The following is a 54,139-nucleotide window of genomic DNA, read 5'->3' as shown; positions in this document are numbered from 1 at the left end:
AGGTTTTCAGACGGCCGTCTGAAAACCTTTTTCTTACTTTAAACCAATTTTAAAACTGACTATTAATCTTTCAACACATCTTGCGCAGCCGCTTGAATTTTAGCCGCCGCTGCTTCGATTTGCTGCTGTTCGGTAGATGGGTTTGCCACTGTTTCAGCCAGGGCAGCTTGAGAAGCTGCGGCTTTAGGCTCAGATTCAGTTTGCGGCGCAGTCAGCGGCAAACGTGCCAATACAGTGCTGACGCCGGTGACTTTATCGCCAATCGCCACTTGCGCCTGCGCATCGACAGGCAGATACATATCCACGCGCGAACCAAAGCGGATAAAGCCATAGCGTTCACCGCGGGACAGTTTCGCACCGGCTTGGGTGTAGCACAAAATACGGCGCGCCACCAAACCGGCCACTTGAACAAAAGTAATTTCACGACCTGAATCCGTAGTCGCCAACACCGCGTTACGTTCGTTTTCCGTGCTGGCCTTATCCAAATCCGCATTCACGAATTTGCCTTTGTTATAAACTACTTTCGTTACCGTACAATCGGCAGGCGATTTTTGCGAATGCACGTTGAACACGTTCATAAAAATACTGATTTTCAAAGCATCGACATCACGATACGGATCGCGTGCGCGCTCGACCACCACGATACGGCCGTCAACCGGGCTCAACACCGCTTCAGGATTTTGCGGAATCTCACGCGCAGGATCGCGGAAAAACTGCAGGGCAAATACAGTAAACACCCAAAACGGCAAAGACCACCAGCCGCAGCACATCGACACCAGCAGGCTCAAAGCCAAACCGCCGCCGATAATCGACCAGCCCTCGCGGGCGATAATCGGGTGGGGATACAAACGGTTCATCACTTATCCTTCGTTTAATAATTTCAAAATTGCCGCCATTATATCTGAAACTCCAAACATTGAGGCCGTCTGAAATGTTCAGACGGCCGGTGTCTTTTGTAAAAAATACTCAAATTAGATAAAGCTTCAGTTTCGGCAACACAATGACGCAACGTCCTCAACAAGCGGCTCACACGAGCCAACAATACGCTGCAAATATCATTTCGACCAAACCACTGCCCTCGATTATCTCGACAAGCCCAACATGACCGCCAATACCAGCCAAATCCAATGCCGACGGCGTGATGTAGACAACAAAGCGCGTTTAGACAGCAAACGCGTTTGGCTCAACTGAAACGCCACATCGGCCAACATCATCAAACGATCGGACTGCCGCGCCTCCCGTTCTTCCACTTTACGCAGTTTCAAATTTTCCGCTTCAATCCGCAACCGCACCAGCTTGGCTTCCAAAAGCAGCAGCTCGCGCGCTTCTTCATACTCCTGTTGCTTCATCGTCCGCCCCCTTGTCTATCTCACCGCGCAAATACGCAATGTCCGATCGAATATCCTGCAAGGTTTCAGCCACACGACTGCCCTGCTCCCGATAATCTGCCGATACTTTGCGGAACAATACGGCAATAATCAGCAGGCTCACGAAGAAAATGCCGAAAAACACCCATAACGCCGCCACATCCGACAACAAGCGGTTCAAGCCGAACAGCAAACCGACCAAGCCCACCATCAACAGCGCGCCGGACAACACCAGCCAAACCGCCAAACGGAACACATTCTCCGCCTGACGCGTCAAATCCAAGCTCAATACCTGCAAACGCAGCAGCAGCAAATCCGCACCCTGATTCAACAAAGCCTTGCCATGTTCAAAACGCTGGCGAATTCCCATCTTAAGTATCCTTTTTCTCAGGAAAAATAAGGCTAAGGCCGTCTGCACGGCGCAATGAAATCCATGATTTCATGTGCACGCCTGTTCAGACGGCCTTAACATATTCACATTAACGGCGGTTCAACAACACACCGATAACCAAACCGGCCAATGCGGCAAAACCCATCGCATAATATGGTTTTTCATGCACCACTTCATCAGCGTGTTTGGCACCGCGTTTCAAACGCTCGCCCGCATCGGCTTCAAATTCGGCAAAGCGCTCTTTGCCTTCTTTAAAACGCTCCTGGGCCGCTTCTTCAAACTGCTCGTATTTTTCACGCGCACGCTCGGCATGATGGCGCAAACGTTCGCCGGCCTCTTCTTCAAAACGGCTCAAACGTTCTTTGGCTGCGGCCAATTTCTCTTCCAATTTGGCCCGGGCTTTGCCGCTCTCTTCCGAACCGGCTTCCACACCGTCGCGGTACAACTCTTCCACATCATCCATCACTTCTCGGATGTCTTTCAGCAAAGCCTCGCGACGTGCTTCAAAATCGTGTTTTTTCATGTTTTTCTCCTTGAGATAGGTTGATATGGTTACAGACTGTTTATCTGTTAGTCAATTATAAACATTTCTCTCCGACTATCGCATTAATTCCAATCAAATTAAGTATCAAATATGTAAAAACAACCAAATGAAATTAAAAAAGGCCGTCTGAAAACTTCAGACGGCCTCTTCAATTCAGCTTAAAGACTTAAGTCTTATGCCAAACCTTTTGCTTTCAACACTTCCAGCATGGTGCTGCCCAATTCGGCAGGGCTGCGGGTGTAAGCGATGCCGGCTTTTTCGAAAGCGGCAAATTTTTCTTCGGCAGTACCTTTACCACCGGAGATAATCGCACCGGCGTGGCCCATGCGTTTGCCTTTAGGAGCGGTCACACCGGCGATGTAGCCGACAACAGGTTTGGTGACGTTGGATTGGATGTATTCGGCTGCTTCTTCTTCCGCAGTACCGCCGATTTCACCGATCATGATGATGGCGTCAGTATCTGGGTCTTCTTGGAAGAGTTTCAGTGCGTCGATTTGGTTCATACCAGGAATCGGGTCGCCGCCGATACCGATACAGGTTGATTGACCCAAGCCCAGTTTGGTGGTTTGTGCCACGGCTTCGTAAGTCAATGTACCGGAACGGGAAATAATACCGATACGGCCAGGTTGGTGGATGTGGCCCGGCATAATACCGATTTTGCACTCACCCGGAGTAATCACGCCCGGGCAGTTAGGGCCGACCAGGCGGGTACCGTTGCCGTTGGTTTCCAAGTAGCGTTTGGCTTTGAGCATGTCCAGAGTCGGAACGCCCTCGGTAATCACAACGACCAAGCCTACGCCGGAATCAACGGCTTCAACGATAGAATCCAAAACAAACGGAGCTGGAACGTAAATTACAGATGCGTCTGCGCCGGTTTCTTTAACGGCTTCTTTCATGGTGTTGAACACGGGCAGGTTCAGGTGGGTTTGACCGCCTTTACCCGGGGTAACGCCGCCGACAACTTTAGTGCCGTAAGCCAGAGCTTGTTCGGAGTGGAAAGTACCGTTTTTACCGGTGAAACCTTGAACCAATACTTTGGTGTCTTTATTAATCAATACGCTCATTCTTTTCTCCTTAGGCGTTTACGGCTGCAACAATTTTTTCGGCTGCGTCATTCAGGCCGTCTGCAGAAGTCAGTTTCAGACCTGATTCGTTCAGGATTTTCGCGCCGAGTTCGGCGTTGTTACCTTCCAAACGAACAACGACAGGAACGTTGACGTTGATTTCTTTAACGGCTGCCACGATGGCTTCCGCAATCATGTCGCAACGTACGATACCGCCGAAGATGTTGATCAATACGCCTTTAACGGATTTGTCTTCCAGAATCAGTTTGAACGCTTCAACCACGCGGTCTTTGGTTGCGCCGCCGCCAACGTCCAAGAAGTTGGCAGGTTGGCCGCCTTTCAGTTTGATGATGTCCATAGTGGCCATCGCCAAACCGGCACCGTTCACCATACAGCCGATGTTGCCTTCCAAAGCAACATAGTTCAGGTCGAATTCGGAAGCTTTCAGCTCACGTTCGTTTTCTTGAGATTTGTCGCGCAAAGCGGCAATTTTCGGCAGGCGGTAGAGCGCGTTGCTGTCGATGCCGATTTTGCCGTCCACGCAAGCCAGTGCGCCGTTTTCGCGAACTGCCAATGGGTTTACTTCAAACAGTGCGAAGTCGTTTTCGACAAACGCTTTGTACGCGCCGGTCATCAGTTTAACAAACTCGTTGATTTGTTTGTCTTTCAAGCCCAGTTGGAACGCAACTTCGCGAGCTTGGCAAGGTTGCAGGCCGACCAGCGGATCAACGGTTACTTTGAAGATTTTTTCTGGAGTTTCGGCAGCAACTTTTTCGATTTCCACGCCGCCTTCGGTAGAAGCCATGAATGTAACGCGGCGGGTAGAACGGTCAACCACTGCGCCCAAGTACAGCTCGGTTTGAACCGGATACATGTCTTCGCAAACCAAAACGCTGTTGACAGGTTGGCCGTTGGCATCGGTTTGGTAAGTTACCAAGTTGGTGCCAATCAGGCTTTCAGCCACTTCTTTAGCTTCTTCGCGGCTTTTAACGACTTTTACGCCGCCCGCTTTACCGCGGCCGCCGGCGTGTACTTGTGCTTTGACAACAGCGAATTTGCCGCCCAATTTGTCGTAAGCTGCAGCGGCTTCTTCGCCGTTGTGTGCCAAAATACCGCCTTGTACGGGCAAACCGTAGCTAGCCAGCAGTTCTTTAGCCTGATACTCGTGTAAATTCATGGATTTCTCCTTAAGGTGAGTGGGTTTTAGGAATCGCCCTGCGGCCAATCCCATATTTTCAGACGGCCCTACTATTTACTGAAGGGCAACCACATCCGCGCCAGCAGATACATGGCTGCGCCGCCTCCCCCGAGAATAAAAAAGACAATGCCTTTTTTACGCGAATTCGGACAGAGCAGATAAACGGCAAGGCTGAAACTGATAAACAACAATGCCACGCGCCAAACCAATTCTTTATCTTTGAAACGGTTGAGCGTATAAGTTTCGGTCATCATCACATACATCTGCCACAATGCGGCCATACACATGCTGATGATGCCCGCCGGTATAAAGAAAATACCGACTATTTCTTTGTTCATAATGAATGTAAATGCTGTGTGTTTGTCTGACGGAATTATAAATCAGAAAACGAAGCTATCGAAACATTCAATTTGTCGAAGGCCTTAAGGCCGTCTGAAAAATTTCAGACGGCCTTAATGTCTATCAACCGTGCAAAGCGCGTTTGTCGGCCGCCAAGGCAGCTTCGTGAACCACTTCGGACAAGGTTGGGTGGGCATGGATAATGCGGGCGATGTCTTCGCTGCTGGCGAAGAATTCAAGCGCAGTCACGCCTTCGGTAACCAATTCGCTGACAACCGGGCCAATCATGTGTATGCCCAAGATACGGTCGGTTTTGGCATCTGCCAACACTTTAACCGTGCCTTTGGCTTTGCCCATGGCCAATGCGCGACCGTTCGCACCAAAACCCGAAGTACCTTTTTTGTACTCCACGCCTTCGGCTTTGAGTTGTTCTTCGGTTTTACCCACCCAAGCGATTTCAGGGTCGGTGTAAATCACGAACGGTACGTTGTTGAAGTCGATATGCGGTTTTTGACCGGCAATGCGCTCTGCAACGGCAACGCCTTCGTCGCTGGCTTTGTGTGCCAACATCGGGCCGCGAACCACGTCGCCGATTGCCCATACATTAGGCAGGTTGGTACGGCATTCGCCGTCCACTTTGATAAAGCCGCGCTCGTCTTTTTCCAAGCCTACGGCTTCGGCATTCAGGCCTTTGGTGTTTGGAATACGGCCGATGGCAACGATCAGTTTGTCGAATACTTCGGTTTTGGCTTCGCCGGCAGCAGTTTCGTAAGCAACGGAAACGCCCTTGCCTTCAGATTTGATGTCGCCGATTTTCACGCCCAATTCGATGTTCAAACCTTGCTCTTTGGTAAAGTATTTGAAGGCTTCTTTGGCGATTTGTTGGTCGGCGGCAGCCAGGAAGGTCGGCGCGGCTTCAAGAATGGTAACTTCTGCACCCACGCGGTTCCATACGGAACCCATTTCCAAACCAATCACGCCGGAACCGATCACGCCGAGTTTGGCAGGCACTTCGGTCAGGTTCAATGCGCCTTCGTTGTCCAATACGTTCACGTTGTCGATGGCGACTTGTGGCAGCGGACGCGGTACGGAACCGGTGGCTACGATGACGTGTTTGGCTTCGATAACGGTTTTCTCGCCTTTGTTATCGACTTCGATTTGGTAAGCATCGCCATTTTTACCGGCAAAGGAAGCTGTACCGAACAGGCTGGTTACTTTGTTTTTTTGGAACAGGAATTTCACGCCGCCGGTCAGTTTGGTCACGATGGCATCTTTGCGCTCAATCATTTTGGCCGCGTCGAATTTCACGTCGCCGACAGTGATGCCGTGTTCGGCAAACTCGTGTTGCGCTGCGTGGAAATGTTCGCTGGATTGCAACAGGGCTTTGGAAGGGATACAGCCTACGTTCAAGCAAGTACCGCCCAAGGCAGGGGCATCGCCTGCTTTGTTGACGCCTGCATCGACGCAAGCGGTTTTGAAACCCAGTTGCGCGGCACGGATGGCGGCAACGTATCCGCCCGGGCCTGCACCAATCACTACTACATCATATTGAGACATCATGTCATCCTTTGCTTTTCGCAGTATCTCAAAATAAAAACGATACTTTTTGTTTCTTTTTTATTTTGAATGACTGCGTTTTGATGGTTTTAAGAAAAGGCCGTCTGAAAGTCCATATCTGCCGATTCATTCGAATCAAATGTTTCAGACGGCCTCAATCGTTCGTTGAGCCTATTGTAGCACGATACTACATTACGCTACATCTAAATAAAAATTCAGACGGCCTTTTCATTAACAAATAAAAGGCCGTCTGAAACGATTACAGATCCAACAACAGGCGTGCTGGGTCTTCCAACGCGTCTTTAATGGCTACCAAAGTCAATACAGCTTCGCGGCCGTCGATGATACGGTGGTCGTAAGACAGAGCCAGATACATCATTGGACGGACAACAACTTGGCCGTTTTCAACCACAGCGCGCTCTTTAGTGGCGTGCATACCCAAAATCGCAGATTGAGGCGGGTTGATGATCGGGGTGGACATCATAGAACCGAAAGTACCGCCGTTGGTAATACTGAATGTACCGCCGGTCAAATCTTCGATAGCGATTTTGCCGTCTTTGGCTTTTTTCGCGTAATCAACAATTGCTTGTTCGATGTCGGCAATGCTCATTTGGTCGGCATCGCGCAAGATAGGCACAACCAAACCGCGTGGGCTGCCAATCGCGATACCGATGTCGAAGTAGCCGTGGTACACGATGTCTTTGCCGTCAACAGAAGCATTCACAACCGGGTATTTTTTCAGGGCGGCAACCGCGGCTTTAACGAAGAAGGACATGAAGCCCAGTTTCACGCCGTGTTCTTTCTCGAATTTTTCTTTGTACTTCGCACGCAAGTCCATGATTGGTTTCATATTGACTTCGTTGAATGTAGTCAGAATGGCGTTTTCTTGTTGAGAAGCCAAGAGGCGTTCTGCAACACGGGCACGCAGGCGGCTCATCGGTACGCGTTCTTCAGGACGTGCGCCGGCAGGAAGCGCAACGGCAGGAGCAGCGGCTGCGGCAGGTTTGGCAGCGGCATTTTGTACGTCTTCTTTCAATACGCGACCGTCACGACCGGAACCTTGCAATGCGTTCACGTCAACACCGGTCTCGGCAGCCAGTTTAGCGGCAGCAGGCATAGCGGCGTTGTTTTGTGCAGCAGCAGGAGCGGCAGCTGGGGCAGCTTCTGCAGGCGCGGCGGCAGGTGCTTCAGCAGCGGCAGTGGCAGCTGTATCGATACGGGCCAAAACTTGGTCAGCAACAACGGTTTCACCGTCTTGCGCTACGATTTCAACCAATACGCCGGCTTGTGGAGAAGGTACTTCCAAAACCACTTTGTCAGTTTCGATATCGATCAGGATTTCGTCACGGGCAACTGCTTCGCCAACTTTTTTCTTCCATTCCAAGAGCGTGCCTTCAGATACGCTTTCAGACAGCATAGGTACTTTTACATCAATAATCATTTTGTGTCTCCAATGGCCCTTTCAGACGGCCTGTTGTGTGTTTTTAATTCTGCATATGGGCATTCCGCCTGAACAATTTCAAACGGAATGCCGCTAGGCTTACAACGCCAAAGCGTCTTCAACCAATTGTTTCAATTGAGCAATGTGTTTGCTTGAGTAGCCCACTGCAGGCGATGCGCTGCTTGGACGACCGGCATAAGACAGTTTTTGCTCTTCGCTGATAACGCCTTCGATGCGGTGGCGGATTTGGTAGAACGCACCTTGGTTTTTCGGCTCTTCTTGTGCCCAAACCACAGATTTTGCGTTCGGATATTTCGCCAGTTCAGCTTTAACCTCTTCGTATGGGAACGGATACAGCTGCTCAACGCGGACAATCGCAACATCATCTTCCAGTTTACGCTCGGTACGGCCTGCTTCCAAGTCATAGTAAACCTGACCGGCGCACAATACCACGCGTTTCACGCTGTCGTTGCTTGCGCGTTCGGCGGTATCGCCGATAACCGGACGGAAAGTCGAACCTTCGGTGAAGTTTTCCAGCGGGCTCATTGCACCTTTGAAGCGCAACAGGCGTTTGGACATGAAAATCACCAGCGGTTTGCGGTATGAACCCAAGACTTGGCGTTGCAAGAGGTGGAACATTTGCGACGCTTCAGACGGCATGATGACTTGCATATTGTTCTCAGAACACAGTTGCAACCAACGTTCTACGCGTGCGGAAGAGTGCTCGGGGCCTTGACCGTCGTAGCCGTGCGGCAGGATGGTGGTCAGGCCGCACAAACGACCCCATTTGGTTTCGCCTGAAGACAGGAATTGGTCGATAGTTACTTGTGCGCCGTTGGCGAAGTCACCGAATTGAGCTTCCCAAATGGTCAGCTTGTCAGGAGCGGAGCAGGCAAAGCCGTACTCGAACGCCATCACGGCTTCTTCGTTCAAGATAGAGTCGATAACCAGGAACTCGCCCAAGCCTTCGCCCATGTTGCGCAGAGGAACATAAGTACCGTCGTCCCATTTTTCACGGTTTTGGTCGTGCAATACTGCATGACGGTGTGAGAATGTACCGCGGCCGGAGTCCTCACCGGAGATACGCACGCCATGACCTTTAGTCAGCAGGCTTGCGTATGCCAAGGTTTCGGCCATACCCCAGTCGATGGCTTGTTTGCCGGATGCCATTGCTTTACGCGCTTCAATCACACGTTTTGCAGTCGGATGCAGGGCAAAGCCTTCCGGTACAGCAGTAAATTTCTCGGTAAGACGCTCAATATCTGCGGCAGGCAAACCGGTTTCGATTTTTTCGCGCCAATCTTTGCCTTGGTATTTGCTCCAGTCGATTTGTGTACGTTGGAAGTTGCTCAGCGTTGTTTGTTCAACATGTTCGCCTTTGTCCAAAGCATCACGGTAGGCTTGGATGTAACCGTCAGCCTCAGCTTGGGTGACCACGCCTTCGGCAATCAGTTGTTCGGTGTACAAAGCACGCGCACCAGGGTGTTGCGATACTTTTTTGTACATCATCGGTTGGGTCAGGGTCGGATCATCGCCCTCGTTGTGGCCCCATTTACGGTAGCAGACAACGTCGATTACGATGTCTTTATGGAATTTTTTGCGGTAATCCAAAGCGGCTTGAATGGCAAAGCAAACACGTTCAGGATCATCGCCGTTCACGTGGATAACCGGAGCGGAAACCATTTTCGCGATATCGGTACAGTGTACGGTAGAACGGGTATCGCGGGTATCGGAAGTGGTAAAGCCGATTTGGTTGTTGATCACGATGTGAACAGTACCGCCGGTGGTATAACCGCGTGTTTTAGACAGGTTGAATGTCGCTTGGTTAACACCCAAACCGATAAATGCGGAGTCACCGTGAATCAATACCGGCAAAACTTTATCGCGGCCGTTTTCGCCCAAACGTTTTTGTTTGGCGCGCGCAGAACCTTCCACTACCGGGTTAACAATTTCCAAGTGTGACGGGTTGAACGCCAAAGAAACATGCATCGGGCCATGCGGAGTGGCGATATCGGAGCTGAAGCCCATGTGGTATTTCACGTCGCCGCTAGGCAATTTGATTTCGGCACGGCCTTCAAATTCAGCAAACAGATCAGCCGGTTTTTTGCCCAAGATGTTAACCAAAACATTCAGACGGCCACGGTGTGCCATACCGATGATGACTTCTTCCACGCCGTCTTTACCGGCGTTTTGAATCAAATAGTTCAAACCGGCAATGGCACTTTCACCACCTTCGACACCGAAACGTTTTTGACCGACATATTTGGTATGCAGATAACGTTCCAAAGTTTCGGCGGCAGTCATTTCTTTCAAGATACGGCGTTTTTGATCGGCATTGTAATGCGGTGTGGACAATACGCTTTCAAAATAATTGCGCACCCAACGACGCTCTTCAGTATTGGGAATATAGATATATTCCAATGCAATGTGGCCGCAGTAGGTTTGTTTCAGATTGCTGATGATTTGGGAAAGGGGCAATTTGCCTTGACCGGAAAAGTCGCCCTCGCCCATATTGAATTGAAGCGCCATGTCGGCATCAGACAGACCATGGAATTTAGGGTCGAGTGCTTCGATGTTTTGAGGGGGAATACGTTTGAGCGGATCAAGTTGGGCCGCACCCACGCCTTGAATACGATAGGCAGAAATCAGTCGCAAAACGCTGACTTGCTTTTTCATCATTGCCTCATCCACACCACCTGCAACAGCAGATGCAATTTTCTTTTTAGCCAAAGTGGCAAATGATTCACGAATCGGTGTGTGGGCAACATCGACAGCGACTGCGCCCGGCTGTTTACTCAAATCTGTAAAATACTGTTTCCATTTTTCATCGACAGATTCTGGGTTTTCCAGAAACTTTTCATACAACTCCTCGATGTATGGCGCATTAGAACCAAACAGATAAGAGAAATTGAGTTTTTCGTCCATCATGGCGTGAGCTCTTTTCTTTAAAATATAAACAAAGGGTAGAATCCCGTGTTCTCCGAACGGAATTCAGGCCGTCTGAAATGACACTTTATTCTACCCTATTTTAAATCAAATTACCTGTTATCAACTTAATTAATTACGGGTCAACCTCATTGAAAACAACAATTCGATTTTTTCAAACGACTTTTCAACAATATATTAATATATTGTCTGTTAGCGCTTATCCACCGGAACATAGTCACGACGTTCCGCACCGGTATACAGTTGACGTGGGCGGCCGATTTTCAGTGTCGGATCGCTAATCATTTCATGCCAATGTGAAATCCAGCCTACACTGCGGGACAACGCAAAGATAACGGTAAACATTTCGGTCGGAATACCTAACGCGGACAAGACGATGCCGGAGTAGAAATCGACGTTTGGATACAGTTTGCGTTCGACAAAGAATGGGTCTTTCAGTGCAATTTGTTCCAATTCCATCGCCAGCTTGAATTTCGGACTGTCTTCCAAGCCCAACTCTTTCAAGACTTCATAGCAGGTTTCGCGCATGATGCTGGCGCGCGGGTCCATATTGCGGTATACGCGGTGACCGAAGCCCATCAGGCGGTATTTGCGTTGTTTCACACCTTCCATGTATGCAGCAACATTAGACACATCACCGATTTCGTCCAGCATCTTCAACACAGCTTCGTTTGCACCGCCGTGTGAAGCACCCCACAGACAGGCGATACCGGCAGCGATACAGGCAAATGGGTTCGCACCAGAAGAGCCGGCCAAACGTACGGTCGAAGTAGAGGCGTTTTGCTCGTGATCGGCATGCAAAATAAAGATGCGGTCGAGTGCGCGGGCCAATACTGGATTAGGTTTGTATTCTTCACATGGTGTGGCAAACATCATGTGCAAGAAGTTTTCAGCATAGGAAAGGTTATTTTTTGGATAATTGAACGGCAAACCGTTGGAATAACGGTAACACATTGCCGCAATGGTCGGAATTTTGGAGATTAAGCGGTAAATCGCGATTTTGCGGTGTTCAGGATTGGTAATATCCAAGCTATCTTGATAGAACGCAGACAGCGCGCCAACCACACCCACCATCATCGCCATCGGATGCGCATCACGGCGGAAACCGCGGAAGAACCAAGTCAACTGTTCATGTACCATAGTATGGTGGCTGACTGTGGCATCAAATTCTTTTTTCTGCTCGGGCGTAGGCAGCTCGCCGTAGATCAACAGGTAGCAAACTTCCAAGTAATCGGATTTTTCGGCCAGCTGCTCGATAGGATAACCACGGTAATACAACAGGCCTTTATCGCCGTCAATATAAGTGATTTTGGATTCGCAGCTTGCAGTGGATACGAATCCTGGGTCGAATGAAAACAGACCTGTATTTTTTGTCAACGCACGGATGTCAACCACATCATGGCCGATACTTGCTTCCAATACTGGCAGCTCCAAAGCCTCTTGATTTGGGGTGGTGAGCTTGACTGATTTAGACATTCTTAAACTCCTTTGTAGGTTGGGGCTTTCGTTGCCGTCTAAGCGGCACGGTCTTTTTTCAGACGGCCTCCGTATGGAAAGAGCTTGTTCGGATCGGTATCGCAAACAAGCTCTATAACACATCATGCCTGTCTGATTTTTTCAAGCATGGGAATCAGGTGCTTCTTGTCCGTCGCCGAATGTCCGTTAATCAAGGCAAGCAATTCTTGGTCTTGAAATTCAAGGATTTCGGAAAATTCGGACAATTCCTGATCACTCAGGTGCTCGAATTCTTTTTCCATGAACCTGCCGAAGATTAAATCTAATTCCAATAATCCCCGGCGGGTTTGAAAACGGATTTTCCGTTTGGCAATATCGTCAAAAACCATCATTTCTTAAACGGCTCGTTTCAACATAATCTCTTTAATCTTACCGATAGCTCGGGTCGGATTCAAGTGTTTAGGACATACGTCTACGCAGTTCATAATGGTGTGGCAGCGGAACAAACGGTATGGGTCGTTCAAATTATCCAAACGCTCATTAGTAATGGTATCGCGGCTGTCCGCAATGAAGCGGTAAGCATTCAGCAAACCGGACGGACCGACGAATTTATCAGGATTCCACCAGAATGACGGGCATGCAGTCGAGCAGCAGGCACACAAAATACATTCGTACAAACCGTCCAACTCTTTACGCTCTTCCTGAGTTTGCAAACGCTCTTTGTCCGCATCAATCGGATTGTCGTTGACAACATAAGGTTTGATGGAATGATATTGTTTGAAGAATTGGGTCATGTCCACAATCAGGTCGCGGATAACAGGCAGACCCGGCAGAGGACGGATTTTGACCGGCTGTTTTAGGCTGCGCAAATCAGTCAAACATGCCAAGCCGTTTTTGCCGTTGATGTTCATACCGTCAGAACCGCAAATACCTTCGCGGCAAGAACGGCGGAAAGACAATGTATCGTCTTGTGCTTTCAGACGCACCAAAGCGTCCAAAAGTTTAACGTCGGTTGGTTCCAATTCCAACTCGTAACGTTGCATATAAGGTTTAGCATCAACGTCCGGGTTGTAACGGTAAATTTCAAAACTCATTTTTTCCATGAGAAGTGTTCCTTTTCTCATAAACTGCCCAATGATTTTGTATTATGGATTCAGGCAGTTCAATGTGGGTATGGTTAGGTTTCAGACGGCCTCCAAGATAAAGGCCGTCTGAAAACTCATCAATAAACGCGTTTGGCCGGTTTGATGTATTCCACGCTCAAAGGCTTGGTATGTACCGGTTTGTAAGACAAAGTATTGGTATCTGAATGATACAGGGTATGTTTCATCCAGTTTTCGTCATCGCGCTCAGGATGGTCGTCTGAAGCGTGCGCGCCGCGCGATTCTTTACGTGCTTCGGCAGACACCAAAGTCGCTTTCGCTACTTCAATCAGATTATCCAATTCCAAGGCTTCGATACGCGCGGTATTCCACACTTTGCTCTTATCTTTGATTTCAGTACGTTTCACACGCTCGGCAATCGCCATGATTTCTCGAACGCCTTTGCTCAGAATCTCATCGGTACGGAACACGCCGGCGTGCAGCTGAACAGAACGTTGCAACTCGCGACGCAAGGCATCAACGTTTTCACCGCCGGTTTGATTGTCCAAACGCTCGATACGTTGACGGGTCAATTCGCCGGCATTAGCAGGCAGAGGTTTCCAACCGCTTTGCTCTTTGATGAATTTAATCATGCTGTCGCCGGCAGCTTTACCAAATACCACCAAGTCCAACAAGGAGTTGGTACCCAAGCGGTTCGCACCGTGTACGGAAGCACAGGCGCACTCACCTGCGGCATACAGGCCTTTTACAGGTACTTCGTATTCGTCGCCTTGAGGAACGACAACTTCGCCATGATAATTGGTCGGAATACCGCCCATCATGTAGTGGGTAGTCGGCACGACAGGAATCGGGTCTTTAATCGGGTCGATACCGGCAAACTGAATGGAAATCTCGCGGATGCCCGGCAGTTTTTCCATAATTTTTTCTGCACCGATATGGTCGATTTTCAGCAATACATGGTCTTTGTTTTTACCGCAACCGCGACCTTCGTAGATTTCCATTGCCATTGCGCGAGAAACCACGTCACGGGAAGCCAAGTCTTTTACGGTTGGGGCATAACGTTCCATAAAGCGTTCGCCGTTGGCGTTCAACAAAATACCGCCCTCACCGCGCACACCTTCGGTAATCAACACGCCTGCACCGGCCACACCGGTCGGGTGGAATTGCCAGAATTCCATGTCTTCCAACGGAATACCTGCACGGGCACAAATACCCAAACCATCACCGGTATTCATATAGGCATTGGTAGAAGAAGCATAAATACGGCCGCCACCACCGGTAGCAAACATCACGGCTTTAGCGTGGAAAATATAAACTTCGCCGGTTTCCATTTCCATGGCGGTTACACCGACAACGTCGCCGTTTTCATCACGAATCAAATCTTGCGCCGTCCATTCCACAAAGAATTGTGTATTGGCACGGACGTTTTGTTGGTACAACGTATGCAACATCGCATGACCGGTACGGTCGGCAACCGCGCAAGCACGTTCTACCGCGCGTTTACCGTGTTCGGCAGTATGGCCGCCGAAAGGGCGTTGGTAAATTTTGCCGCTTTCTACGCGGTCAAAAGGCATACCCATATGTTCCAATTCAATCACTGCCTCAGGCGCGGCGCGACACATAAACTCAATCGCATCTTGGTCGCCCAGCCAGTCGGAACCTTTCACGGTATCGTACATATGCCAATCCCAACGGTCTTCCTGTACATTACCCAATGAAGCAGAAATACCGCCCTGAGCCGCCACGGTATGAGAACGGGTCGGGAACACTTTAGACAAAACAGCACAATTCAAACCAGATTTAGACAATTGGAGGGCTGCGCGTAAACCTGCACCACCACCGCCAACAATCACGGCATCAAACTTACGAACAGGAAAACTCATATTTACCCCCAAATTACTTTAACTGAATACACCAAGCAACCTACCAACCAAACGATGGTGGCAACTTGTAAAAACAAACGCACGCCGAAAGGCTTAATGTAGTCCATCCACAAATCACGGATACCTACCCATGCATGCAAAAATACGGCCAAAAAGCTCACTTGGGTAAACACTTTCACCCAAGTTTGATCAAAAAATGCCTGCCATGCCGAATATTCTTTAGGCAACGTGAACAAAACAACCAAAAGAACTACGGTGTACACCAACATGATGACCGCAGTTGCACGCTGCATTGCCCAATCGCGCAAACCGTAATGCGCACCTGTCAATTTACGATCTACCATAATAAAGCTCCCAAAACGACAGTCAAAACCAATGCAGAAGCAAATACGGCTTTAGCGGTATTGCGCGCGGTATTCAGCTCCAAGCCTTTATGCGCATCCAAAAACAGAAAGCGGATGCCGGCAAAGAAATGGTGCAGATACGCCCACAGCAGACCGATGAGGATCAACTTCACAAACGGATTAGAAATAACGGAACGATATGCTTCAAACGACGATTCGCGATCCAATGTTCCTGAGAAGAGGTATAAAAGAACAGGCAGCATCAAAAACAAGCCGACGCCGCTGATACGGTGAAGAATAGATACAATCCCCGGTATGGGCAATCGGATATTGGGAATTTCCAAAAATACCGGGCGTGATTTGGCGGACATGGTCAGTTCCTCTATGATTTATTATCAGCTCAAAACCTATAGCTCAAGACTACAATAAGCTACATAAACCATAATTTACCTGTTTTATCTCATTTTGAACAGTGTAATTTATGAGTACTCCAATGGTTTTTACCAAAATACCAATAAAATCAAATAATCATTTCTAAATTTTTTTTTGTATGATTGGTCTTTTTGTGACTTTCCTGCAATTAAGCCACCCTGCCCGCCGCAATACTGACGATAACATCATCATGACTTGAGAATCATATCAACTGCAAGATAAATTCTCATTCTTAAATGCCATTTTTACAAAGGCATATGCCTTTCTTAACTTATTACTATTGCAGCATTGGTATCACTATTACATAGTTATACATTCATAAGCATTTCATCCGCCCCCAAATAGACTAAAATACAACGCAAAACCAACCATGTTTCCATACCTTAAAAGGAAGCTCAATCATGGCACACTCCCCTCATCAAAACACCCCCGATCCGGAAGACTACATCCCCTCCTTTCGCCGTCGAAATTTAGACACATCCGGCTTCATGAAAAAACTCGGACGCTTTGCCGGTCGCTTGGGCAAACCTGTCGTCCGCCAGCTTTATGCGCTTTATTATCTTTGGGAATCCGAACATACACCCAAACGCGCCAAAATGATTATTGTCGGCGCACTGGTTTATTTCCTCAGTCCTATCGACAGCATTCCCGACCTTCTGATTCCCTTCGGCTTCAGTGATGACATTGCCGTCATTGCGTTGGTTTATTCCCAAATGAAAAACTACCTGACCGAAGACATCAAAGAAAAAGCCCGTCAAGCGGCTGACAAGCTGTTTGGCTCTTGATTAGATAGAGTTCAACAATACCGATATAAAATGCAAAAAGAAGGCCGTCTGAATATTCAGACGGCCTTCTCGATTGAGAATTTTTTATTTCAAAGGTTGCATACCCATAACTTCCATCAAGAAGTTGGTAAACGCAGGATTGCTTGGCTTGGTATCCATGTTTTTCCAACGTTGTTGCCAACCGCGCAAAGCACCTTGGATATACTGTTTGGATTGCTCGGTAGTAATCTCACCACGTTGGCTGTCAACGGCGGAACGCAGATAAACTTCATACATACTGTCATCGACAGAGTTGCGTCCCACTTGTTGGATACGGAAGCGGTTCAAATATTGGGCAGCCTGAACTTTGGTCAGACTACCTTGGCTCACTTGGGTACTCAAGCGACGTGCTTCATCATGAATCTTGGAAACATCTGCCCAATGCGAAGGAGCCAAATGATAACCGGCAGCTGAAACTTGTGAATCAGCCTTAGGTTTCTTGACGTTGGTTGGTCGAACTGGCACTTCTTTCAATGTTGGAACATAAATCGATTCACAACCGGCAAGTACCGCCACAGCAAGGATAGGAAGAATGTATTTTTTCATAATGCGCATTATAAGCATGATTCGTTGAAGAAACCAACTTTTGAATAACGGTATTCAAAGCTCATTAACTGAATTACAACAGATTTCATACGATATCTCAAGCCCATACGCAAAAAAGGCCGTCTGAAAACGGCCTTTTAACCACAATCCTATATTTATGCCAAATCGGCAAACAGAGGTGTAGAAAGATAGCGTTCGCCATATGATGGCAACAAGACAACGATCAGCTTGCCTTCGTTTTCAGGTTTTTTGGCCAGTTGCAATGCACTCCATACTGCCGCACCTGAGGAAATACCCACCAAAATGCCTTCTTTTTCGGCCATAGCGCGCGCAGTTTCAAACGCTGCCTCGTTAGGTACTTTGGAAATGCTGTCATAAACAGTCGTATTCAAAACGCTGGGGATAAAGCCTGCACCCAAACCTTGAATCGGATGTGGGCCTTTTTCGCCGCCACTCAATACCGGGGAGGCTTCAGGCTCGACAGCCACGATTTGAACTTCGGGTTTGTATTTTTTCAACACTTCGCCCACGCCGGTAATCGTACCGCCCGTACCCACACCGGCCACGAAAATATCCACTTTACCGTCTGTATCGCGCCAAATTTCTTCGGCAGTGGTTTTACGGTGAACTTCAGGATTGGCCTCGTTATCAAATTGGCGCGGCATGAAATAAGTGCCCGGATGCTCGTCCACCAAAGATTGGGCTTTGGCGATAGCGCCTGCCATGCCTTCGGCAGCAGGGGTCAAAATCAATTCTGCACCAAACGCACGCAGCAACATTTTGCGTTCTTTACTCATGCTTTCAGGCATAGTGATGGCCAATTTATAACCGCGGGCCGCGCACACCATGGCCAAACCGATACCGGTATTGCCGCTGGTTGCCTCGACGATAACGGTATCTTTATTGATTTTACCGGCTTGCTCGGCCGCTTCAATCATAGATTCGGCAATACGGTCTTTCACGCTGCTGCCCGGATTAAAGAATTCAAGTTTAACGGCGATTTGCGCTTTTAAACCTTCGGTCAGGCGGTTCAGTTTCACCAGAGGTGTGTTGCCGATCAGCTCGGTAATATTATTTGCAATTTTCATTTCCTGCTCCTGATTTAGATGTAATACAGCCTGCATATTAAACTCAGGCCGTCTGAAAAACCAATATCGAAAATTTCTTTCTTTATAACTTTTGGTTCAAGCGCGGTCAATATCCACTGCGCTCAAAAATCAATGCAACGGCAACCACAGCCTGCATCACGACGGCAACCGTCCAGCCTGCCCACATCTGCCGCATACTGAAAAGAGAGGCAGACTGCTTGCAAACAACCACTCTGTGCAGATAAAACACCAGCATCAGGACGCCCTGCAATGCAAACCAATAAATGGGTTTCAAAGCATAAATTTTCAGCAAGGCCGCCCATGCAAAAACCGAGCCTGCCAGCGGCAAGATGAAATAAACCGCGACAGCCAAGAAAACAAAAGCCAAAGTCATGACGACATTGGAAACGGCAAATAAGGTTAAACCGGTATATTCACCTGCCGACCAAAACTTTCCGTCTTCCGTTTTACCGCAATCGTCAATAAAGAAAAAAACACTGGCGGCGGTCAGGTAAAAATGAGGGATGAACAAAGGGCCTGTATGCGTAAAGCCCCACATTCCGGGCAACAGGCGCGCGCCCAGTGCCGAAATCCCCAGCCACAACAAAACCGCAGCCCAAAGCCATTGAAACCGCTGCGCACGAAAAATAAACGCCAACGATACCGCAGCATACGCAATGGCAAACCAAAAATCCAAAGAAACCATCATGAATACTGCAACTCGCCTTCGAAAACGGTTTCAGCAGGGCCGGTCATTTGCACATCGCCGCCTTCTTCCCAACTGATAAACAGTTCGCCCCCAGGCAGAGTAACACGCACAGGCGCACCCGCTTTCAGCAGGCCATTGCGCACGCCGGCCACCACGGCCGCACACGCTCCAGTGCCGCAAGCCTGAGTTTCCCCCACCCCGCGCTCAAACACGCGCAGACGGACGGACAACTCATCTTCAACCTGCATAAAACCGACATTGACCCGTTCAGGAAACTGCTCGTGCGATTCAATGGCACTGCCCCAATGCTCCACCGGTGCAGCCTCAACATCATCAACCAAAATTACCGCATGAGGATTACCCATATTCACGCAGCTTACCGGTACAGATTCCAAACCGACCAAGACAATATGTGTCAACGCATCTTCCGTTTCACCATACGCAGGCACAAACGGAATTTCAGACGACATGAAACGCGGTTTACCCATATTGACGGTAACCAAACCGTTATCCAGCAGCTTCGGCACAATAATCCCTTTGGCCGTTTCGACCAAAATTTCCGTTTTATCCGTCAAACCCTTATCCGCGACAAAACGCGCAAAACAACGCGCACCATTGCCGCACTGCTCTACTTCCCGACCATCCGCATTGAAAATACGATACCGAAAATCGACCGCATCAGAAGAAGGCTTCTCCACCACCAAAAACTGATCAAACCCCACGCCGCGATAGCGGTCTGCCCATTGGGCAAGCGGCGCAGCCAACGGATCAAAGTCCTGCTCGATGGCATTGACCACCATAAAATCATTACCCAAGCCGTGCATCTTCGTAAATTTTAAAGTTTTCATTATTCATTCACATTCTTATTAAATCATTATTCCGGCACATTCTACACCAGAATGATATATCCGTTTCTATCTTGTTTTTCAGACGGCATTGCGTCCTTTTACCAATACTAACACCAGCCACCCCGCAAAAATACTATACTTCCAACATTACAAACATTTCTTATTACAAGGATACACATTATGAAAAAAGTTCTCTTACCTGCCCTTTTGGCCGCTTCACTCAGCGCATGTACAGTCGGCACGCCCGGCGTTTCCGTCGGTTTAGGTGTCGGCACCGGCATCGGCCGCCATGTCGGTCTGGGTACATCCATCAACATCCCTGTCGGCTTGGACAAAACCAAAACCACCAAAGGCACAGATTCAGACGGCATCCGTATCTCAGAAGAACAAATCGTGACCTATTTTGATGCACACGGCACACCCAGCAACAGCGCAGTCAAAGGCGGCTTCCATCGCCAACTGATCAGCAAACGCAACAACGAATATGTCGTCCAAGACTTTTACAGCGACAACAGCCAAAAACGCACGGACCCCTACGTCCTCAGCCGCAACCAGCTGATGCAGTTCCGCGCCACACCAAGCAACGGCTCGCTGACCACTTACGCCTACAACGGCACCGTGATGCAGCAGCAAGTGTTCCAAAACGGCAAATTGGTTAACGCCAAATACTAAAGGCCGTCTGAAACGGCTGGAAGCCTGTGAAACTTGATTACAAAATATTTTTAACATTCAAACATTTGAAATATTTTGTACCATTTTCTTGAAAATATGGATTGACACATTTTTTCCAGCCATTATAATACGCCCCATTCCCCGATAGCTCAGTCGGTAGAGCGACGGACTGTTAATCCGCAGGTCCCTGGTTCGAGCCCAGGTCGGGGAGCCAAATTTTAAAAGCCTGAACTTCTGTTCAGGCTTTTTTATATCAATAAAGAACGATTGTTCTTCCCCAAAGAAAGCCCTGAATCCTCATAATAAAAAAGGCCGTCTGAAACCCAAATCTGGCTTCAGACGGCCTTTTATTGATTTTAAATCAACGGAAGAAATCTCCCATGCCTGCAGGCAGGCCTTGGGTGAATGCGCCCATGGTTTTATTGGTGGTTTCTTCGGCTTTTTCAGAAGCAGCATTGATGGCAGCCAATACCAAATCTTCCAGCATTTCTTTATCGTCAGCAGCCTCTTGAATCAAATCAGGGCTGATTTCAAGTTTGCGGACAACGTGGGAACACGTCATCACGACTTTCACCAAACCATTGCCTGCTTCACCTTCAACTTCGGTTTCAGCCAGCTTGGCTTGTGCCTTTTTCATGTTTTCCTGCATTTGTTGAGCCTGTTTCATCAGGCCGCCTAATCCGGCTTTTCCAAACATGTTTTACTCCTATGGGTTTGAATAAATGGGTTTCACTCATGCCGTCTGAAAACGCTATTGCCTTTCAGACGGCCTTGTATATCAGTATGTTAAGAATGTCCTGCCAACTCTAAAGAATCCGGCAGCCATTGCGCCTCAAAGGTTTGCAAGATTTTCTGCGCCGTCGTATCCGCTTCCAGCAAATCTTGCGCCTGCTGCCGCCCTTCCTCTTGAATACGTTTGCGGCGCATCACCGGCGTTTCCCAGCCTTTATCATCTTGCCAAGGCTCGGTTTGCAGCCTTAAATTGCCAAGATGATAGGCCTCGCTCAACGTCTGGCAGATTTTATCCAAGCGCTCTTTATTAGCAGTGGCTTTGGCCTCATCCGTCAACGACAGCATGATTAAACCTGCTTCCGCATCATAACTCGTCCATGCCGCATTTTGCGCCAACATCTGCGCCGCGCCTAATTTACGGGCGAAGCGTTCGATAATGCTGTGCCAATTCTCAGTTTTAAACTCAGGCAAAGGAGCGAACTGAAGCTCTTCTTCATCCCCCTCCTCTTCTTCAGACTCAATAGATGAAACCGGCTGCGGCACTTCCATCACATCAGCACGATGCGAATCTTCATATACATATGCTTCATCAAAATACGGAGGCGGAATTTCCTCATCCATGTGCGGATATGTTTCCGGCTCAGGGGGCGTCTGAACTTTTGCAACAGGCAATGGCTCCGCTGCTTCTTGTATCTGCGCCGTTTGAGTTTGAGGCGGCTCAGCCGATAATTGGCTCGGCATGTCTTCCCAAGGCGGTACATCCGCCTGTTGTTGCTGAACCGTTTCTTCAGACGGCCTTTCAACGGTATCCTGCTTGGCAGAAACAACCTCTTTCTCAACCGCCGGTGCTGCTATCGGCTCAGATTTCGGCAGCTGAAAAGGCTTTTTTTCAGCCTCAGCTTTCTGATGGTCGGAATGCAAATCCGTGTGTTCAATCTGACTTTGCGTATCGCAACCCGAAGCGGCCAACGGCGCAAATGCAAGCATGCGCAAAAGTGTCATGACAAAACCGGCATACTCATCCGGAGCCAGCGGCAAATCCTGTTTGCCATGAATAGCACATTGATAATAAAGCTGAATCTGCTCGCCACTCAAGGCCTGACTTAAACGAAGCAAGGTTTCACGTTCAGGGTCGTCATTTGCCAAGGCGGAAGGAACGGTTTGAATCAAAGCCAAACGTTGCAACAGCATGGCTAATTCTGCCAATGCGCTGTCAAAACCAATCGCTCTGGCGGACATTTCCTGAGCCTTTTCCAGCAAGGCCTCACCGTTTTGATTGATGATTCCTTCAAGCAATTCAAACAAATATTGTTTATCGACCGCTCCGATCATCTGGCGGACATCTTGTTCGGCCACTTTACCCGAACCCATGGCAATCGCCTGATCCAAAAGGCTCAACGCATCGCGCATCGAGCCTGCGGCGGCACGGCCTAAAAGCTGCAAGGCCTGCGGCTGATAAGGAACGTTTTCACGGTCCAAAACATGTGCCAAATGCTCGGCAACCTGTTGAGTCGTCATGTTGCGCAAAACAAACTGCAAACAGCGGCTCAATACGGTAATGGGGACTTTGTGCGGATCGGTGGTCGCCAAAATGAATTTAACGTGTTCGGGCGGCTCTTCCAAAGTCTTCAGCATGGCATTGAACGCGCTTTTGGAAAGCATATGCACTTCGTCGATGATATAGACTTTGTATTTACCCGCAGTCGGCGCGTATTGCGCGTTTTCCAACACTTCGCGGATATTGTCGATACCGGTATTCGATGCCGCGTCGATTTCCAATAAATCCACATAACGGCCGCTGTCGATTTGTGTACAGCTTTCACACTGACCGCACGGCTCGCCATGCACGGCATTTTCGCAGTTCAAGCTCTTGGCCAAAATCCTGGCAATCGTGGTCTTACCCACACCGCGCGTTCCTGTCAGCAGATAGGCATGGTGTAGACGGCCTTCGTCCAGCGCGTTGCGCAGGGCTTTGACGACGTGTTCCTGACCGACCAAATCGGCAAAGGTTTTCGGACGCCATTTTCGTGCAAGAACTTGATAAGCCATGTTGTTTCTCTACGGGAAATAAATCGGAAGGCCGTCTGAAAAGAATGATCCGCTCTTCAGACGACCTCAGAAAATGGCATATATTCTAGCATTTTTTTGATTTTTATTAAGGATTTTCTATCAAGGCTACGGCGACAGCATGTTATTGCAATGTTAGAATGCTACACAAATGATAAGTAATTTGAAGTTTAAAACATCATGTCCGAAATCATACTACGCAACCAATCAGCCACTATGCAAGTCAATACAATGGGCGGATATATTGATTCCCTGATTTTAAAAGGACGGGAAGTCTTATTTCCGAAAACCAGCGTTCAAGTAGGCGATGACACAAAATTACGCGGCGGCATGCACGTCTGCCTACCTCAATTCGGACCTGACAGCAAAAATCATCTGGCCCAACATGGTTTCGGCAGAACCTCAGACTGGGAAATCCGCCATCAAAATGAATCAGATATCGGCTTGAAATTAATCAGCACAGAAAAAGGCTATGAACACGTCGAATGGTTGCTCGATTACAGCCTACCTAATGAAAATGAAGCCATCGCCATCCTGACCGTCTGCAATTACGGCGAATCACCCGTCCGCACTTCTCCAGGATTCCACCCCTACTTTACCGCCGCCGGCACACAATTTGATTTCAACGGCGCACCATACGATGCCGACTATATCTCCCATACCGAATTTGTTTCCTCCGACCAAGATGCACACGTTGCATTTGACGGCTTAAAACTGGATATCCGTACCCACAATCTGCCTGTGTACGCACTCTGGAGCGATCGAAACGGCCAATATACTTGTGCAGAGCCAACCGCAGAAGGCAATGCGTTTTTATCCCCTGCCCGAGGCGGACAATTTGTTTCAGGGCACAGTAAAAAACGTTACGCTATGAAAATCAGACTGATGGCTTAACCCCCTTTACAAATTCTCGATATCTAAAAACCACCCCGAAGGGTGGTTTTCTTATGGCTTATAGGTCATTGTTGTTGATTGCATTCGCAATATCGCGTACCGCTGTTACATACATGCGGCTGTGGTTATATTGCCATACGGTGTAGAAGTTATTCAGGCCCAAATAGTATTCAAATACACCCGGACTGGTTTCCAAAGCATACAACACAGCTTTTTCATTATCGGCAACAGCAGCTTGAGGCACGACACCCAAGGCTTTGAAATCTGCGACAGTGCGTGTCAAAGCAGTTTTCTCATCGATAATCGCCTGCAAGTGAGGCGTAATCGTCAGACTGACCGGCACAACCATCTTACCGCCGGTCTGCCAGCCATGCTGTTTCATATAATTGGCGACAGAAGCCGCCACATCGCCGACATTATTCCAAATATCGCGATGCCCGTCACCATCATAGTCCACCGCCCATTTACGGTAGCTGGAAGGCATAAATTGCGGCATGCCCATCGCGCCGGCATAGCTGCCTTTGAAATCAAAAATATTTTCTTTTTCTTCTTTTGCCATCAGCAAAAGTTCGCTCAATTCGTTTTGGAAAAATTCGGCACGGCGGGGATAATCAAAGGCCAATGTACTCAAAGCATCAGCAACGCGGAAGCTGCCCGTATTTTTGCCATAATTGGTTTCGATACCGAGAATCGCCACAATCAATTCGGCAGGTACGCCGTATTTGCGTGCCACATCATCGATTACGGCACGGTTTGCCGCATAGAATTGTCTGCCGCCGTTAAATTTGGCTGCACCGGAGTTACCGGTACGAAATTCATACCAAGGACGCGAAGTGCTTGGGCGGTACATAATGGTAATAATATTTCCTTTATACACCACGCCATTGAAGAAATTACGCAATTCTTCTGCACTGAAACGGCGGTTTTTCACTTCATATTGGATAAACTGCTGAACATTGACGTTTTCATTAAAACCGCTGCTGGCAACAGATTCAGCCGCTGCATCAAATACAGGGCGTTTTGCAGAGGAAACAGGCTCGACAGGTTTTGCCGTATCAACAGCAGGCTTTTGCGGAGTGCCGCATGAAGCTAAAGCCAAAGCAGTCAGACCTATCCCAAAGATTTTGATTTTATTCATAAATAATCTCTTTACTAAATAATACGACAAACCCGAACACGAATGAATATTCGGCCAATACATCATCTCTTCCGCTATATTTCCAAACAGACTTAAAAAATATAGACAAATCGATATTTACTTACTTCGGCTCAAGCAGATAAACAAGGCCGTCTGAAATTCAAGGAAACCCTTGATTTTCAGACGGCCTTGAATGAATTAATTACTCAGCGGCTGCAACAACAGCAACGGTAATTTTAGCAACAGCGTCAGTGTGCAGAGCCACTTCAACTTCGTATTCGCCAACAGCTTTCAGAGGGCCGTTAGGCAGACGTACGTTTGCTTTAGCAGCTTGGATACCGGTAGCAACAATCGCTTCAGCGATGTCAGCATTAGTAACAGAACCGAACAGACGACCATCAACACCGGCTTTTTGAGCAACAGTAATGGTTTGGCCTTCCAGTTTTTCTTGACGTGCTTTAGCATCAGCCAAGATCTCAGCTTGTTTGGCTTCCAATTCAGCGCGGCGTGCTTCGAATTCTTTCATGTTGGCTTCGGTTGCACGTTTTGCTTTACCGGCAGGGATCAGGAAGTTGCGTGCGTAACCGTTTTTAACGGTAACGATATCACCCAAGTTACCCAGACCGCCGATTTTTTCTAACAGAATAATTTGCATGATTTAAACTCCAAAATTATTTGTGTTGATCGGTGTAAGGCAACAGAGCCAGGAAACGGGCACGTTTCACAGCAGTAGCCAACTGACGTTGGTAGTGTGCTTTAGTACCAGTAATGCGGGCAGGGATGATTTTGCCGTTTTCAGAGATGAAGTCTTTCAACAAATCAACTTGTTTGTAATCAACTTCTTGGATTTTTTCAGCCGTAAAGCGGCAGAATTTTCTACGTTTGAATGATTGACGAGCCATTGTCGTTTAACCTTTATATTCTTTAATGTTCTGTATGCGTAGTACCGGCTTGGGGAAGCGTTGGCTGCGTTGCGCCAAAAAACCTTCCGACTCGATGACGGCATCTTGCCGATACTGCCATTCCTCAGCCTGCTTACCTAAAATCCGCGCGGGAATTTCAAATTTGACCAGACATTTCTGTCCGTTTTCTTCCTGCCAAGATTCATGTTGCAACACAATATCTAAAACAGGAATTCCTGCCGGCGTATATCTCAAAGGCTGAACCTGTAAGATACGGGCGGTAAGCTTAATCAGATTATTCAATCTTATTCGGCTGCTGCAACTTCTTCAGCCGCACCGTTCAGCAAGTTTTTTGCTTTTTCGCCACCCAGCATTGGGGAAGCTTCAGTTACAGCGTGTTTTGTTTTGATGGTCAGGTGACGCAGTACGGCATCATTGAAGCGGAAAGCAGTTTCCAACTCTTCAACCACTTCAGGAGTAGTTTCGATATTCATCAAAACATAGTGTGCTTTGTGGATTTTGTTGATTGGGTAAGCCAATTGACGACGGCCCCAGTCTTCCAAACGGTGGATTTTACCGTTGGCTTCAGTAATCATGGTTTTGTAACGCTCAACCATAGCAGGCACTTGCTCGCTTTGATCAGGATGAACGATAAACACGATCTCGTAATGACGCATGTTATCTCCTTATGGATGATTAAAAACAGCCTTTCACCATGCGAAGTAAAAGGCAAGGCAAAGAGGCTGAATTTTATCCGCATTTCTTAAAAAATACAAGTCCGGATTCAAAATCCACTTTCTTTTCAATTAAAAAACAACATTAGGCCTTAGGGTTATTTCCTAGCAAACCACTCAACTATCTGCCAAAAATCTGCTAAAATCTGCCCCATCCTAATAAATACAGCATCAGAAGGCACACAATCATGGCTCTTTTGCAGATTTCCGAACCCGGCATGTCCGCCGCCCCCCATCAACACCGCCTCGCCGTAGGCATTGATTTAGGCACAACCAACAGCTTGGTGGCCACCGTACGCAGCGGCAGCGCAGTCTGCCTGCCCGATTCAGACGGCCGCACCACCCTGCCTTCGGTTGTCCGTTATTTGGATGGCGGAGTCGAAGTCGGCAAAAACGCCCTTTCTGCACAAAAAACCGATCCGCTAAATACGGTCAGCTCCGCCAAACGCCTGATCGGCCGCACCCTTACCGACCTTACACAAGACACGCAATACCTGCCCTATCAATTTACACCCAATGAGCGCGTGGTCGAATTAAACACCCGTCAAGGTGCGAAAACGCCTATCGAAGTATCGGCAGAAATCCTCAAAGCCCTCAAATCGCGTGCCGAAGAAACTTTAGGCGGCGATTTGGTCGGCGCCGTCATTACCGTACCTGCCTATTTCGACGATGCCCAACGTCAAGCCACCAAAGATGCCGCACGCTTGGCAGGCTTGAATGTATTGCGCCTCCTCAACGAGCCGACCGCCGCCGCAATCGCCTACGGACTGGACAACGCTTCAGAAGGCACGTTTGTCGTTTACGACCTGGGCGGTGGTACATTCGACGTATCAGTATTGCAACTGACCAAAGGATTGTTTGAAGTTAAAGCCACCGGCGGCAACAGCGCATTGGGCGGCGATGACTTCGACCATCGTTTGTTCTGCTACCTGCTCGAACAAAACGACCTTTCCAAACTCAACGAACAAGACAGCCAACTTCTGCTTTCCCTTGTCCGTACCGCCAAAGAAAAACTGACCACTCAAACCGAAGCCGTCATCGAAACCACACTTTCAGACGGCCATAAAGTTCATACCGTCATTACCCGCCAAGAGTTTCACAATCTGACCCAAAATCTAGTACAAAAAACCATTGAGCCCGTCAAACAGGCTTTGAAAGACGCAGGAGTGACTAAGGCAGATGTCAAGGGTGTGATTATGGTCGGCGGCTCTACCCGCATGTTGCACGTTCAACAAGCAGTTGCCACATTCTTTGGTCAAACTCCGCTGAACAACCTCAACCCCGACGAAGTGGTTGCACTCGGTGCCGCCATACAGGCAAACGTCCTGGCCGGCAACAAAACCGACGGCGAATGGCTGCTGCTGGACGTTACACCTTTGTCGCTTGGTTTGGAAACCTACGGCGGTCTTGCCGAAAAAATTATCCCGCGCAACTCTACCATTCCTACCGCGCGTGCGCAGGACTTTACCACTTTCAAAGACGGTCAAACTGCCATGACGATACACGTCGTTCAAGGCGAGCGCGAACTTGTTTCCGACTGCCGCAGCCTTGCCAAATTTACCCTGCACGGCATTCCGCCCATGGCAGCAGGCGCAGCGCGTATCCGCGTGACCTTCCAAGTTGATGCCGACGGTTTGCTGTCCGTTTCCGCACAAGAGCAAAGCACCGGCGTACAAGCGCAAATCGAAGTCAAACCCTCCTACGGCTTAGACGACGGCACCATTACCCAAATGCTCAAAGACAGCATGAGCAACGCCGCCGAAGACATGGCCGCACGCGCACGCGCCGAAGCCGTAGTCGAAGCCGAAAGCCTGACCGACGCCGTCAACGCCGCCCTTGAGTTAGACAGCGATTTATTGGAAGCCGAAGAATTGCAACAGATTCAACAAGACATCGCCGCTTTGCAAGGCTATCTGAAAGACGGCAAAGCCGAAGACATCCGCGCCGCCGTCGCCAAACTCAGCCACAGCACCGACAACTTTGCCGCCAAACGCATGAACCGCAACATCCAACGTGCGCTGACAGGGCAGAGTGTGGATGATATTTGACGGCAAATGGTTTCAGACGGCCTTGGATAAAGAGGCCGTCTGAAAATCTAATATCCCAAACGACCTGATTACTTCTATGCGACTCTGGCACCAAACCCTTATCCCCCTGCTCCCCCGCACCCAGCTTTTGGGGCAACACCGCGAATGCGCTGCTTTACGCGGAGCGGGCTGGGGCAGGCCGCATGCGACGGTTAATTACGTTTTTACCCATTCGCCCTACAAACTCTACCTGTATCACGCGTTGATTATGGAAGAGATGGAAAAGCGCGGTTACAAACCCGATGCTTTATGGAAAGACCCGCTATATCGCGGTAAAGCCGTTGTCCCATACCATTCACACGCGACTGAAACAGCTACTTCGCCGATTTATACCGAACATGATGATGCCTACTTGAACGAATGCCTGGAAAATTTAAAAAGTAAAGGCATTATGTTATAAACCCATTTTTCAGACGGTCTGAATATTGAATACCCAAGGCCGTCTGAAACCACTTTGAACCACAACCACTCTTAAACAATCGAGACAATAAAAATGCCAAAAATTACCGTACTCCCACACGCGACATTATGCCCCGAAGGCGCGGTTATCGAAGACGCACCGGAAGGTCAAACCGTCCTTGACGTATTGCTCGACCACGATATCGAAGTCGATCACGCCTGTGAAAAATCCTGCGCCTGCACCACCTGCCACGTCATCATCCGCAAAGGTTTTGACAGCTTGGAAGAACCGAGCGAACTGGAAGAAGACCTGCTTGACCAGGCATGGGGCTTGGAAGCCGATTCACGCTTAAGCTGTCAGGCAGTTGTTTCCGATGAAGATTTGGTCGTAGAAATTCCCAAATATACGATCAACCATGCACGTGAAGACCATTAAAACAAGGCTTAATGAAAAAGGCCGTCTGAAACCACAAATTCATGGTTTTCAGACGGCCTGTTGCTTATGCGGCAAACTATTTGATATGAGGAAAAATAAAACGCATACGCGAAATCTGCATGGAGGCCACTTTCTGCGTAGCGGAGTAATTTTCAATTTTTTCTTGTATTCTGATTTGATGCAGATTGCCGTTATAACGGGGAGCCGCGTTCTGAGATTTGTTGACTGTCGGCAGTTCAGCCTCAGCCTTCAAAGCTTCCTCTGCCTCAATCACCGAAAGTGCTGCCTCATCCCTTGCCAAACCGAAACGCTCGATAATGGCATTGGCTTCATCTATATAACGCGATTTGTCCGCGCCATTTTCCAACACTGCATCTTCAAGCACGACCGACAAATGCTTGCCGCAATTTTCGATACGCTCGGCGATACGCGAATAAACCATCCAACGTTTCAACCTCAATGCGCCTGCATCGTCGTTGGGTGAAGCAGCATCCAGTTTAATCAAACCATAGTGTTTGCCGTAATACAGACGGAACACCAGCTGCTTCAAACCTTCTGTTTCGTCCAGCATCCGATAAAGTTCGCGAACCAACAACAGCAAACGGTCAAATGCACCTGCTTTGGACAGATACTCCGGATCATCGGAAGCGAGCGCGTAAATCAGTTTGGACAGCTTGGCGTTGAGTGCGTTATTCATCTTTTTTCCTTTTATTTTTAAGCGATGGATTGTCTTAAGAGCCGTTCCAAAAAATTTGGTTGCATAGCGAAATGTAAATTTTGCATGGAAACCAAATCATTCAAAACGGAATAGAAAGTATAAAACGGCAGATTGCCGTGAGTTTTAAGTGTCTTGCCGTATTTTAACGCAACTATGCTATTTTGTTAAAAAATAGCGCCATCATTTATCTGCCCTTCTTCCGTAAAACAATCTGGCAGTCCGACTTCTTCTTGATTAAAATAATTGGCAATAGTCGAAACCCAATAAAGGAACACATCATGAAATGGACAGATACCCAACGCATCGCCGAAGAACTCTACGACTTACACGGCGACAGCATCGACCCGAAAACCGTGCGTTTCACCCAACTGCGTGATCTGATTATGGCTCTGCCTGAATTTGACGATGATCCGGCGCGTTGCGGCGAGCGCATTCTCGAAGCCGTGCAACAAGCCTGGATAGATGAAGCGGAATAACCTTTTCCCTTTTCATCAAACAAGACCTCAGGCTGTTTTTCAGACGGCCTGAGGTCTTTATTAAATCTATTCATACAATTTCGGAAAATTTCGAAATTGACTCATACCAACCTCAAATTTATTATGCAGTCTGACAACAAATAAAAGATATGCAGAAGGTGCATAACCATGAATCACGCTCGAGAAATCGCCGCTTTAAACAACAGCCTTTCTGATTTAAAAGGCGACATCAATGTTTCGTTCGAATTTTTCCCGCCGAAAAACGAACAAATGGAAACCATGCTGTGGGATTCCATCCATCGCCTGCAAACCTTGCATCCGAAATTCGTTTCTGTAACCTACGGCGCAAACTCCGGCGAACGCGACCGCACACACAGTATCGTTAAACGCATCAAACAAGAAACCGGCCTTGACGCAGCTCCCCACCTGACCGGTATCGACGCCAGCCCTGACGAGTTGCGCCAAATCGCCAAAGATTATTGGGACAGCGGTATCCGCCGCATTGTCGCCCTGCGTGGCGACGAGCCGCCCGGCTACGAGAAAAAACCTTTCTATGCCGAAGATTTGGTCAAACTGTTGCGCTCCGTTGCAGACTTTGACATTTCCGTAGCGGCCTATCCTGAGGTTCACCCGGAAGCCAAATCCGCCCAAGCCGACTTGATCAATCTGAAACGAAAAATCGATGCGGGTGCAAACCACGTTATTACCCAATTCTTCTTCGACGTGGAAAGCTATCTGCGCTTTCGCGACCGTTGCGTGATGATGGGCATTGACGTTGAAATTGTTCCCGGCATTCTGCCTGTAACCAATTTCAAACAATTGACCAAAATGGCCCAAGTGACCAACGTCAAAATCCCAAGCTGGCTGTCTAAAATGTACGAAGGTTTGGATAACGACCAAGGCACGCGCAACCTTGTTGCCGCCAGCATCGCCATCGACATGGTCAAAGTCCTCTCTCGCGAAGGGGTGAAAGACTTCCACTTCTACACCCTCAACCGCAGCGAACTGACTTACGCCATCTGCCATATTTTGGGCGTGCGTCCGCGTTAATAAAACAGACGGCCTCCCCATTCTGATTTACAATATCGAACATTCAGGCCATACCGGTCTGATTAAAAATTCCAACTAGGAGAGTTAACATGACAACATTGCATTTTTCAGGCTTCCCGCGCGTCGGTGCCTTCCGCGAATTGAAATTCGCACAAGAAAAATACTGGCGCAAAGAAATCAGCGAGCAAGAATTGCTGGCTGTTGCTAAAGACTTGCGCGAGAAAAACTGGAAACACCAAGCTGCCGCCAACGCCGATTTCGTTGCTGCAGGCGATTTCACTTTCTACGACCACATCCTCGACCTGCAAGTTGCCACCGGTGCCATCCCTGCCCGTTTCGGCTTCGACAGCCAAAACCTGTCTTTGGAACAATTCTTCCAACTGGCCCGTGGTAACAAAGACCAATTCGCTATCGAAATGACCAAATGGTTCGACACCAACTACCACTACTTGGTGCCTGAATTCCACGCCGATACCGAATTCAAAGCCAACGCCAAACACTACGTTCAACAACTGCAAGAAGCCCAAGCTTTGGGTCTGAAAGCCAAACCGACCGTTGTTGGTCCGTTGACTTTCCTGTGGGTTGGTAAAGAAAAAGGCGCTGTTGAATTCGACCGTCTGAGCCTGTTGCCTAAACTGTTGCCTGTTTACGTTGAAATCCTGACTGCTTTGGTTGAAGCCGGTGCCGAGTGGATTCAAATCGACGAGCCTGCTTTGACTGTTGACCTGCCTAAAGAGTGGGTAGAAGCATACAAAGACGTTTACGCTACTTTGAGCAAAGTAAGCGCCAAAATCCTGTTGAGCACTTACTTCGGTTCTGTTGCCGAACACGCTGCTTTGCTGAAATCCCTGCCTGTTGACGGCCTGCACATCGACTTGGTACGCGCTCCTGAGCAACTGGATGCATTTGCCGACTACGACAAAGTTCTGTCTGCCGGCGTTATCGACGGCCGCAACATTTGGCGCGCCAACCTGAACAAAGTTTTGGAAACTGTCAAGCCTCTGCAAGCTAAACTGGGCGACCGTTTGTGGATCTCCAGCTCTTGCTCTCTGCTGCACACTCCATTTGACTTGTCAGTTGAAGAAAAACTGAAAGCCAACAAACCTGACCTGTACTCTTGGTTGGCATTCACCCTGCAAAAAACCCAAGAATTGCGCGTTCTGAAAGCTGCATTGAACGAAGGTCGTGATTCTGTTGCCGAAGAACTGGCCGCCAGCCAAGCTGCTGCCGACTCCCGTGCCAACAGCAGCGAAATCCACCGTGCAGACGTTGCCAAACGCCTGGCCGATTTGCCTGCCAACGCAGACCAACGCAAATCTCCATTTGCCGACCGTATCAAAGCGCAACAAGCATGGTTGAACCTGCCTCTGCTGCCGACTACCAACATCGGTTCTTTCCCACAAACCACCGAAATCCGCCAAGCACGTGCAGCCTTCAAAAAAGGCGAACTGTCTGCTGCCGATTACGAAGCCGCGATGAAAAAAGAAATCGCCTTGGTGGTTGAAGAGCAAGAAAAACTGGACTTGGACGTACTGGTACATGGCGAAGCCGAGCGTAACGACATGGTTGAATACTTCGGCGAACTGTTGAGCGGTTTTGCATTCACCCAATACGGCTGGGTACAAAGCTACGGTTCACGCTGCGTTAAACCACCTATCATCTTCGGTGACGTAAGCCGTCCTGAAGCCATGACTGTCGCTTGGTCTACTTACGCACAAAGCCTGACCAAACGCCCGATGAAAGGTATGTTAACCGGCCCTGTAACCATTCTGCAATGGTCTTTCGTCCGCAACGATATTCCTCGCTCTACCGTGTGCAAACAAATCGCACTGGCTCTGAACGACGAAGTATTGGATCTGGAAAAAGCAGGCATCAAAGTCATCCAAATCGATGAACCTGCCATCCGCGAAGGTCTGCCTTTGAAACGTGCCGATTGGGATGCCTACCTGAACTGGGCCGGCGAATCTTTCCGCCTGTCCTCTACCGGTTGCGAAGACAGCACTCAAATCCACACTCATATGTGCTACTCTGAGTTCAACGACATCCTGCCAGCCATTGCCGCTATGGACGCTGACGTCATCACCATCGAAACTTCACGTTCCGACATGGAGCTCTTGACTGCGTTCGGCGAATTCAAATATCCGAACGACATCGGCCCAGGTGTTTACGACATCCACAGCCCACGCGTACCGACTGAAGCTGAAGTTGAGCATCTGTTGCGCAAAGCTATCGAGGTTGTACCGGTTGAACGTCTGTGGGTTAACCCAGACTGCGGCCTGAAAACCCGTGGCTGGAAAGAAACTCTGGAACAACTCCAAGTAATGATGAACGTAACCCACAAACTGCGTGCCGAACTGGCTAAATAATGTGAGTTAGATGAAAAGGCCGTCTGAAAATTTTCAGACGGCCTTTTTTTATTTATCGATATTTAGACCATAAAGATTACGGCTTCAACAGCTTACAAAATCCCAGTCGTTGTATGATGTTCTTCCACTCCTGATGTATACACATTTTTAGTATGGTGATACACAGTCTCTTTAGTCGTTTCGACAATATGGTTGGCTTCTGACAAGATATCGCTCAATGCAACTTTACTGCCGGTCGTATTCACCTTTTTCAGTGCTTCGCCGTTATGGCTATTGCCTTCAGAATACGTTTTGATGTCGTTTTCAAAGCGCAGCCATGAACCATACAGTTCGCCTTTGATGTCCGTCATGATTTTATTGTTGGCTACATTTAAAGATGCCTTGCCCTTAGGGTTGGTACTGTGTACGTCTACCAAAGCATCATTCAGGGCACCACCAAGTTTCAATGTGTTATTGGTGATGTTGTACTCTTTGGCATTGCTTTTCAAATAAGCAAATTCGACATAGCCGTCCGATTTTTCACGTACGGAAATTTTGTTGTCGTGAATCGTCACCGCACCATGCATCGCGACATTGCCATGGTGTTCTTCCACATAAACCGGTACCGCGCCTTTCATAATCTTGCCAATATCGGCATCGTTGCCGCTGATGGTAATGGTACCGCTGCCAATGCCGTTTTTAGATAAAACGCGGTCGTAGGTATCGTTGATGACGGCAATCAGATATTTGGTGGATTCACCGCTGATCTTGTTGTTTGCCATATTGAGCGTGTAATCCATTTTGCTTTCATGGTTACGGAACTCAATCGCGTAGGTCTGAATATTGTTTTGATAAACCGTCAGATTTTTAATGACATTATCGCTAATATCGAAATAACCTTTATCAGCCGAGTGCAAATCTTTGTATTGGGTATTGGTTTGCACCTGAATCCCTGAATACATGTGGTAGTACTTGCCTAAGTCATCATCAACATTCAAACGGAAGCTCGGGTCTTGGATAATGGTATTGCCGGTAATTTTGACTTTATCCATAGAAAACTGGCGGTTGTAGGCAACGATGCCATACAGCCGGTCACCCGTTAACACATTGTCTTCAATGACAATGCCTGTACCATCATGCACATCCAAGCCTTTGCGGTAGTTGTGGTCGGTTGTGTTTTTACGGTATGTGATGCCGTAATTGTAGCTGCCCGCAGCCACAGCCATACCGTAGCCGGTACCGCCGTCCGCTTCGTGGCCGTTCCAATCCAAACGGTTGCCCTCGCCGATAAAGTTTTGTTGGAAACCGATCAGCGCACCGGCAACTCGGTTGTGGTGCAGATACGAATCAACAATACGGTTGTTTTCACCCAAAGGCAGCGCTTCATATTTTTCATCAATTTCGCCGCTTTGTACGCGCGCTTTAAAGGTCAGCTTTTGACCTTTTTCCGTTTCCAAAGAAGCGGTCGACGTAAACATCACACCAGCACGATTGGCTCCGGAAACCTCTACTTTGCTGATTAAAGTATTGTCCGCATCGTTCACCAAAATGCCGTTTACCTTGCCAAAATAGCTTAAGCCTTTGCGGTAAAAATCAGGGTTGGTATATTGAACCGACAAATCGGCAATGGTTTTATTGTTTTGTCCATCAACCAAAATACCGGCAAATTCGCGGATATCGTCATGGTTGGTATCCGGATTGAACACGCTCGTCTGCGCCTTATCAAACGTTACTTTGGTTTTGCCCATGCCCGAACCAAACAAACCGCGTGCGCCGGAAACGGTTTTATCCATCACAATCTGGTTGGAAATATAGTAGGTACCATCCAAGAAGACCATGGCTTTTTCTTTATGAGCCACTTCTAAAGCCGCTTTAAATGCCTGAAGGCTGTCTTTTTTACCCTGTGCATCGGCACCAAAATCATTCACACGAACGTAATTGCCATACTCTTTAGATTCATACACGCGGTATTTTCCGGATAGACCTGCCCTACCTTCGGTATGGTCGTCAATTTTGTTTGCTTTGCCTGAACTGAGGTGGCCGTCGTGGCTATTGATCGCTTTTTTACCGGAAGAAACGCCCGCTATTTTGTCATGGCCGTCTGAATCCTTCAGATTCTTTTTATGGACAATCTCAACGGTTTCTTTTTCTTCGGCAACTCTGTCTTCCGCCTCTTTTTCTTTGCGTGCGGCTTCGAGTTTGGCTTTACGCTCTGCAATCGCTTTTTCGACTGCCGCTTTATGCGCTTCTTTTGCGCGCTCGACAGCCTTTGCTTTGGCTGCGGCAGCCTCGGCTATTTTTTTTGCTTTAGCCTCTTCGTAAATTTTTTGCCTTTCAGCCAGGACTTTTTCCATCGATTTATTGACTGGTTTGGCTGCCGTTGCTTGATCGGTAGCGGCAGGGTTATTTGTTGCTTTAGGCGCAATGGTGTTTTTACTGGAAACGCTGCTTGCAGAAGCAACGCTGGCCCGTGCGACATGCATTTTTGTCACAAGGCCGTCTGAAGATGATGAAGTGCCGTCCAATCTTGCAGCCTCAGCTACATGCACCGCCTCTCTCGTTACAGTATTTTTACCGCTTAATTGCTTGGGTTCTGGAAAAACCGACGGACTATCCCCCCAATTTTGAGTGTGTATCCATTCTTTTAGAGGAGAAGATGATTCGGAAGTGGTTTCAGGAGTTGAGGAGCCGTGACGAATATGGGTACGGCCAAGAGGAGCAAGTTTATGTGACATAATCAGCGTATTTCCTTGTATCAAATATCGTCCTTTCCCACCGCACAAGCGTGCAACAAAAAAGTTCGATTGAATAAAGAGGTAAGACGGATTCTGTCGTAACAGCAATTGCCTGTATAAAGGCCAAACTGAAGCTGGCCACTTTGAGAAACTCGGCAGCGTTTTCCCTTCTGCCGGTTTTCTGATTGGAAACGGTAATGGTGTATGGACAGAACCCTTGGATGACTTTTATAGGCAATCTGTCCGCGTACCATGTATCCGGTTATTTTTGACGGAAATGTATCAGAGTCCCTTTTTAATTGATTAGTTCATCCAAAGTTAAGTTATTTTTGATTTTTATAGCAAAATAAAAATAGTTTTATCTTGTATTGTTTTCCTTTTTGGCGTGACAGAGTTAACCCCGCGAAGCCAAAAAGGAGGGAAATTCTAACACAACATGCCTTTAGCATTCCCAATTTAACTAAATTTACAAAATATACAAAATAAATATCTATAAATGTTTTTAAATTCATCGAAAAATCAATAAAATTCGATATTTTCAATATGTATTTTTACAACATGACTGCGCATTATATACCGATTATCTTAAAATACTACCGTTTATTTGCAAAATTCAGTATTTTATTATTGCTTTCACCATCTAAAAACCAATAAAAAAAGGCCGTCTGAAAAAATATTTCAGACGGCCTTTTTTATTAAATGCGTTCTATTTAACAAACTTCAACCAACCAGCCGTGTTTGTCTTCTGTCAAACCGTATTGAATGTCGGTAATCGCCTTACGGATTGCGTAACCGCGCTCTTGGCTCTTCACTTCGATTTCTTTGCCATCAATCACGAAAGAAGTGACCGGAGAAATGACCGCAGCCGTACCGGTCAGAATTGCCTCTGCGCCATTTTCCACAGCTGCTTTCAGCTCATCAACGGTAAAGTTGCGTTCGGTAACGGTGTAGCCCAAATCTTTGGCAACTGTCAGTACGGAATCACGGGTAACGCCGTGCAGGAATTCGTCTGTCAACGGTTTGGTAATGATTTCATCACCGTTAATCAGGATAAAGTTAGACGCGCCGGTTTCCTGAACGTCGCCATTCGGACAGAACAACACTTGGTTTGCGCCATATTCGGCTTTGGCTTTCAAAACCCAAGGCATGGCGGAAGCATAGTTGCCACCGCATTTCACACGACCCATATGTGGGGCGCAACGGATATGTTCGGTTTCAACCAAGATTTTAACGGGCGAACCAGCTTTGAAATAGTCGCCGACAGGAGAAGCCAGAATGTACAACAAAGCAGTTTCAGAAGGAGAACCGGCTTTACCGATCACAGGATCGGTACCGATCAAAGTCGGACGCAGGTACAACGCAGCTGGCGCATCAGGAATTTCTTCGGCAGAGCGTTTGACCAATTCAATCAAAGCATCCAAATAAGCCTCAGTTTCAGGGCGCGGCAGGTGCAGAATATCCGCACTTTGCTGCATGCGCGCAATATTGGCGGTCGGGCGGAACATCACGATTTTGCCGTTTGCCTGACGGAATGCCTTTAAGCCCTCAAAACATTCGCTGCCATAATGCAAGGCATGCGCGCCAGGGGCGATTGTCAGATCTTTGGAAGATTGCCACTCTACCGGCTGCCATTTACCTTCACGATAAGCGATAACGGGCATTTCAGCGTGAAAAACGCTGCCGAATACGGCTGGAACTGGTCTGCTCATGATGATTGCCTTTCTTATTCTGATGTGCAAAATAAATTAATTAAAGACTGAACAATACGCCTTTCAATATAGGTTTGACAAGTACCCGTCAGCATAAAGACACCATTACCCTGCCGTCTGAAACATGCCGTCCTATCCGAAATCCGGCAAATCGTTTAAACTGATACCATTTTTCAGACAGCCTGCCCCAACCGCAGCCAACCCGGAGTAACCCATGAAACTCATCTCTACCATCATCAAAATCCTGATTCTTCTTGTTTTCCTCCTGCTGGCCATCACCAATACCCACACCGTATCCTTCTTCTACCTGCCCGGCCAAAACATCAATCTGCCGCTGATTGTCGTGCTTTTCGGTGCATTTATTATCGGCATCGTGTTCGGTATGTTTGCCCTCTTCGGCCGTCTGCTGTCCCTGCGCAGCGAAAACAACCGCCTGCGTGCCGAAGTGAAAAAATACGCCCACCTTTCCGAAAAAGACCTGACCCCGGTCAAAACCGAAACACCGGCAACGACTTCCGAAACCACTCCCAAAGCGTAACGCCACCAATCAATAAAGGAATACCATGGACAACGAATTGTGGGTCATCTTACTGCCCATCGTCCTCCTCCCCGTTTTCTTCGCCATGGGCTGGTTTGCCGCGCGCGTCGATATGAAGACCGTCCTGAAACAGGCTAAAAGCATACCGGCAGGGTTTTACAAAAGCCTTGATGCACTCGTTGACCGCAACAGCGGCCGCGCCGCGCGCGAATTGGCGGAAGTGATCGACCAGCAGCCGCAGTCATACGACCTGAACCTGACTTTGGGCAAGCTCTACCGCCAACGCGGCGAAAACGACAAAGCCATCAATATGCACCGCGCCCTGCTCGATTCGCCCGACACAGTCAACGAAAAACGCGCGCGCGTGCTTTTTGAATTGGCGCAAAACTACCAAAGTGCAGGCTTGGTTGACCGCGCCGAACAAATCTTCCTCGGTTTGCAGGAAGGCGATATGGCACGTGAAGCCCGCCAACACCTTTTGAGTATTTACCAACAAGACCGCGACTGGGAAAAAGCCATCGAAATGGCGCAGCTCTTGAGCCATGACGAACAGACCTACCAGTTTGAAATCGCCCAGTTCTATTGCGAAATCGCCCAAGCCGCGCTGTTCAAATCCAACTTCGACGCCGCACGCTACAACATCGGCAAAGCACTCGAAGCCAACAAAAAATGTACGCGCGCCAACATCATCCTCGGCGACATCGAATACCGTCAGGGTAACTTCCCTGCCGCAGTGGAAGCGTATTCCGCCATCGAGCAGCAAAACCACGCCTATTTGAGCATGGTGGGCGAGAAACTCTATGAAGCCTATGCTGCGCAAGGCAAACAGGAAGAAGGCCTCAACCGCCTCATCGGCTATATGCAAACCTTTCCCGATCTTGACCTGATCAACGTCATCTACGAAAAGGCTCTGCTGCTCAAAGGCGAAACCGAAGCGGCGCAAATCGCTGTCGAACTCGTCCGCCAAAAACCCGACCTCAACGGCGTGTACCGCCTGCTTGGCTTGAAACTCAGCAGTATGAATCCGGAATGGAAAGCCGATACCGATATGATTCGTTCCATTATCGGCCGCCAGCTGCAAAAAAGCGTTATGTACCGCTGCCGCAACTGCCACTTCAAATCCCAAGTCTTCTTCTGGCACTGCCCCGCCTGCAACAAATGGCAAACCTTTACGCCGAATAAAATCGAGATTTAATAAAGCGTTAAGCATCAAAAAAGGCCGTCTGAAATCTTTTCAGACGGCCTTTTTATTACAAAGCAAAGAAAGGAAGCAAGAATCGTTCCAACAAGAAAAAAATAAAGTTGAATCATACTTAATTATTCGGAAAAAATATGAGAAAGAGTATAATAGTTGGATATAAGAGAAGTTTTAGGAGCAAATATGAAAATTCACTTTGAAAAAGGACTTCAGTTAGAAAATGCCCAACTCATTTGTCAGTGGTCTAATGCTTTGGGAGAAAGTTTTCAGAAGCAATGGATGGGGCCAAAGATTTCTTATCCCTTGATTGCCCAATCCTTGCAAAAGATGGAAGGGATTTTTTCCATTTTTGTTGGAGAAGAGTTTGTAGGCATCATCCAGAAAATCAAACTAGAAGATAAAAATCTTCATATTGGAAGATTTCTCATAGCTCCACAGAAGCAGGGAAAAGGATTAGGTAGAAAAGCTTTTCAATACTTTCTTCAAGAAATGTTTGAAAATGAAGAAATAGAAAGTATTTCCCTAACGGTTTTTGAGTCAAATCAAATAGCTAGAGACCTCTACCAAAAAGAGGGATTTGAAATTGTTCAAACCATTGAAGTTCCAGAACGTAAATACATAATGAGAAAATCTAGGTAAGAACTAAATTACACTAGAAATTGTCCCCTTTATCAAAGTAGCTCAAAATATAGTCTTACACACCAACAATATCTACTCAACAACGCTGCTCTGCCCATGCCAAGGCCGCTACAATCTGAGCCTCAATATCGGCATTAAACTCGCCGGCACGGTACGCATCGCGCAATTCCGTGCGACGGGTTTCATCTGCCGCAATTTGGTTTAACACCACTTGCGGAAACTCGTTAAACACAGGCCCGACTTCTTCATGCCCCATCAAAAACAGCGCAGGGATTTTTTGATTGGCGCGGACGATTTCCTGTTGGCGCGGATTCTCAAAACGGCTGCTGTCGTCAAAATCACTACGGGCAATATAGTTGACGCGGATATTGGGGTTCAGCTCCGCCATTTTTTGAATAAACGGCACAAACACGCGGCAATCGGGACAATATGGCGCAGCGGCAAGCAGCCAGTTTTGCGGACGGCTGATCTTTTTGACCGCCGCTGCCGTTTGCGCCGACAGCTCGGTCGCCTGATAGAGCTGCTGCTGTTTCAATTTGTCTTCTTCGGTATCAAAATCCAAATATTCTGTATAAGTGGCCATGCTCTACTCCTGTTCTGTTGCATTGTTTTTCCCTGCCGCGCTGTTCAAAAGCGGAACAAGCAGATTGACGACAAGGTTTTCAAATAGCGGCTCTTCAAGCGGCGCTTCGTCCGAATGACCAAACACCAGCTTCACTTCGGTATATTCTTTCTGCCCTTTGCTCATTTTCTTGCCATTAAATTCATCATAGGCTGCTCTCAAGGCGGCATCCCAATCCTCTTTCTTGCCGTACTCCTCCGCAGCGGCAAGGCTGGTTTTGGCAAAAAACGGCAAGGGGGTATTTTGTCCGATTCGGAAATATACCAACCATTCTTTCAAAAGCTCTCTCGCGGCCTCTTGCCCGATGGCGGCATAGGTTTCGGTCTGCCCCAAGCTGACAATATAGGTTTGTCGGTTGGCAACGGATTTAGGGGCGACGGCGCAAAAAATCAAATGCTCCAATAAACGGGCAATGCGGTTGGGTGCATTGTCTTTTTGGTTTAGGAACACAATACGACCGCATTCATAAAGATTGCCGATGGTGCCTTGTAAAACCAAGTCGTCAAAGTGTAATTCATAAGGTTCAGACGGCCTTTTGTTGCTGCGTATCAACTCGGCATCTACGTTTTTTGCAGATATCTGATACTGCTTCTGCCACAAGCCGCCCAACTCGCCTACCGGCATCAGGCTTTCTGCATTCAGCCGAATGGCCGTATCTTCAAAATCTTCACCTTTGCGCCGCGCATCCAAATAGGCATCGGCAATCCGGCCTTCATGTTGCGGCTCAAACGGTTCGGCAGATTCCCATGCGCCGTCCAAATACGGCTGATCCCAGCTTAAATTTCTCTTCAGCCAAACTTTGACAGGGTTGCGCCAAAAACTGATAAGCTCACCCTGCTGAATGGTTTTGCCCGGCTCTTCCTGACTTAAAGCCTCAAGGAAAAACGGCTGCGCTTCTACTGGCGGTTGGTTTAACGCATCGGCGTAATCTTGGCGCGTACTGAAGAGGCCGTCTGAAAGCGCATCCTTTTGGAAATAACGGCGCGAAAACGCCTGCAAAGGATGATGTTTCACCCATTTCTCCGCCAACTCGCGCCCGCTTTTCCCTGTCATGGCGGCAATGGTATCCAGCAGCTCGCTGATTAACGAAGACGGCGCAAACTCGGCATCATTGCGTATATCGCGGCCGATATAAGACAAATACAGCATTTCGCGCGCGCTGATTAAGGCTTCGAGGAAGAGATAACGGTCGTCGTCGCGGCGGGCGCGGTCACCTTTTTTCGGATGTTTGGCAATCAGGTCGAACACCGCCGCTTTGGTATTGCGCGGAAAATCACCGTCATTCAAACCCAACAGGCAAACCATTTTAAACGGTAGGCTGCGCATCGGCACCATACTGCAAAAAGTAATGCCGCCGCTCAAAAATCCGGCTTGGCTTTCACTGTCCAAAAAACGACGGATATGGCGGATAACGGTTTTACACGGCAACAATCCGTCAAATTCGGCCAACTGCGCCTCTTCCTGCCATTTCGCCAAAGACTGCTCAAACTGCTGCTTGGCGTATTGGTCGTCCGTATCCGGAGCAAACAGTTTCTCCAGCAAATCGCGGCAACGCTGCACCCAGCCTTCCACATTGGCAGGTTTTTGCCATTGCGCCGCCATATCGGCCAAAGTACGGATAAATTCGGCAAAACCGCTGAACACGTCCAACTGGTTGACGTTGCTATGCCACGCGCTCACGCCCTGCCACATGCCGTGGCCGCCTTCGGGCAGCATCCAGCCCAAGGCCAAACGCTCTACCGCCTGCTGCCAAGTAAAGAGGTTGTCTTTACCCTCGCGCATGGTTTGGTCCAAACCCCAATGCACATTCAATCCGGCAACAGCCTCATGCAGCAACGGCACATCTTCCTCGCTCAACCCGAAGCGTTGTAGCACCAACCGGCTTTCCAGCAAAGGCAAAACCTTGTCCACTTCAAACCGGCTTTCCAACAAGTCCAACGTTTGCGCCAAAGCATACAGCAAGGGCTGACGGCGGCTGAGTTTTACATCCGAAATCGAATACGGCAACGCCTGGCTGCCCGCCTGCTCCTGTCCAAAAACGGCTTCGATAAACGGGCTGTAGGGCTCGATGTTCGGCGTCAAAACGGCAATATCGTGCGGCTGCCAGTCGGGATTATTTTGCAACACCAGCGACAGCTCTTCTTTCAAAATCTGCAATTCGCGCAAAGGACTGTGGGCCGCAACGATTTTGACCGAGCCATCGTTCAACAGCTTGTCCGGCTCGACACACACCGGATTGCCGTCCGCATCGTGGACTTGAACCCAAGCCTGCTGCGCGCCTGCCTCGCTTTCTTCCTGTTGATATAAGCGTTCAGACGGCATGATCAAGTTTTGGATATCGTTTTGCAGGCAATGCAATAAGGTATCGTCTTTTCCCTCTTCATAAACCTGAATATCCTGCTCGGTTTCCACTTCCGACAGAAAATCAAAGAAATCGCGCCCCTGCTTGCCCAAAGAAGCCAACAGCGGATGCCCTGCCTGCGACAAATCCGCCTCATCGCCCCTTTTCAAAATCTGCGCCTCATCAATGACCTCGCCCCAATATTGGCTGCTCGGGTTGAGCGCAAACACAAACACATCGCAATGCTTGGAAATTTGGTGCAGCAGTTGCAGATACATCGGCGCCATTGTCGAAATGCCGAATACAAACAACCTTTGCGGCAAGACCGATTTATCCAACTGCGCCAACAGCTTTTCCCACAAGGCCACGCGGTGCGGCGCCGATTGGCTGCCATCGTCCAAATAACGCCACAGCCGCGCCTGCCAATCCTCATCATCGCCCAAACCCAGCAGCTTCCCAGCCTGCCACGCATCAATCCAATCCGGGCGGTACACCAAATATTGGTCGAAAATATCCGCCATTTGTCCGGCAAGCTGATAATCCGCCGATGCCGAGCTGTGCAAATAACTTTCCAGCTTCAGGCGTACGTTTTCGTATTCCGGGGCCGTCTGAAACGCTTCGCTGCGGAACAAATCCAGCAAACGCCAACGCATGACCTCAGGCGAAAACGGGCTGAGCGGCGGCACATCTGGAACCAACTTACGCATCAGCTGCCACGCCAAACCGGCCGGCAGGCTGAACTTCAAATTCGCCGCCACGCCGAGTTTGCGCGCAAAAAACACATTCAGATACCGCCGCATCCCCTGGCTCTGCACCACCACTTCTTCCTGCGCCAATACCGCATCCAAAGGCAAGGCCTGATGAATATGCGCGCACATTTCGGCAAGCGCTTCCAAACGGTCGGACTGATAAAGATAAAACATAGCAGACAATCTAAAAAACAATTGCCCACATTATAATGCCATTAGGACAAATGCTTCAGCAGAAGCGGCAAACAAAAACACAGGCCGTCTGAAACACATCGCTTCAGACGGCCTAAAACAAACCCATCGGCAGCCAATTATTAATTATTTATCGACCCCCTGTACAAACCGGCTTCTCCTATCCTATAATTCTCCACATTCGGAATGTAGCGCAGCCCGGTAGCGCACTTCGTTCGGGACGAAGGGGTCGGAGGTTCGAATCCTCTCATTCCGACCAAATACAAAACCTGCTTGAATCCAAGCAGGTTTTTTACATTCGGCAAGCCTATACTTCCGGCGGCGGGAAAGGCGCGCCTTCGGGATGTTTGTAGCGGTTGTACATAAACAAATATTGTTCCGGAAAACGGCGTATCCAATACTCGGTATTTTCATTGATCACGCGCGCATCGTTCTCCTTATCGCCGTTCAATTCACCGCGCAATGGCTCGATGTGCAAGACAAAGCCTTTCCCGTCGGGCAGACGCTCGCCGCAGAAAAACAAAGCCTTCACGCCTTTGACTTGCGCCAGCTTGCCCGCCAACGTCATGGTGTAGGCAGGTTTGCCGAAAAAGTCCACCCACACGCCGTCGCCGCCTTCTTCCGGAGACGGCACATGGTCCGGCAACACAATGGTCGCTTCGCCGCCGCGCAGGGCCTTGATGATTTGTTTGACACCCTGAATGCTGGTCGGCGCAGTCTTGCCCTTGCCGCGCACACGCCCTGCCTGCATCACCGCATCAAAAGCCTTGATTTTCGGCGGTTTGTACATCGCCGTCAGCGGAAACGGCAGCTGCTGGCTGATGTAGCGGCCCGCCAAATCATAGCTGCCGATGTGCGGCGTGATAAACAGCAAACCCTCGCCCGCACTCAAGGCCGTCTGAACATGTTCCCAACCGTTGACGCTGACAAACAGGTTTTCAATTTCCTCAGGCCGTCTGAAAAACGCCACCGGCAATTCCAAGCCGCCTTTTGCCGTTTCACGGAAAACTTTTTTCACTGCCTCGTCCGTCGGGTTCAATCCGGCAAGTTTCATGTTTTCAAAAACACGCCGGCGATCTTTCGACAGCACGCGAAAACCCAAACTACCCAGCAGGTTGCCTAATTTGTGCAACCAAGCCAAAGGCAGCGCGGCCAAAAATTTAAAAACAAAGGTAACAAGCGTTTGCATAAGGTTTTACCAAAATGAAGTGGACAGATTGTAAACGAAACAGGCCGTCTGAACAAAACAGACTTCGGGCAAATATATTGCGGCACACCTGCTTTTCTGCTACTATCCGCCCTGCATTAAGAGTTGGGAATTCCATGCCAACCTGCTTTTCAAACGGAAAGGTAAGGTGGACGGTTGAAAAACCGATGTGGCTCGCCAGAGCAATCCAAACCCGCTTAATGCGGGAATTTTTTTGCCTGTAAGAAACGCGCAACAGGATTCCGAAACAGCAGGCAAGTGCGAATGTTTCTCACTTGTATAGAGAAAAAGCGGAGTTTTTGTTATGATTTCCGCTGTCCGAAATAAAAGGCCGTCTGAAAACACAGCAGCCTGTTTTTAATGAAAGAATAGCAATGAGCGAATATCTGTTTACTTCCGAATCGGTATCCGAAGGCCATCCGGATAAAGTTGCCGACCAAGTATCCGATGCGATTTTGGATGCCATCTTGGCGCAAGACCCCAAAGCGCGTGTCGCCGCAGAAACCTTGGTCAACACAGGCTTGTGCGTATTGGCAGGCGAAATCACTACCACCGCCCAAGTGGACTACATCAAAGTCGCACGCGAAACCATCAAACGCATCGGCTACAACTCCTCCGAGCTGGGCTTTGATGCCAACGGCTGCGCAGTCGGCGTGTACTACGACCAACAGTCTCCCGACATCGCCCAAGGCGTGAACGAAGGCGAAGGCATCGACTTGAATCAAGGCGCGGGCGACCAAGGTTTGATGTTCGGCTATGCCTGCGACGAAACCCCTACCCTGATGCCGTTTGCCATCTATTACAGCCACCGCCTGATGCAGCGTCAAAGCGAATTGCGCAAAGACGGCCGCCTGCCTTGGCTGCGCCCTGATGCCAAAGCCCAACTGACCGTGGTTTACGACAGCGAAACCGGCAAAGTAAAACGCATCGACACCGTCGTCCTGTCCACCCAGCACGACCCTGCCATCAGCCATGAAGAACTGAGCAAAGCCGTGATTGAGCAGATTATCAAGCCCGTTCTGCCGCCCGAAATGCTGACTGCCGAAACAAAATACCTGATCAACCCGACCGGCCGCTTCGTTATCGGCGGCCCTCAAGGCGACTGCGGTTTGACCGGCCGTAAAATCATCGTTGATACCTACGGCGGCGCAGCTCCGCACGGCGGCGGCGCATTCTCCGGCAAAGACCCGTCCAAAGTGGACCGTTCCGCCGCCTACGCCTGCCGCTATGTTGCGAAAAACATCGTTGCCGCCGGTTTGGCAACCCAATGCCAAATCCAAGTTTCCTACGCCATCGGCGTTGCCGAACCGACTTCGATTTCCATCGATACTTTCGGCACCGGCAAAATCAGCGAAGAAAAACTGATTGCCCTGGTTCGCGAACATTTCGACCTGCGTCCTAAAGGCATCGTCCAAATGCTCGACCTCTTGCGCCCGATTTACAGCAAATCTGCCGCCTACGGCCACTTCGGCCGCGAAGAGCCTGAGTTTACTTGGGAGCGCACCGACAAAGCAGCCGCATTGAAAGCAGCCGCAGGCGTATAAAACGACGATAAAGGTCGTCTGAACAGGCATTTCAGACGGCCTTTTTTACATCTCAATATTCAAAACCTTTTTACGAACGACACATCGTATTTTCACAAAACAGCGTAACAAATTTTGGATTGCTATGCCGCCTTTGTGAATAAATAAAATTGAAAGAATGCATCATGAAAAAATGGCTGCTGGCTGTTTTACCTGCCACCGCATTGGCTGCTCAGCCTCAAGGCTTTTATCAAAATTACCAAGACTGGGACATTGCCTGCGACAATACCGGCACCTGCCGTCTTGCCGGATATCAAGCGGATGAAACAGAAACGCCGGTTTCCATCTTGTTAACCCGACAAGCAGGGGCGAATGCCGCCGTTGCCGGCGAAGTTTCCCTGCTGCCGTTTAACGACGATGAAGCACAACTCGACGGCATTGCAACCCGCAACGAATTGGTATTGAACGGCAAATCACTGGGCAAATTGGCGTTGAACAAAAAAGGCCAAGGCAAATTGAACAGCGCGCAAACCAACGCCTTGCTCGAAGCGTTGAAAAAAGAAAGCAAAATCAGCATCCGCGCCGGCAAATATGAATGGCACTTGTCCGACAAAGGCGCGGCGGCGGCAATGTTGAAAGCGGACGAATTCCAAGGCCGTCTGAACACGCCTTCCGCGCTGATACGCAAAGGCAACAGCAGTCAGGCAGTCCTCAGCCCGCAGCCCAAACCCGTCATCCGCGCCGTTGCCGTACCAAAAACAGCAGGCGATATACTGGAACAAGACACACCGCACCACAGCGCCGTCATGAAACTGCTGCGCAACAGCAACCGCGTTTCTGAAGGCGACGATAATTACTGTTACGCCCTGCACAATAAAGAGCAAATGGATTGGAACCGCAGCCTAAGTATTTATCCGCTTAACAAACAACAAGTTTTAGTAGAGGCCGTCTGCATCGGCGGAGCCTATCAAACCAGCGGCTACTATGCCATTGCCGACAAAAAATTAACCAAAATCGAACAAGTGCTGCCACCAATGACATACGGCGGACACGGCGGATTCGATGAGAAAACAGCCACCCTCAGCGGCAGCTTCAAAGGCCGAGGGATCGGCGACTGCTGGTCGGGCAATACGGCGGTATGGGACGGTAAAACGTTTGTCCGCAGTGAGGAATACACCACCGGTTCTTGCAAAGGCTTCACGGGCGGCGCATGGCTGATGCCTGTTTTTGAAGCCCGTGTTGAGCGTTAAAAGACACGGAATATTTACGATAGGAAGCAAAGGCCGTCTCAAAATTCCCGTTTTCAGACGGCCTTTTTCCTTATACAATAGCCACTTGAATTTCTATATACATTCTGAATAAAGGATACGGATTATGTTCGGCAAACAACTTTTTGAAGAAGTCAGCTCCAAAATCAGCGAAACCATCGCCAACAGCCCTGCCAAAGACATGGAAAAAAACGTCAAAGCCATGCTCGGCAGCGCGTTCAACCGCATGGATTTGGTAACCCGAGAAGAATTCGACATCCAACAACAGGTTTTGATTAAAACCCGTACCAAGCTGGCCGAATTGGAAGCCCGTTTGGCCAAGCTCGAAGCCGCCCAAGAGCCTGAAGAAGCTGCTTTGAAAGCGGCCGAAGCCGCTGCTGAAGAAGCAGTTGCCGAAATCGTACAACAAACCGAAGCCGCCGAATAAGGCCGTCTGAAACATGTCGCTTGCTTTGGTTTACAGCCGCGCCTTAAGCGGTATGAACGCGCCGTTGGTCGAAGTGGAAGCCCACCTTGCCAACGGCTTGCCACATTTCAATATCGTCGGTTTGCCCGATACTGAAGTCAAAGAAAGCCGCGACCGTGTGCGTGCCGCCATCATCCAAAGCGGCTTTGACTTCCCCGCCAAGAAAATTACCGTCAACCTCGCACCGGCCGACCTCCCCAAAGAATCCGGCCGTTTCGATTTACCTATTGCCTTGGGCATTCTTGCCGCATCGGGACAAATTAATCCTGAAAAGCTCGCGCAATATGAGTTTGCCGGAGAATTGGCGCTGTCCGGGCTGCTGCGTCCCGTACGCGGCGCGCTGGCCATGGCATGGCAGGGAATGCAGGCCGGCCGTTCGTTCGTCTTGCCGCAAGAAAATGCCGAACAGGCTGCCGTCATGCGCGGCATTGCGGTTTATGGCGCGCGTTCTTTGGGCGAAGTGGCCGCCCATTTAAACGGCATCGAACCGTTGACACAAACCGAATGCAAACTGCCACAAAGGCCGTCTGAACAAAGTAAAATACCCGACTTAGCCGATGTCAAAGGCCAACATACCGCCCGCCTCGCCTTGGAAATCGCCGCGGCAGGCGGACACAGCCTGCTGATGATGGGCCCTCCGGGTACAGGCAAATCCATGCTTTCGCAACGTTTGCCCGGTATCCTTCCGCCTTTGACCGAAGACGAATTGGTCGAAGTTTGGGCATTGCGTTCGCTCCTACCCAACCATCAACAGCAACTCGACAGCAACCGTCCTTTCCGCAGCCCCCACCACAGCGCCAGCTCGGCCGCCATGGTCGGCGGCGGTTCCGACCCGCGTCCGGGTGAAATTTCATTGGCGCACCATGGTGTGTTGTTTTTAGACGAATTGCCCGAGTTTGACCGTAAAGTATTGGAAGTATTGCGCGAACCTTTGGAAAACGGCGAAATCCATATTTCCCGCGCCGCACGCCAAGCCGTTTATCCGGCCAAGTTCCAGCTCGTCGCCGCCATGAACCCCTGCCCTTGCGGCTATCTCGGTCATCCGTCCAAACCTTGCCGCTGCACGCCTGAAAGCATCGCCCGTTACCGCAGCAAAATTTCAGGGCCATTACTCGACCGCATTGATTTAACCATCGAAGTACCCAGCCTTTCTGCCGCCGAGCTGATGCAACAAGAAGCCGGCGAATCCAGTGCCGCCGTATTAGAACGCGTTACCGCCGCGCGTAAAATCCAATACGGCCGACAAGGCAAAGTTAATGCCGAATTGAGTGTCAGCGAGCTCGATGGCAAAGCCCGCATCCAAAAAGAAGCGCAAGAAGCCTTGGGAACCATGCTCGAAAAACTGTCCCTTTCCGCTCGAAGCTTCCACCGCATCATGCGCGTCGCCCGTACGCTGGCCGATTTGGCAGGCGACGAAGAAGTCAGTAAAACCCATGTGATGAAAGCCATCGGCTTCCGTCGCGCCCTCTAACTTTTCAGACGGCCTGAATCTTTATATTTAAGTAAAACTAGAGTAAACAAAGCATCAGGATTTTGCCGTCTATAACGGTTATTGATAAAATATCGAATTCAAACTCAGACAGTCTCCCTTCAGGCCGTCTGAACCCATTATTACAAGGTAAGTCATGAAAAAATCTACACAATATGGCAAAGGCTTGGCCGGTTTCTTTTTCGGCCTGATACTGGCAACAGGTATTATTGCCGGTATTTTGTTCTTCCTGAACCAAGGCAACCAAAACGTTTTCAAAGAGCTGACCCAGCCTAAACAAAGTGAAGAACCTGAAATCCTGAAACCTCAAGACAAAGCAGAGAAACGCCCTGCTACCGACAATTCGTCCAGCCAAGCAGATGAAGAAAAAGCCAAAGCTGAAAAAGAAGCGGCTGAAAAGGCTGCCAAAGAAGCTGAAGAGAAAGCGGCACAAGCAGAAAAAGAGGCTCAGGAAAAAGCCGATCACGAGGCCAAAGAAAAAGCGGATAAAGCTGAAGCAGAAAAAGCCGAACGCGAAGCCAAAGAAAGAGCAGACAAAACTGCCGCCGACAAAGCCGAACGTGAAGCCAAAGAAAAAGCTGCAAAAGCGGAAGCAGAAAAAGAAGCCGCTAAGAAAAAACTGGCCGAGAAAAAAGCCGAATTAGAAAAAAAACGCGCAGAAAAAGCCAAAGCTGAAAAAGAAGCTGCCGATAAAACTGCAAAAGACAAAAAAGCGGCCGACCAACTGACCGACAAACAAAAAGAGCGTGCCGAGCGCAAATTGGCTGAGAAAAAAGCAGCCGAAGCCAAGAAACAAAACAAGCCGACACCTGAGCAAATCCTCAACAGCGGCAGCATCGAAAAAGCACGCAAAGCTGCAAATGCCTCTGCAACAAAAGAAAGCAGCAACGCTGCAAGTAAACAGTCAGCAGAAAAAGCTGAAGCAGCTGCCAACAGTGGTAAAAAAGCATTCCTGCAACTTGGTTCATATGCAGACCGTTCCAGCGCAGATTCACAACGTGCAAAATTGGCTATTTTAGGTGTGTCTTCCAAAGTGGTTGAGTCGCAAAACGGCGACAAAACCATTTATCGAGTTCAAAGTAACACCATGCCGCAGGAAGCCGCTGTGAAACTGCAAAAAAACCTGCAAGACCATAATATCAACAGCTTGATTCGTTCTGCTAAATAATGGAATCACTGATGAAGCAGCGTATGAAACAAACTATTGCCGCACTCAGCCTGAGCCTGCTCAGTTTGAGTGCGCAGGCTGCTACCGAAGGCGTGGACTATACCGTTCTTAGTCGCCCTATCCCGCAGCAGCAAGCCGGAAAAATTGAAGTGCTAGAATTTTTCGGCTACTTCTGCGTCCATTGTTACCATCTCGATCCGGTTTTGTTGCAACACAGCAAAACCTTCGCCAAAGATGTTTCCTTACGGACAGAACATATCGTTTGGATGCCTGAAATGTTGGGCTTGACCAAGGTAGCCGCTGCCGTCAATCTTTCAGGTTTGAAATATCAAGCCAATCCGGTTATCTTCAAAGCCGTTTACGAACAGAAGATTAACTTGGCTGATGCAAATGTATTCCGCACATGGGTCGGCAAACAGACAAGTTTTGACAGTAAAAAACTGCTTCAAGCCTATAACAGCCCTGCTGCCGCATCGGCTGCTGCAAAAATGCAGCAATTGACGGAAACTTATCGAATTGAAAACACACCAACTGTCATTGTCGGTGGTAAATACAAAGTCAATTTCAACGGTAGCGACTGGAAAGCCGGTATGAAAACCATAGACGAGCTCATCATTAAAGTCCGCCGCGAACAATCCTCAAAACCACTTTAACTATTCAACAAAAGAAAGACGGCCTCAAGGCCGTCTGAAAACTTATGGACATCCTGATTTTATTTAAAGCACTTATTCTCGGTATTATCGAAGGTTTAACCGAGTTCCTCCCTATTTCAAGTACCGGTCACTTGATTGTATTCGGCGACTTAATGAATTTCCAAAGCAACGGTAAAGTATTCGAAATCGCCATCCAGCTTGGTGCCGTATTAGCCGTCGTATTCGAATATCGCCAACGATTTACCCATATCATAAAAGGACTAGGCAAAGAGCGAACAGCCAATCGCTTTGTACTGAATTTATTTATCGCGTTCATTCCCGCAGCGATTGTCGGCCTCTTATTCAGTAAACAAATTAAATTACACCTCTTCAACCCGATTACCGTTGCTACCATGCTGGTATTGGGCGGCTTCTTTATTTTATGGGTTGAAAAACGCCAAACAACAGCCAAACCTAAAGTCAACCATGTCGATGATATGCGCCCAATTGACGCATTTGTTGTAGGATGCGCCCAAATTTGTGCCCTTATCCCTGGGACATCACGTTCAGGCAGTACCATCATGGGCGGTATGCTGTGGGGATTAGAACGAAAAACGGCTACCGAATTTTCATTCTTCCTTGCTGTACCAATGATGATTGCGGCCACAGGTTACGACATCTTAAAAAACTACAAACTCTTTACCTTACAAGATATCGGACAAATTGCCATCGGTTTTATCGCAGCATTTATCGCCGGTTTATTAGCAGTAAAAGCTTTGCTGAAATTTGTTTCCAGTAAAAACTATGTTCCTTTTGCCTACTACCGCATCGTATTCGGTGGTCTGATTCTCCTTACTTGGATGCTAGGCTTAGTCAGCTGGAGCGAATAACCTCTCTCCCAGGACGTGCCCGCGCACGTCCTTTTTTCTTTCTT

At 48.7% G+C, this 54,139-nt stretch carries 52 protein-coding genes, 2 tRNA genes and 1 riboswitch; of the genes, 21 read left to right on the top strand and 33 right to left on the bottom strand.

Going from position 1 to position 54,139, the window contains the following annotated elements; all coding sequences use genetic code 11:
* Positions 1 to 62 precede the first annotated feature (62 nt).
* From HMPREF2596_RS01885 to sdhC, 16 genes are all read right to left on the bottom strand, one after another.
* The gene (locus HMPREF2596_RS01885) at positions 63 to 857 is read right to left on the bottom strand and encodes a phosphatidylserine decarboxylase (protein WP_070849228.1); all 795 of its coding nucleotides are present in this window, start codon (positions 855 to 857) and stop codon (positions 63 to 65) included.
* Between the two features lie 225 nt (positions 858 to 1,082).
* Complete coding sequence (locus HMPREF2596_RS01880) at positions 1,083 to 1,349, bottom strand: hypothetical protein (protein ID WP_070849225.1); 267 nt, start codon at positions 1,347 to 1,349, stop codon at positions 1,083 to 1,085.
* Positions 1,330 to 1,737: a phage holin family protein gene (locus tag HMPREF2596_RS01875; protein WP_070849222.1), complete on the bottom strand. Its 408-nt coding sequence runs from the start codon at positions 1,735 to 1,737 to the stop codon at positions 1,330 to 1,332. Before HMPREF2596_RS01875 ends, HMPREF2596_RS01880 begins: the two co-directional genes overlap by 20 nt.
* 109 nt (positions 1,738 to 1,846) lie before the next feature.
* Positions 1,847 to 2,281, bottom strand: a complete 435-nt coding sequence (locus tag HMPREF2596_RS01870) for an ElaB/YgaM/YqjD family protein (protein ID WP_070849219.1) — start codon at positions 2,279 to 2,281, stop codon at positions 1,847 to 1,849.
* Positions 2,282 to 2,475: 194 nt separating this feature from the next.
* A complete protein-coding gene (sucD, locus tag HMPREF2596_RS01865; RefSeq protein WP_003755541.1) occupies positions 2,476 to 3,366 on the bottom strand; it encodes a succinate--CoA ligase subunit alpha in 891 nt (296 codons plus the stop codon).
* Between the two features lie 10 nt (positions 3,367 to 3,376).
* Positions 3,377 to 4,597, bottom strand: coding sequence for an ADP-forming succinate--CoA ligase subunit beta (gene sucC, locus HMPREF2596_RS01860; protein ID WP_349267283.1), 1,221 nt, complete (start codon positions 4,595 to 4,597; stop codon positions 3,377 to 3,379).
* A gap of 17 nt (positions 4,598 to 4,614) precedes the next feature.
* A complete protein-coding gene (locus HMPREF2596_RS01855) occupies positions 4,615 to 4,902 on the bottom strand; it encodes a hypothetical protein (protein ID WP_002225316.1) in 288 nt (95 codons plus the stop codon).
* Positions 4,903 to 5,026: 124 nt separating this feature from the next.
* A complete protein-coding gene (lpdA, locus tag HMPREF2596_RS01850) occupies positions 5,027 to 6,460 on the bottom strand; it encodes a dihydrolipoyl dehydrogenase (RefSeq protein ID WP_070849216.1) in 1,434 nt (477 codons plus the stop codon).
* A gap of 259 nt (positions 6,461 to 6,719) precedes the next feature.
* Positions 6,720 to 7,901 carry a 2-oxoglutarate dehydrogenase complex dihydrolipoyllysine-residue succinyltransferase gene (gene odhB / locus HMPREF2596_RS01845; protein ID WP_002217383.1) on the bottom strand — a complete coding sequence of 394 codons (1,182 nt, stop codon included), beginning with the start codon at positions 7,899 to 7,901 and terminating at the stop codon, positions 6,720 to 6,722.
* A 99-nt stretch (positions 7,902 to 8,000) separates the two neighbouring features.
* Positions 8,001 to 10,829 (bottom strand): 2-oxoglutarate dehydrogenase E1 component, encoded by a 2,829-nt coding sequence (locus HMPREF2596_RS01840; protein WP_070849214.1) that lies wholly within the window; start codon positions 10,827 to 10,829, stop codon positions 8,001 to 8,003.
* A gap of 210 nt (positions 10,830 to 11,039) precedes the next feature.
* The gene (gene gltA / locus HMPREF2596_RS01835) at positions 11,040 to 12,323 is read right to left on the bottom strand and encodes a citrate synthase (protein ID WP_049360134.1); all 1,284 of its coding nucleotides are present in this window, start codon (positions 12,321 to 12,323) and stop codon (positions 11,040 to 11,042) included.
* A gap of 122 nt (positions 12,324 to 12,445) precedes the next feature.
* Positions 12,446 to 12,694 carry an FAD assembly factor SdhE gene (locus HMPREF2596_RS01830; RefSeq protein ID WP_003678830.1) on the bottom strand — a complete coding sequence of 83 codons (249 nt, stop codon included), beginning with the start codon at positions 12,692 to 12,694 and terminating at the stop codon, positions 12,446 to 12,448.
* A 3-nt stretch (positions 12,695 to 12,697) separates the two neighbouring features.
* On the bottom strand, positions 12,698 to 13,405 hold the full coding sequence (locus HMPREF2596_RS01825) for a succinate dehydrogenase iron-sulfur subunit (RefSeq protein ID WP_003678833.1): 708 nt from the start codon (positions 13,403 to 13,405) through the stop codon (positions 12,698 to 12,700).
* 119 nt (positions 13,406 to 13,524) lie between these two features.
* Positions 13,525 to 15,288, bottom strand: coding sequence for a succinate dehydrogenase flavoprotein subunit (sdhA, locus tag HMPREF2596_RS01820; RefSeq protein ID WP_003745594.1), 1,764 nt, complete (start codon positions 15,286 to 15,288; stop codon positions 13,525 to 13,527).
* Positions 15,289 to 15,290: 2 nt separating this feature from the next.
* Entirely contained in the window at positions 15,291 to 15,632 is a 342-nt protein-coding gene (sdhD, locus tag HMPREF2596_RS01815; protein WP_003745591.1) for a succinate dehydrogenase, hydrophobic membrane anchor protein, read from the bottom strand.
* Positions 15,626 to 16,003 (bottom strand): succinate dehydrogenase, cytochrome b556 subunit, encoded by a 378-nt coding sequence (gene sdhC / locus HMPREF2596_RS01810; protein ID WP_049349064.1) that lies wholly within the window; start codon positions 16,001 to 16,003, stop codon positions 15,626 to 15,628. Before sdhC ends, sdhD begins: the two co-directional genes overlap by 7 nt.
* 462 nt (positions 16,004 to 16,465) lie before the next feature.
* Here sdhC and HMPREF2596_RS01805 point away from each other — a divergent pair, with 462 nt between their 5' ends.
* Complete coding sequence (locus HMPREF2596_RS01805; protein WP_049349066.1) at positions 16,466 to 16,849, top strand: YkvA family protein; 384 nt, start codon at positions 16,466 to 16,468, stop codon at positions 16,847 to 16,849.
* Between the two features lie 84 nt (positions 16,850 to 16,933).
* Here the strand turns inward: HMPREF2596_RS01805 and HMPREF2596_RS01800 are convergent, their stop codons facing one another.
* The 4 genes from HMPREF2596_RS01800 to dapF form a co-directional block, all read right to left on the bottom strand.
* Complete coding sequence (locus HMPREF2596_RS01800; protein WP_070849210.1) at positions 16,934 to 17,443, bottom strand: membrane lipoprotein lipid attachment site-containing protein; 510 nt, start codon at positions 17,441 to 17,443, stop codon at positions 16,934 to 16,936.
* Between the two features lie 146 nt (positions 17,444 to 17,589).
* Positions 17,590 to 18,522 carry a cysteine synthase A gene (cysK, locus tag HMPREF2596_RS01795; RefSeq protein ID WP_094192812.1) on the bottom strand — a complete coding sequence of 311 codons (933 nt, stop codon included), beginning with the start codon at positions 18,520 to 18,522 and terminating at the stop codon, positions 17,590 to 17,592.
* Between the two features lie 106 nt (positions 18,523 to 18,628).
* Positions 18,629 to 19,231 carry a hypothetical protein gene (locus tag HMPREF2596_RS01790; protein ID WP_070645442.1) on the bottom strand — a complete coding sequence of 201 codons (603 nt, stop codon included), beginning with the start codon at positions 19,229 to 19,231 and terminating at the stop codon, positions 18,629 to 18,631.
* A complete protein-coding gene (gene dapF / locus HMPREF2596_RS01785; protein ID WP_070645441.1) occupies positions 19,228 to 20,079 on the bottom strand; it encodes a diaminopimelate epimerase in 852 nt (283 codons plus the stop codon). Before dapF ends, HMPREF2596_RS01790 begins: the two co-directional genes overlap by 4 nt.
* Positions 20,080 to 20,259: 180 nt before the next feature.
* On the opposite strand from dapF, the gene HMPREF2596_RS01780 reads away from it, so the two are divergent.
* Both HMPREF2596_RS01780 and HMPREF2596_RS01775 read left to right on the top strand, forming a co-directional pair.
* Positions 20,260 to 20,751 carry a hypothetical protein gene (locus HMPREF2596_RS01780; RefSeq protein WP_003745579.1) on the top strand — a complete coding sequence of 164 codons (492 nt, stop codon included), beginning with the start codon at positions 20,260 to 20,262 and terminating at the stop codon, positions 20,749 to 20,751.
* Positions 20,752 to 20,889: 138 nt separating this feature from the next.
* Positions 20,890 to 20,965, top strand: a tRNA-Asn gene (locus HMPREF2596_RS01775).
* Between the two features lie 147 nt (positions 20,966 to 21,112).
* Here HMPREF2596_RS01775 and HMPREF2596_RS01770 read toward each other — a convergent pair.
* The gene (locus HMPREF2596_RS01770) at positions 21,113 to 21,448 is read right to left on the bottom strand and encodes a YbaB/EbfC family nucleoid-associated protein (RefSeq protein ID WP_003678854.1); all 336 of its coding nucleotides are present in this window, start codon (positions 21,446 to 21,448) and stop codon (positions 21,113 to 21,115) included.
* Between the two features lie 89 nt (positions 21,449 to 21,537).
* Positions 21,538 to 23,532, bottom strand: a complete 1,995-nt coding sequence (gene dnaX / locus HMPREF2596_RS01765; protein WP_070849207.1) for a DNA polymerase III subunit gamma/tau — start codon at positions 23,530 to 23,532, stop codon at positions 21,538 to 21,540.
* 198 nt (positions 23,533 to 23,730) lie between these two features.
* Here dnaX and HMPREF2596_RS01760 point away from each other — a divergent pair, with 198 nt between their 5' ends.
* Entirely contained in the window at positions 23,731 to 24,444 is a 714-nt protein-coding gene (locus tag HMPREF2596_RS01760) for an aldose epimerase family protein (protein WP_049323827.1), read from the top strand.
* A 58-nt stretch (positions 24,445 to 24,502) separates the two neighbouring features.
* Here HMPREF2596_RS01760 and mltB read toward each other — a convergent pair whose 3' ends face one another.
* The 5 genes from mltB to rpsF form a co-directional block, all read right to left on the bottom strand.
* Positions 24,503 to 25,582 (bottom strand): lytic murein transglycosylase B, encoded by a 1,080-nt coding sequence (gene mltB / locus HMPREF2596_RS01755; protein ID WP_070849204.1) that lies wholly within the window; start codon positions 25,580 to 25,582, stop codon positions 24,503 to 24,505.
* 202 nt (positions 25,583 to 25,784) lie between these two features.
* The gene (gene rplI / locus HMPREF2596_RS01750; RefSeq protein ID WP_036490126.1) at positions 25,785 to 26,237 is read right to left on the bottom strand and encodes a 50S ribosomal protein L9; all 453 of its coding nucleotides are present in this window, start codon (positions 26,235 to 26,237) and stop codon (positions 25,785 to 25,787) included.
* A gap of 16 nt (positions 26,238 to 26,253) precedes the next feature.
* Positions 26,254 to 26,484, bottom strand: coding sequence for a 30S ribosomal protein S18 (rpsR, locus tag HMPREF2596_RS01745; RefSeq protein WP_003678863.1), 231 nt, complete (start codon positions 26,482 to 26,484; stop codon positions 26,254 to 26,256).
* Between the two features lie 6 nt (positions 26,485 to 26,490).
* Positions 26,491 to 26,793: a primosomal replication protein N gene (gene priB, locus HMPREF2596_RS01740; protein ID WP_180947864.1), complete on the bottom strand. Its 303-nt coding sequence runs from the start codon at positions 26,791 to 26,793 to the stop codon at positions 26,491 to 26,493.
* Complete coding sequence (gene rpsF / locus HMPREF2596_RS01735) at positions 26,790 to 27,161, bottom strand: 30S ribosomal protein S6 (RefSeq protein WP_004519252.1); 372 nt, start codon at positions 27,159 to 27,161, stop codon at positions 26,790 to 26,792. Before rpsF ends, priB begins: the two co-directional genes overlap by 4 nt.
* A gap of 245 nt (positions 27,162 to 27,406) precedes the next feature.
* Between rpsF and hscA the strand changes: the two genes are divergently transcribed.
* The 3 genes from hscA to fdx all read left to right on the top strand — a co-directional run bounded on the left by hscA (position 27,407) and on the right by fdx (position 30,140).
* Positions 27,407 to 29,266, top strand: a complete 1,860-nt coding sequence (gene hscA, locus HMPREF2596_RS01730) for a Fe-S protein assembly chaperone HscA (RefSeq protein ID WP_070849200.1) — start codon at positions 27,407 to 27,409, stop codon at positions 29,264 to 29,266.
* A gap of 76 nt (positions 29,267 to 29,342) precedes the next feature.
* Positions 29,343 to 29,705 carry a TIGR02328 family protein gene (locus HMPREF2596_RS01725; RefSeq protein ID WP_070849197.1) on the top strand — a complete coding sequence of 121 codons (363 nt, stop codon included), beginning with the start codon at positions 29,343 to 29,345 and terminating at the stop codon, positions 29,703 to 29,705.
* 93 nt (positions 29,706 to 29,798) lie between these two features.
* Positions 29,799 to 30,140 (top strand): ISC system 2Fe-2S type ferredoxin, encoded by a 342-nt coding sequence (fdx, locus tag HMPREF2596_RS01720; RefSeq protein WP_070849194.1) that lies wholly within the window; start codon positions 29,799 to 29,801, stop codon positions 30,138 to 30,140.
* 76 nt (positions 30,141 to 30,216) lie between these two features.
* Here the strand turns inward: fdx and HMPREF2596_RS01715 are convergent, their stop codons facing one another.
* Entirely contained in the window at positions 30,217 to 30,837 is a 621-nt protein-coding gene (locus HMPREF2596_RS01715; protein ID WP_070849192.1) for a hypothetical protein, read from the bottom strand.
* A gap of 299 nt (positions 30,838 to 31,136) precedes the next feature.
* Between HMPREF2596_RS01715 and iscX the strand changes: the two genes are divergently transcribed.
* From iscX to metE, 3 genes are all read left to right on the top strand, one after another.
* The gene (gene iscX / locus HMPREF2596_RS01710; protein WP_003682097.1) at positions 31,137 to 31,334 is read left to right on the top strand and encodes a Fe-S cluster assembly protein IscX; all 198 of its coding nucleotides are present in this window, start codon (positions 31,137 to 31,139) and stop codon (positions 31,332 to 31,334) included.
* A gap of 168 nt (positions 31,335 to 31,502) precedes the next feature.
* Positions 31,503 to 32,384 (top strand): methylenetetrahydrofolate reductase, encoded by an 882-nt coding sequence (gene metF, locus HMPREF2596_RS01705; RefSeq protein WP_049330686.1) that lies wholly within the window; start codon positions 31,503 to 31,505, stop codon positions 32,382 to 32,384.
* 89 nt (positions 32,385 to 32,473) lie between these two features.
* The gene (metE, locus tag HMPREF2596_RS01700) at positions 32,474 to 34,750 is read left to right on the top strand and encodes a 5-methyltetrahydropteroyltriglutamate--homocysteine S-methyltransferase (RefSeq protein ID WP_070849189.1); all 2,277 of its coding nucleotides are present in this window, start codon (positions 32,474 to 32,476) and stop codon (positions 34,748 to 34,750) included.
* A gap of 92 nt (positions 34,751 to 34,842) precedes the next feature.
* Here the strand turns inward: metE and HMPREF2596_RS01695 are convergent, their stop codons facing one another.
* Positions 34,843 to 37,083, bottom strand: coding sequence for a right-handed parallel beta-helix repeat-containing protein (locus tag HMPREF2596_RS01695; protein WP_070849577.1), 2,241 nt, complete (start codon positions 37,081 to 37,083; stop codon positions 34,843 to 34,845).
* Positions 37,084 to 38,174: 1,091 nt separating this feature from the next.
* Positions 38,175 to 39,173 (bottom strand): branched-chain-amino-acid transaminase, encoded by a 999-nt coding sequence (ilvE, locus tag HMPREF2596_RS01685; RefSeq protein WP_070632923.1) that lies wholly within the window; start codon positions 39,171 to 39,173, stop codon positions 38,175 to 38,177.
* A gap of 214 nt (positions 39,174 to 39,387) precedes the next feature.
* On the opposite strand from ilvE, the gene HMPREF2596_RS01680 reads away from it, so the two are divergent.
* The 3 genes from HMPREF2596_RS01680 to HMPREF2596_RS01670 all read left to right on the top strand — a co-directional run bounded on the left by HMPREF2596_RS01680 (position 39,388) and on the right by HMPREF2596_RS01670 (position 41,548).
* A complete protein-coding gene (locus HMPREF2596_RS01680; protein ID WP_070849182.1) occupies positions 39,388 to 39,711 on the top strand; it encodes a LapA family protein in 324 nt (107 codons plus the stop codon).
* A 25-nt stretch (positions 39,712 to 39,736) separates the two neighbouring features.
* Complete coding sequence (gene lapB, locus HMPREF2596_RS01675; protein WP_003684462.1) at positions 39,737 to 40,906, top strand: lipopolysaccharide assembly protein LapB; 1,170 nt, start codon at positions 39,737 to 39,739, stop codon at positions 40,904 to 40,906.
* Between the two features lie 186 nt (positions 40,907 to 41,092).
* The gene (locus HMPREF2596_RS01670) at positions 41,093 to 41,548 is read left to right on the top strand and encodes a GNAT family N-acetyltransferase (RefSeq protein ID WP_004521061.1); all 456 of its coding nucleotides are present in this window, start codon (positions 41,093 to 41,095) and stop codon (positions 41,546 to 41,548) included.
* A 76-nt stretch (positions 41,549 to 41,624) separates the two neighbouring features.
* Here HMPREF2596_RS01670 and HMPREF2596_RS01665 read toward each other — a convergent pair whose 3' ends face one another.
* Both HMPREF2596_RS01665 and recC read right to left on the bottom strand, forming a co-directional pair.
* The gene (locus tag HMPREF2596_RS01665; RefSeq protein ID WP_070849179.1) at positions 41,625 to 42,131 is read right to left on the bottom strand and encodes a thioredoxin family protein; all 507 of its coding nucleotides are present in this window, start codon (positions 42,129 to 42,131) and stop codon (positions 41,625 to 41,627) included.
* A 3-nt stretch (positions 42,132 to 42,134) separates the two neighbouring features.
* Positions 42,135 to 45,434, bottom strand: a complete 3,300-nt coding sequence (gene recC / locus HMPREF2596_RS01660) for an exodeoxyribonuclease V subunit gamma (protein ID WP_070849175.1) — start codon at positions 45,432 to 45,434, stop codon at positions 42,135 to 42,137.
* 200 nt (positions 45,435 to 45,634) lie between these two features.
* Between recC and HMPREF2596_RS01655 the strand changes: the two genes are divergently transcribed.
* Positions 45,635 to 45,711: transfer RNA gene (locus tag HMPREF2596_RS01655), tRNA-Pro, on the top strand.
* A gap of 48 nt (positions 45,712 to 45,759) precedes the next feature.
* Here HMPREF2596_RS01655 and HMPREF2596_RS01650 read toward each other — a convergent pair.
* Positions 45,760 to 46,641, bottom strand: a complete 882-nt coding sequence (locus HMPREF2596_RS01650; protein WP_003745542.1) for a lysophospholipid acyltransferase family protein — start codon at positions 46,639 to 46,641, stop codon at positions 45,760 to 45,762.
* Positions 46,642 to 46,749: 108 nt separating this feature from the next.
* Positions 46,750 to 46,860: riboswitch (SAM-I-IV-variant riboswitch) on the top strand.
* A gap of 173 nt (positions 46,861 to 47,033) precedes the next feature.
* Here HMPREF2596_RS01650 and metK point away from each other — a divergent pair.
* From metK to HMPREF2596_RS01615, 7 genes are all read left to right on the top strand, one after another.
* A complete protein-coding gene (gene metK, locus HMPREF2596_RS01645; RefSeq protein ID WP_070849172.1) occupies positions 47,034 to 48,203 on the top strand; it encodes a methionine adenosyltransferase in 1,170 nt (389 codons plus the stop codon).
* A gap of 164 nt (positions 48,204 to 48,367) precedes the next feature.
* Positions 48,368 to 49,432: a DUF1176 domain-containing protein gene (locus tag HMPREF2596_RS01640; RefSeq protein WP_070849169.1), complete on the top strand. Its 1,065-nt coding sequence runs from the start codon at positions 48,368 to 48,370 to the stop codon at positions 49,430 to 49,432.
* Between the two features lie 124 nt (positions 49,433 to 49,556).
* Complete coding sequence (locus tag HMPREF2596_RS01635; protein ID WP_070849164.1) at positions 49,557 to 49,877, top strand: accessory factor UbiK family protein; 321 nt, start codon at positions 49,557 to 49,559, stop codon at positions 49,875 to 49,877.
* A 13-nt stretch (positions 49,878 to 49,890) separates the two neighbouring features.
* Positions 49,891 to 51,387, top strand: coding sequence for a YifB family Mg chelatase-like AAA ATPase (locus HMPREF2596_RS01630; RefSeq protein WP_070849161.1), 1,497 nt, complete (start codon positions 49,891 to 49,893; stop codon positions 51,385 to 51,387).
* 154 nt (positions 51,388 to 51,541) lie between these two features.
* The gene (locus HMPREF2596_RS01625) at positions 51,542 to 52,573 is read left to right on the top strand and encodes an SPOR domain-containing protein (RefSeq protein WP_070849158.1); all 1,032 of its coding nucleotides are present in this window, start codon (positions 51,542 to 51,544) and stop codon (positions 52,571 to 52,573) included.
* Between the two features lie 11 nt (positions 52,574 to 52,584).
* Positions 52,585 to 53,226 (top strand): thiol:disulfide interchange protein DsbA/DsbL, encoded by a 642-nt coding sequence (locus HMPREF2596_RS01620; RefSeq protein WP_070849575.1) that lies wholly within the window; start codon positions 52,585 to 52,587, stop codon positions 53,224 to 53,226.
* Positions 53,227 to 53,270: 44 nt separating this feature from the next.
* Positions 53,271 to 54,095 (top strand): undecaprenyl-diphosphate phosphatase, encoded by an 825-nt coding sequence (locus HMPREF2596_RS01615; RefSeq protein ID WP_070849156.1) that lies wholly within the window; start codon positions 53,271 to 53,273, stop codon positions 54,093 to 54,095.
* Positions 54,096 to 54,139: the final 44 nt, after the last annotated feature.

This window comes from Neisseria sp. HMSC078C12, from assembly GCF_001838065.1.
Lineage (GTDB): Bacteria > Pseudomonadota > Gammaproteobacteria > Burkholderiales > Neisseriaceae > Neisseria.
The sequence above is the reverse complement of the archived record's forward strand: the minus strand, read 5'-3'. Positions and strand labels throughout refer to the sequence as shown.

Bases quoted from the DNA above. Each gene is read 5' to 3' on its own strand.
- HMPREF2596_RS01885 (WP_070849228.1), bottom strand. From the start codon at position 857: ATGAACCGTTTGTATCCCCACCCGATTATCGCCCGCGAGGGCTGGTCG.
- HMPREF2596_RS01880 (WP_070849225.1), bottom strand. From the start codon at position 1,349: ATGAAGCAACAGGAGTATGAAGAAGCGCGCGAGCTGCTGCTTTTGGAA.
- HMPREF2596_RS01875 (WP_070849222.1), bottom strand. From the start codon at position 1,737: ATGGGAATTCGCCAGCGTTTTGAACATGGCAAGGCTTTGTTGAATCAG.
- HMPREF2596_RS01870 (WP_070849219.1), bottom strand. From the start codon at position 2,281: ATGAAAAAACACGATTTTGAAGCACGTCGCGAGGCTTTGCTGAAAGAC.
- sucD (WP_003755541.1), bottom strand. From the start codon at position 3,366: ATGAGCGTATTGATTAATAAAGACACCAAAGTATTGGTTCAAGGTTTC.
- sucC (WP_349267283.1), bottom strand. From the start codon at position 4,597: ATGGGATTGGCCGCAGGGCGATTCCTAAAACCCACTCACCTTAAGGAG.
- HMPREF2596_RS01855 (WP_002225316.1), bottom strand. From the start codon at position 4,902: ATGAACAAAGAAATAGTCGGTATTTTCTTTATACCGGCGGGCATCATC.
- lpdA (WP_070849216.1), bottom strand. From the start codon at position 6,460: ATGTCTCAATATGATGTAGTAGTGATTGGTGCAGGCCCGGGCGGATAC.
- odhB (WP_002217383.1), bottom strand. From the start codon at position 7,901: ATGATTATTGATGTAAAAGTACCTATGCTGTCTGAAAGCGTATCTGAA.
- HMPREF2596_RS01840 (WP_070849214.1), bottom strand. From the start codon at position 10,829: ATGATGGACGAAAAACTCAATTTCTCTTATCTGTTTGGTTCTAATGCG.
- gltA (WP_049360134.1), bottom strand. From the start codon at position 12,323: ATGTCTAAATCAGTCAAGCTCACCACCCCAAATCAAGAGGCTTTGGAG.
- HMPREF2596_RS01830 (WP_003678830.1), bottom strand. From the start codon at position 12,694: ATGATGGTTTTTGACGATATTGCCAAACGGAAAATCCGTTTTCAAACC.
- HMPREF2596_RS01825 (WP_003678833.1), bottom strand. From the start codon at position 13,405: ATGGAAAAAATGAGTTTTGAAATTTACCGTTACAACCCGGACGTTGAT.
- sdhA (WP_003745594.1), bottom strand. From the start codon at position 15,288: ATGAGTTTTCCTGTTCGTAAGTTTGATGCCGTGATTGTTGGCGGTGGT.
- sdhD (WP_003745591.1), bottom strand. From the start codon at position 15,632: ATGGTAGATCGTAAATTGACAGGTGCGCATTACGGTTTGCGCGATTGG.
- sdhC (WP_049349064.1), bottom strand. From the start codon at position 16,003: ATGTCCGCCAAATCACGCCCGGTATTTTTGGAAATTCCCAATATCCGA.
- HMPREF2596_RS01805 (WP_049349066.1), top strand. From the start codon at position 16,466: ATGGCACACTCCCCTCATCAAAACACCCCCGATCCGGAAGACTACATC.
- HMPREF2596_RS01800 (WP_070849210.1), bottom strand. From the start codon at position 17,443: ATGCGCATTATGAAAAAATACATTCTTCCTATCCTTGCTGTGGCGGTA.
- cysK (WP_094192812.1), bottom strand. From the start codon at position 18,522: ATGAAAATTGCAAATAATATTACCGAGCTGATCGGCAACACACCTCTG.
- HMPREF2596_RS01790 (WP_070645442.1), bottom strand. From the start codon at position 19,231: ATGATGGTTTCTTTGGATTTTTGGTTTGCCATTGCGTATGCTGCGGTA.
- dapF (WP_070645441.1), bottom strand. From the start codon at position 20,079: ATGAAAACTTTAAAATTTACGAAGATGCACGGCTTGGGTAATGATTTT.
- HMPREF2596_RS01780 (WP_003745579.1), top strand. From the start codon at position 20,260: ATGAAAAAAGTTCTCTTACCTGCCCTTTTGGCCGCTTCACTCAGCGCA.
- HMPREF2596_RS01770 (WP_003678854.1), bottom strand. From the start codon at position 21,448: ATGTTTGGAAAAGCCGGATTAGGCGGCCTGATGAAACAGGCTCAACAA.
- dnaX (WP_070849207.1), bottom strand. From the start codon at position 23,532: ATGGCTTATCAAGTTCTTGCACGAAAATGGCGTCCGAAAACCTTTGCC.
- HMPREF2596_RS01760 (WP_049323827.1), top strand. From the start codon at position 23,731: ATGTCCGAAATCATACTACGCAACCAATCAGCCACTATGCAAGTCAAT.
- mltB (WP_070849204.1), bottom strand. From the start codon at position 25,582: ATGAATAAAATCAAAATCTTTGGGATAGGTCTGACTGCTTTGGCTTTA.
- rplI (WP_036490126.1), bottom strand. From the start codon at position 26,237: ATGCAAATTATTCTGTTAGAAAAAATCGGCGGTCTGGGTAACTTGGGT.
- rpsR (WP_003678863.1), bottom strand. From the start codon at position 26,484: ATGGCTCGTCAATCATTCAAACGTAGAAAATTCTGCCGCTTTACGGCT.
- rpsF (WP_004519252.1), bottom strand. From the start codon at position 27,161: ATGCGTCATTACGAGATCGTGTTTATCGTTCATCCTGATCAAAGCGAG.
- hscA (WP_070849200.1), top strand. From the start codon at position 27,407: ATGGCTCTTTTGCAGATTTCCGAACCCGGCATGTCCGCCGCCCCCCAT.
- HMPREF2596_RS01725 (WP_070849197.1), top strand. From the start codon at position 29,343: ATGCGACTCTGGCACCAAACCCTTATCCCCCTGCTCCCCCGCACCCAG.
- fdx (WP_070849194.1), top strand. From the start codon at position 29,799: ATGCCAAAAATTACCGTACTCCCACACGCGACATTATGCCCCGAAGGC.
- HMPREF2596_RS01715 (WP_070849192.1), bottom strand. From the start codon at position 30,837: ATGAATAACGCACTCAACGCCAAGCTGTCCAAACTGATTTACGCGCTC.
- iscX (WP_003682097.1), top strand. From the start codon at position 31,137: ATGAAATGGACAGATACCCAACGCATCGCCGAAGAACTCTACGACTTA.
- metF (WP_049330686.1), top strand. From the start codon at position 31,503: ATGAATCACGCTCGAGAAATCGCCGCTTTAAACAACAGCCTTTCTGAT.
- metE (WP_070849189.1), top strand. From the start codon at position 32,474: ATGACAACATTGCATTTTTCAGGCTTCCCGCGCGTCGGTGCCTTCCGC.
- HMPREF2596_RS01695 (WP_070849577.1), bottom strand. From the start codon at position 37,083: ATGGAAAAAGTCCTGGCTGAAAGGCAAAAAATTTACGAAGAGGCTAAA.
- ilvE (WP_070632923.1), bottom strand. From the start codon at position 39,173: ATGAGCAGACCAGTTCCAGCCGTATTCGGCAGCGTTTTTCACGCTGAA.
- HMPREF2596_RS01680 (WP_070849182.1), top strand. From the start codon at position 39,388: ATGAAACTCATCTCTACCATCATCAAAATCCTGATTCTTCTTGTTTTC.
- lapB (WP_003684462.1), top strand. From the start codon at position 39,737: ATGGACAACGAATTGTGGGTCATCTTACTGCCCATCGTCCTCCTCCCC.
- HMPREF2596_RS01670 (WP_004521061.1), top strand. From the start codon at position 41,093: ATGAAAATTCACTTTGAAAAAGGACTTCAGTTAGAAAATGCCCAACTC.
- HMPREF2596_RS01665 (WP_070849179.1), bottom strand. From the start codon at position 42,131: ATGGCCACTTATACAGAATATTTGGATTTTGATACCGAAGAAGACAAA.
- recC (WP_070849175.1), bottom strand. From the start codon at position 45,434: ATGTTTTATCTTTATCAGTCCGACCGTTTGGAAGCGCTTGCCGAAATG.
- HMPREF2596_RS01650 (WP_003745542.1), bottom strand. From the start codon at position 46,641: ATGCAAACGCTTGTTACCTTTGTTTTTAAATTTTTGGCCGCGCTGCCT.
- metK (WP_070849172.1), top strand. From the start codon at position 47,034: ATGAGCGAATATCTGTTTACTTCCGAATCGGTATCCGAAGGCCATCCG.
- HMPREF2596_RS01640 (WP_070849169.1), top strand. From the start codon at position 48,368: ATGAAAAAATGGCTGCTGGCTGTTTTACCTGCCACCGCATTGGCTGCT.
- HMPREF2596_RS01635 (WP_070849164.1), top strand. From the start codon at position 49,557: ATGTTCGGCAAACAACTTTTTGAAGAAGTCAGCTCCAAAATCAGCGAA.
- HMPREF2596_RS01630 (WP_070849161.1), top strand. From the start codon at position 49,891: ATGTCGCTTGCTTTGGTTTACAGCCGCGCCTTAAGCGGTATGAACGCG.
- HMPREF2596_RS01625 (WP_070849158.1), top strand. From the start codon at position 51,542: ATGAAAAAATCTACACAATATGGCAAAGGCTTGGCCGGTTTCTTTTTC.
- HMPREF2596_RS01620 (WP_070849575.1), top strand. From the start codon at position 52,585: ATGAAGCAGCGTATGAAACAAACTATTGCCGCACTCAGCCTGAGCCTG.
- HMPREF2596_RS01615 (WP_070849156.1), top strand. From the start codon at position 53,271: ATGGACATCCTGATTTTATTTAAAGCACTTATTCTCGGTATTATCGAA.